Source organism: Clostridium aciditolerans (assembly GCF_016316925.1).
Classification (GTDB): domain Bacteria; phylum Bacillota; class Clostridia; order Clostridiales; family Clostridiaceae; genus Clostridium_AM; species Clostridium_AM aciditolerans.
Genome location: NZ_JAEEGB010000041.1, coordinates 1 through 57671 on the forward strand (window position 1 = coordinate 1; position 57671 = coordinate 57671).

Consider the following 57671-nt stretch of genomic DNA (forward strand, 5'->3'; position numbering starts at 1 on the left):
ACTAAAATTAAGAAGAATATTATCGATATTATACTAATTTTTAATGGAAGTCAAAATTGACTTCCATTAGTGCGTTATTTACAGAATGCTATTTAGCCGCCACCAGTTCCCGACCAATTAATATACCAATATTTAATCTTACCAAAATAAGTATACTTACTGTCAACATCATACGAGTCTGGACCAATAGCAGGATTTTTACAAATATACATAGTGCCATATTGCGAGTCAGGAATTGGTCGTTCAGAAATCTCTGTCTTAAATGCTTTTACAAAATAACCTTCAAAAAATAGGTTTGTTCTTATAACTCTTTAAATTGTTGAATGAGTAAAAATATCAAATCCAATATAAAACGCTACCATGATAATACATGATAAGGCTATTTTAATACCTTTATTTCTCAATATTATATCCACCGCCTCATAATTTATAATTAAAGTTCTTGATCAATTTTCAACATTTATCTTAAACATAGCCTTAGATTAAAAGATAGAAATTTTATTTTAATTATTTATTTTGTATATCATATAAACTAACTTTTCTGTATAAGGTTCTAAGACCAATGCCTAATTCTTTTGCTGCTAAGGTTTTACCACTAGCATCCCATCCATATTTATCTAAAGTATTTTTTATAATTTGAAACTCAACATTTTTTATTTTAGGCTTTATATTTAAGTTGTTAGTATTAGAATTCATAGTGATTTTTTCTGTAAGGCTGCTTGGGGCAATAATATTATTTGTCTCAACATTCACTGCATATTCAATAACATTTTCAAGTTCTCTGACATTGCCTGGCCAATCGTAAGCTTTAAGAAGCTCAAGAGTTTTAGAGGAGAAACTTTTAATGTTCTTATCTAGTTTTTTGTTATATTTTTCTAAAAAGTGGATTGATAATAACTCAATATCATTTTTCCTATAACGAAGAGAGCATATATTAAAAGGAATTACATTTATCCTGTAATATAAATCAGCTCTAAATTCTTTTTTGCTAATCATATCCTCAATATTTTGATTAGTAGCAGCTATTACTCTAACATCTATATTAATTGGACGTATTCCACCTACACGGTAAATTGTATAATCTTGAAGTACTCTTAATAATTTTGCCTGTGTATATAAAGGCATTTCACCTATTTCGTCTAGGAAGATTGTACCTCCCTGTGCTAATTCAAATCGACCAGGTTTCCCACCTTTTCTTGCCCCTGTAAAGGCTCCTTCATCATAGCCAAATAGCTCGCTTTCAAATAAATTTTCAGGGATGCTTGCACAATTAATCGATATAAAAGGAGAGTTTGCCCTTTTGCTTGTGTAATGAATTGCTTTTGCAAATAGCTCTTTTCCTGTACCTGTTTCTCCTGTTATTAGAACGGTAGAGGAACTATTGGCTATCTTACTGACTCTTTCTTTAAGCTTTTGTATATCACTACTTATTCCTTTTATTTTATTCAGGTGATCATTAGATTCTGTATCACTAGGTATATCTGCTGTGGAATTTAATAATGAGTTTGGATAATCAAATTCTGTGTATTGGTAATCATTTACAAAAAGGCTTTCTATCAAATCAGAGATCTCATTTATAATATCAATATAAATATTGATATTATCAGTTAATTTCATTCGACCTTCTTTGGTAAAGGAAGTTAAGCAAAGGACTCCTATAGGGTTATCTTTATATTTTATTGTATTTAAAATTTCAATTGTAGATGGGCATTTATTGTCAAACCTACAACCATTACATTCGAGCATGTGCCCGGGTTTGTTCACTAAAGTACGTCCATTTGAAAGAACTTTTTTGATAGATGGACTATGTACTTCTAGGCCTTTATATTTTAAATAATTTTTTGTAGATATTATTAGATTAAAGTTATCATCAATAATTGCTGATTCAATATTAAGGGAAGTAGAAAGAAGATTAAGCAATTTTTCTATAGTCGGTTTAGCCTTTTTGAGTAAATCCATAAAACTCCTCCTTAAAAATCATAATTTTGGCAATGTATATGACAAAAATGGCGAGAGTATCGCAAACAACATTTTAATTGAATTATAAATTAGTAAAAAAAATAGAATTTACTTGGCATGAATTTTGCTATTTACATCATATATATAAATTAACTTATATGTAATATGTTATATATTATAACAATAAATGTAATTAAGATAAAGTTCTGTATTTACTATGACCTCAAAGTTAGGTAAACCAACGTTTGCGTAATTGCGCAAGCGATTAAAATAATAATAAAGATAAGGGGGAAAAAAATGAGCAATAATGAGGGACCTAGTAATAAGCTTCATGATAGTCTGCAGATAAGGAATACAGAGAAAAGGGATGGGGAACTTCGTCGTAGTCTACAAGCAAGACATCTTAACATGATAGCAATTGGAGGTGCAATTGGAACAGGGCTCTTTCTTGCTTGTGGTAATGCTGTAAGCTCAGCTGGGCCAGGTGGCGCACTGCTTGCATTTGCTGTTATGGGTATGCTTGTATACTTTATGATGCAATCTCTTGGAGAGATGGCAACACTTATTCCAAGTTCAGGTTCTTTCGAAACTTATGCTACAAAATTTATAGACCCAGCTCTTGGGTTTGCCCTTGGTTGGAACTACTGGGTTAGTTGGTCTACAACGGTAGCAGCAGAACTGGCAGCTAGTGCACTTATCATGAAATTTTGGTTTCCAAACATCCCAGGCTTGTATTGGAGTATTCTGTTCTTAGCAATTTTATTTACACTTAATGTTCTTTCAGCAAGGTCCTTCGGTGAGGCAGAATATTGGTTTGCAGGTATAAAGGTTGCAACGGTAATTATATTCCTTGTAGTAGGTGTGCTTATGATATTCGGTATTCTAGGAGGTACAGCTCCTGGATTCTCAAATTGGGTGGTTTCAGATGGCAAAGGCAATACCGGTCCTTTTATAGGTGGTGCAGCAGCTATATGTATAGCATTTTTTACAGCGGGATTCTCTTTCCAGGGAACTGAACTTGTTGGTATTGCAACGGGAGAGTCTGAAAATCCAGAAGTAAATGTTCCAAAGGCTATAAAAAATGTATTTTGGCGAATATTATTATTCTATATAGGTGCTATTATAGTTATAGGTTTTTTAATCCCATGGACAGAGCCTAACTTATTAAAGAGTGGTGCCATTCAAGATGTTGCCATTTCTCCATTTACTTTGGTATTTCAAAAGACAGGAATAGCCTTTGCTGCATCTCTCATGAATGCAGTAATCCTTACTTCTGTTTTATCAGCAGGTAACTCAGGACTATATGCTTCAACAAGAATCCTATATTCTATGGCTAAGAATGGTAAGGCTCCTAAGATGTTTACAAAAGTAAGTGCTAAAGGAGTTCCTGTATATGCACTAATGTTCACAACACTTGTAGGTACACTTTGCTTTCTTTCATCCTTTGTAGGTGATGGAACTATATATACATTCCTAGTTTCAGTAACTGGTGTAGCTGGTTTTATAACCTGGATTGGAATTTCAGCCTGTCATTATAGATTTAGAAAGGCATATATTGCACAAGGCGGCAAGGTTGAGGATCTTAAGTTTAAGGCTAAGTGGTATCCTTTTGGACCGATAGTAGCAGGAGTACTCACAGTATTAGTAATTTGCGGTATGAATTTAAGTGCCTTTACTGGCGATAAGATCGACTGGGTAAGTGTTATATTTAACTATGTAGGTGTCCCAATATTCCTTTTAGCTTGGTTAGGATATAAGATTGTCAAGAAAACAAAGGTAGTGCCTTTAATGGAAGTAGATTTCTCAATGGACGAGACAAATAAGGAATCCAAATAAGTAGAATGTTTTAACTGACTTGTATGTAAATGAGTGTTCATTGAACACCTGTACATATAAGTCGGTTTTTTTATTTTAGATTTGCTTATAGTTGTCACTTGTATTGCCAAATGTGGCAAAAAAGTAAAATGTAAAAGGAATTAGTATTGATAATATCATTGGAAATGTTTGGCACAAATTTTGCTTTAGGGTTATATAGGAGTAGTTAATATTATTTATAAAATAATTCTTCTTTATGATGAATATAAAATAGAGATGAGAATTTTATATTCATAAGAATATTAGCATCACAATAAAAATAATGGGGGGTTTTACTATGTTTAGAGACAAAGATGTACTTTCATTGGAAGGAAAAGTTGCAGTGGTAACAGGAGGAGCATCAGGAATCGGCCGCGCAACTTGTGAACTTTTAGCTGAATACGGAGCAAAGGTTGCTATCCTTGATATTAACGAAGAACTTGGCAAAAAGGCAGAGGAAGAAATAGTTAAAAATGGAGGGCAAGCTTTTTTCATAAAAAATAATGTTGTATCAAGAGAAGATTGTGAAAGAGCTGTAAATATTATTAAGGATAAGTATGGAAGAATTGATATTTTATTTAATAATGCAGGAGTAACAAAAAGAAAAACTGTAGTTAATCTTGAAGAGTCAGAGTGGGACTTTGTAGTTGACGTTACTTTAAAGGGTGCCTATTTAATGTCCAAATATGTGATTCCAGTAATGGCTGAGGGCGGCGGTGGAAGCATAATAAATACTGGCTCAGGCTGGGGATTAAAAGGTGGAGATGATGCTGCGGCTTATTGTGCTGCAAAGGGTGGAATTGTTAATTTAACTAGAGCAATGGCAATAGACCATGGAAAGCAAAACATAAGGGTAAATAGCATTAATCCTGGCGATACTAATACACCGCTATTAAGAGATGAAGGACGTCAGCTTGGCATTGATGATGAAGAATTCTTGAAATTATCAGCCGCTGGAAGACCACTTGAAAGGCTTGGAACTCCAAGGGATATTGCTAATGCAGTATTGTTCTTTGCTAGTGATCTATCTACATGGATTACAGGAGCTGCTCTTGTAGTTGATGGCGGTGGTCTAGCATAGGTAATGAAGTGGAAGTTGAATCAGATGGAAGTGTTAGAACTGGTAGTCATCTGATAAAAACCAAATTTAGTTAGGGGGTAAAAAATATGCCTATTAAAGGATATAAAAATCATCCGTATATACCTAATTCAAATATAGAAGTACAAAAAGAAATGTTAAGAGAAATTGGTCTTGAAAATCTTGAAGATCTTCATGATGAAATACCAGAGGAATTGAAATTAAAAGGTAATATGGAACTGCCTGAATGTTATCCTTCAGAATATGAGTTAAAAAGACATGTTGAGGGTATAATCGGAAAAAATAAAACCTGCAGTGAAAATTTGAATTTTTTAGGTGCTGGTTGTTGGCAGCATTTTGTGCCAGCGGTGTGCGACGAAATCAATTCAAGAGCTGAGTTTTTAACTGCATATGGTGGTGAGCCTTACGAAGATCATGGAAGATTCCAGACACTTTTTGAATATCAAAGTCTTGTAGCTGAGCTTGTTGACATGGATGTTGTAAATGTTCCTACTTTTGATTGGGCACAAGCAGCTGCAACTTCTATTAGAATGGCATCTAGAATAACAGGAAGAAATGAAGTTTTAATTGCAGGAACAATTGATGATGATAAATTACTTATTATAAAGAATTATTGTGCACCACAAATTAAATGTATACTTGTGGATTTTGATTCCAAAACAGGACAGGTGAATTTAACTGACCTTGAAAATAAGTTATCACAAGATACTGCTGCTGTTTATTTTGAAAATCCATCTTTCCTCGGTTTTATAGAAGAGGGTGGAGCGGAAATATCAAGAAAAGCACATGAAGCTGGAGCAATTAGTATTGTTGGTGTTGATTCAAGCTCCCTTGGAATTCTTCAGCCACCTAGAAAATATGGTGCGGATATAGTATGTGGAGATTTACAGCCCCTTGGAATTCATATGAACTATGGTGGTGGACAATCAGGATTTATTGCAACTAGAGATGAGGAAAAATATGTAATGGAGTTTCCTTCCCGTTTATTTGGTATAGCTCCAACAATAGTTCCAGGGGAATATGGTTTTGGTGATGTTGCCTATGAAAGAACTTCCTTTGCATTAAGAGAAGGTGGAAAGGAATATGTAGGTACACAAACCGCTAGTTTAGGTATAACTGCAGGTGTTTATCTATCCTTAATGGGACCTAAGGGAATGGAAGAATTAGGACAGACAATAATGCAGAAATCCCAATATGCAATAAAGGAATTAAATAATATTAAAAATGTAACAGGGTCATTATTTACTTCTGTATCCTTTAAAGAATTTGTTGTTGATTTTAATAAAACTGGAAAAACAGTTAAAGAAATAAATAATAAGCTTCTTAATAAAGGAATATTTGGAGGCTTGGATCTTTCAAAGAAGTTTCCAGGACTAGGTCAAGCGGCTTTGTATTGTGTAACTGAAATTCATTCAAAGAGAGATATAGACAGACTCGTAGGTGCTATAAAGGAAATTGTTGAAGAATAGTAGTTATATTGTTAAGGAAGGGAGTATTATAATGAAAAGAATTGATAGAAGCAATACACTAAGAAAATTTCATCAGGCAAAATGGGATGAGCCAATAATATTTGAGCTCAGCAAGAGTGGTGAAAGGGGAGTACTTGTACCAAAAGCAGAGAAAGAAATAGTGTCTGCAATTGGTGATGGTGTATCAAAGATTCCTGAAAGCATGAAAAGAGAGGGTTCGGTAAATCTACCTGAAATTTCGCAGGTAAGAGTTTTAAGACATTATCTTAGATTATCACAGGAAACACTTGGAGCAGATCTTAATGTGGAAATAGGCCAGGGAACTTGTACCATGAAGTACAGCCCTAAAGTAAATGAACAATTAGCCAGAATGTCAAAGGTTACAGAACTTCATCCTCTGCAGGAGGAGAGTACAGTTCAGGGAACTCTTGAAATAATGTATAGATTAGATCATATGATGAGAGAAATTTCCGGTATGGATAGATTTTCATTCCAGCCAGGTGGTGGAAGCCAAGCAATTATGACAATGGCATCAATTATAAAGGCTAAGCATATTTTTACTGGTGAAGATAATAAAAGAGATGAAGTTATAACAACAATCTATTCACATCCATCAGATGCAGCAGCAGCAGCTTTAAAAGGCTATAAAATAATAACAATTTATCCTGATGAGGAAGGATATCCAGATATAGAAGCACTTAAACATGCAATTTCAGATAGAACAGCAGGACTTATAGTTGCAAATCCTGAAGATACAGGAGTATATAATCATAGAATAAAGGAATTTACAAGGCTTATACATGAAGCCGGTGGAGTATGCTGCTACGACCAAGCTAATGCTAATGGATTATTAGGTGTAACAAGAGCAAAGGAAGCAGGTTTTGACATGTGTTTCTTTAATTTACACAAGACCTTTTCAAGTCCACATGGCTGTGGCGGCCCAGCTTGTGGAGCAGTTGGAGTGACAAAGGAATTTGAGCAGTTCTTACCTGTTCCATTAGTGGATTTAAAAGATGACAGCTATTTCTTAAACTATGACCTACCAAACAGCATCGGTAAGGTAAGAGCATTTTATGGAGTACCACAGGTAGCTTTAAGGGCATATTCATGGATTATGAGTCTTGGTGCTGAAGGACTATATGAGGTTGCAAAGATTGCGGTGCTTAATAACAACTATTTATTTAGAAAAGTTCTTCAAATCAAAGGTGCAAGTGCTCCATTTATTGAAGGAAAACAAAGAATTGAACAGGTTAGGTACAGTTGGAAAAAGCTCACAGAGGATACTGGTATAACAACAGAAAATGTTCAAAATAGAATGTTTGATTTTGGGCTGCACTATTGGACTAGTCACCATCCATATATTGTGCCACAACCATTTACTCTTGAGCCTACAGAATCATATTCAAAAGAAGATCTTGATGAATATATTAATGTATTAACTGAGATTTCAAGGGAAGCCTATGAGGAGCCAGAAATCCTTAAAAATGCTCCACACAATAGTGTTGTCCATAAAATAGATGATTCAGAATTTGAAGACCCTGAAAAATGGGTGCCAACCTGGAGAATGTATTTGAAGAAAGCAGAGAGCCCAAATCTTAAGTAGGCATCCAAAATCCATGATTTTGAGATGATCACTTACACAGAGTGCTGATTTGGCGTGAATCGCTTTCGCAGAGCGTAAACAGAAAATTATTAGTAGTTAGGATGAGTACCATGAAAAAAGTAGGATTAATTATAAACCCAATCGCAGGAATGGGGGGAAGAGTTGGACTTAAAGGAACAGATGAGGCAGAAATAGTTGAAAAAGCTATAGAGCTTGGGGCTGTTCCCGAGGCTCCAGAAAAAGCAATAAAGGCATTAAAGGAATTATTAATACTCAAGGATGAAATTGAAATTTTAACTCTTTCCGGAGAAATGGGTGGAGTTGAAGCGGAAGGGCTTGGATTTAAAGTGAAACTGATAGGTAGTATATCTTCTGATAAAACAACCCGAGAGGATACTATTAATGCTGCTAAAAAATTGCTTGAGGGAAATGTGGATTTACTGCTATTTGCAGGTGGTGATGGAACTGCAAGAGATATTTATAAGGCAGTAGGCACCAATCTTGTAGCTATAGGAATTCCAACTGGAGTTAAAATGCATTCTGCAGTATACGGAGCAACACCATCTAAATCCGGTGAGTTAGCACTGCAATATCTACAAAATAAGATTCGAAAAGTACAGGATATAGAGGTTATGGATATTGACGAAGAAGCCTTTAGACAAGGTATAGTTACTGCAAAACTTTTCGGATATTTAAAGGTACCTTCCAGTAAAAAATTTTTACAAGGGCTGAAATGTGGAGCTATTTTAAATGAGGAAGTATCAAAGGAAGCTATTGCTGTAGATATAATAGATAATATGCAGGAGGATGTTTACTATTTAATTGGCCCAGGTAGTACAACAGTTCCAATTATGAAAAAACTCAATCTTCCGCATACATTGCTTGGGATAGATGTTGTCTATAATAAAAAAGTTATTCAACTTGATGCAGCGGAAGAACAAATCTTAAACATAATAAATGATAAGCCTTTTAAAATTATTGTTACTCCAATTGGTGGACAGGGATATATATTTGGAAGGGGTAATCAGCAAATTAGTCCTAGAGTTATAGAAAAATCAGGTAAAGAAAATATAATTGTAGTAGCAGTAAAACAAAAGATATACTCACTTGGAGGTAAGGAATTTCTAGTGGATACTGGTAACTCTGAAATAGATAAGATGCTTCAGGGGTATATAAATGTTGTAGTAGGGTATGGTGAAAGAATAGTTTATAAAATTGGATAATGAAAGTTTAAAACACAATAGAGTAAAATTTTTATTAAAGTCTGAAGTAATTTGTTTGCTTAAATATTTACTAAGTGTAGAAAATATCTCAATAAAAAGCAGGTATAAGAATTAAATGATTCTTATACCTGCTTTCTTAATATAAGAGTATTATGAAAAAGAAAGGAATTTTAAACATCATCAATAAGACTATCAAAGCCAGATCCCTTGCCCCAAACAGATATAACAGGAGCAACATTTACAAAGGCGTTTGCATCCCTGTGGGCTATAAATCTTTTGATTAACATAGATTCACGTGGAGAGCAAATTGTAACTAACTTAGTTCGGGTTAGATTCATATAGCCGCCCTTAATTTGATAAGTGCTAACACCTCTTTTTAGTTCATGAAGTATATAATTTGTTATCTCTTCATGTTTTTCACTTATTATTTCTATTTGAACCTTTTTAGAGCCGAATCCAAAAAGGACTGTATCTATTGCTTTCATAAGTATTATCTGAGAAATAACTGCGTACAAGGCTATATTCATACCATAAATAATAGCTGAAGATATAATTATTGCACCATCGATACCAAGCAAAATCTCACTAATACCAATAAAAGGGAAAAGTTTATGGTGAAAGATTTTCGCTAAGGTGTCAGTTCCACCAAAAGAAAATCCTCTTTTTAGTATAAGTCCACAACCTAATCCACTTAGTATTCCATAGTAAACTGAGGCTAGCATTAAGTCGTTGTGTATAAAAGAAATGTGCAGCTTATCAAAGATAATTAGAATTATTGGAAAAAGTAGAGATACAGTCATTATTTTAAATCCTTCTCTTTTTCCAAGGGTTATCCATGCAATAGTAAGCACTAATATTGATAGCGCATAGTAAACGTAGGTATACCTTATGTGTATTAACTTGTCCGTTATGATTGATATACCAGTAATTCCTCCAGTGATTAAACCAGCTGGTTTTAAAATTGAAGTAGTTGAAAATGCGCAGAGGACACATCCAGTTATTAAAAATACTAAGTCCAGCGCAAGTTTTTTGTAGTCAATTTTCTGCATCTTACCACCCTCTATAATGATTTCATACTGAACTAGTATATCACAGGATGTTTTAAGATAACATATGTAGAATATTAAATTTATGTTAAAACAAAAGCTCATATGTTACTAAGCAAAAGACGGGCAAAGCTACCCTATGAGTTAAGCTTGAGCTACGGTTATGAACTTTACATACCACAGTTCATTTTAGATTTAAGGATTTTGAGTATAGTAATAATAAGCGTGGCGAAGTTGCTTTTAAGATTATATACAGTTTAAAATACATATGTATAATTCAAAAAATCAATTAATAGACATATATAAATAGATGTATTTATATCCTAGGGGGAATTGGTATGAAAGTAAGAGATATCTTAGAAAGAAAAGCTAAGGATACCCTAGTTAAAGCTGGGTCAGAATTACTGAGTAAGAATCCCGAAAAAAATGTTGATAAATTATTTGATGTGTTTGAAAAGGCAGTTCACAAAGATGAGGAAAACTTAGAAAGATTGAAAGTTATAAAAGATATGTACAATAATAACCTTCCTACCCGTGAATTTATTAACGATATTTTAAAAAATACTGATAAAAAATGCATAAAAAAACTATTTACAAATTTTTTTGCTAATGCTGCATGGTATGGCATGCCTAAAAGAGCTAAGTATTTTGAGGAAACAGGTACAAAGACACCCTTTGTGCTTTTGATAAGTCCTTCAATGAGGTGTAATCTAAGATGTACTGGCTGCTATGCTTCTAGTTATAGCAAAGAAGATGATATACCATATGAAGAAATGGATAGAATTATTAAAGAAGCAAAAGAGTTTGGGACATATTATTTTATAATTTTGGGAGGAGAACCTTTCTTTAATGAATATATGCTAGATATATATAAAAAGCATAAAGACTGCATGTTTACTCCATTTACTAACGGTACATTATTTGATGAAACTTTAGCTGATAAAGTTAAAGAGTTAGGTAATGTAATACCTATGTTTTCTCTTGAAGGTTTTGAAGAGGACACCGACAAAAGAAGAGGAAAAGGAGTATTCAAAAAGGTTATGCATGCTATGGAGCTTTTAAAAGAAAGAGGAGTTCTTTTTGGAGTTTCGTCAGCTACAAGTAGAGAGAATGTGGATACTGTAACATCCGATGAGTTTATAGATATGCTTGTAGAAAAAGGAGCAAGAATGGGCTGGTACTTTATGTATATGCCTGTAGGAAAAGACCCAGATATAAATTTGATGCTTACATCTGAACAAAGATTAAAATTAGGGGAAAGAGTTAGAAAACTTAGACAGGATAAACCTTATTTCATGATAGATTTCTTTAATGATGCACCATATGTTGGAGGGTGTATAGCAGGCAAATATTATTGTCATATCAACTCCCATGAAGATGTAGAACCATGTATTTTTGCACATTTTGCAGTAGATAACTTAAAGAATAAAAAGCTTATGGATGTATTTAAATCAGATTTATTTAAAGAACTGAGAAGTAGGCAGCCTTATAACGAAAATTTACTAATGCCATGTATGATGATAGATAATACTAGTGTAGTTAGAGAAGTAGTAGACAAAACAGGTGCAAAACCTACAGATGAAGGTGCAAGAATGATGATAGAGGATAAGGATTTTCAAAGAAAACTAGATGAAATAGCGGAAGATTTTAAGCCTTTAGCAGAAAAAGCATGGAAAGAACAGTTTGATTGTAAAGGAAATTATAAAATGTCAAAAGGATAAAAGTAGCCCTAGCATATATATCAGTAGTGTTTTCTAAAGATAGAATAACATAATATGCTGGGGCTTTTTTTACTTCACATTATGCTCTAAAAATAACATTTTCTTTACTAAACATGTATCTCGAAAATAAAACTGCAGCAATTATATATACTATCATCCATCCAAAGGTTATAGCTATATGTGTCGTATTATGTATACCCATTAAAAACTCTTTTGTTAAACAGGAAACATTAGCTATAGGTATACTAAAATAATAAGTTTCTATATTTTTACCATTCTTCATCATTGTGGCATAAACTAATATCATAGCTATTATTGTAACAGGACTTAAGTAGGTTTGAGCTTCCTTTGAAGATTTTGCATAAATGCTTATAGATAGGCCTAAGGCTCCAAAAACCATTGTTAGCATTATAGGTAAAATCATTATTAAAAGGATAGTTCCCATTCCAATGTTAATGTCCTTTGCGTTCTGAAATATTCCATTAGGTTGATTCATAGTAATAAACAATCCGACTAAATACGCTAATGATACTATCATTCCCATTATGGTAATTGCTAGAAATTTGCCCCAAAGTAAAGACATTCTGCTTGCTTTAGTAGTTAATAGTGGTTCTAAAGTACCTCTTTCTTTTTCAGCTACGCCTAATTCCAATGACGGTGCCACTGTACTACCTACGCTTCCTACTATTAATAACAAAGGTATCATAATATTAAGCATTAACATTCCGGTACCGCTTTCCTTTTTAGCTATAGTATCTTCTACAACGTTTATTGGTGTCAATATTTTTGAATCTATATTTCTTTTTTCTAATCTATTTGAAACTATAGCTTTTGAATATTTAGCTATGTAAGAATTTAATATTTCAACAGCCCGCATACCATCACTGCTGGAGTTGTCATAAGTTAGTGTAATATTTTCATTCATATCCTTACTTATAGTTTCATCAAACCCTTCTGGTATAGTTATTCCTGCTAAGATTTTACCATCTTTTACATCCTGTTTTATATTATTAGAGCTAACTATTTTTATATTCTTTTGTGATTTTAGAAACTCTGTAAAATTGCTATTGCCTTTATCAACTATAGTTATTCTCAAATTATTTTCTACATTTTTATAGCTGTTACTTGTGGCTTTTCCAATAACCAATGAAATTATAGGGAGAAGAAGCATAGGGATTAATATGCTCATGATTATTGTCTTTTTATCTCTAAATAAATCTAAAAGTTCTTTTTTAAATACTACAGCTATAATATTATTTTTCATTTTTATCACCTACTAACTTCATGAATATTTCTTCCATGTCATTATTATTGTATTTAGATTTTAGACTTGTTATCGTTCCTGTTTCTATAATTCTCCCTTTATGAATTATTATAATTCTATCGCAAAGCTTTTCTACTTCGGACATACTGTGGCTTGAAAATATAACAGCTTTGTTATCTGACTTACATTTTTTTATAAAATCCTGCACTATTCTAGCTGCAGTAACATCCAATCCATATGTTGGTTCATCAAACAATACTACTGATGGATTATGTACTATGGACCTAGCTATAGAAATTTTTTGCTTCATCCCTCTTGAAAATTTACCTACTCTTCTATCTAAATATTCCTTCATCTCAAGATTTTCAGCTAAATATTCTATGCTTTTTTCTGTTTCTTCCTTTGACATTCCATTAAGCTCAGCAAAATATCTTATATTTTCTCTTCCGGTCAATCTGTCATAAAGCCCAACTTCTCCACCAAAAAGTATTCCTATTTCTCCTCTTACCATTTCAGGGTCTTTATTTACATCGTAATTGTTTATTAAAGCTGTTCCTGATGTAGGCTTGAGCATAGTTGCAAGTATTCTAAGTGTAGTTGTTTTTCCTGCTCCATTTTCTCCAAGAAGTCCTACTATTTCGCCCTTATTAACCTCAAAGCTAATACTATTTACAGCTGAAACATCTTTAAATGTTTTAGTTAATGATTGAACCTTAATCATATTTTTCCTACCTTTCTTTTGTATTTAGAACTAATAATTACTATTATAGTAATTAACTAAACTAGTGGCAAACATATTAAGAAAAGAAATTAGCCAATACCTGATAAATTTAGGTATTGGCTTTTAATCTGAGGTTTTCTATAGAAACAGTCAGCTAAGGAAGAACTACAAAGGCTGAAGGAACTTTACGTTCTCCAGATGAGTTGCTTGGAGTATTTATTACATTACCTTTATAATACATGGTAGAGGAGCTTCCACCATCTAATAATGCCGCATTTACAGCACCGTTTTTAAGTAAGACATCTGTTACATCTTTTACTGTTGCTCCAATAGAGTTTGTATTTCTGCCATCGGTAACAAGAAATATTACTGTACCGTCCGCCATTTGGCCTATGGCTGTTCTTGGTCCTACACCTAGGTCTAAGCTGTTTACTCCAGATACTGATTTGCCATTAATAATAAGAGGTAATCCATACCCAACCGCTTCTTTTACACCTTTAGCTTTTAACTCCTCTAAAGTATAACTTCCTATAATTAATTTTCCTTCATCAGTAAAACCAGTGGTGTCAAATTTAGTTGTTTTATCATTAGATTGTGTATATATAAATTTTCCATCCTTTATTATAAATCCACAAGGCAATTGATCCATATAAAATGCACCTGCATTAATGGCAGCTATGGCATTCTGAGATTTGGCAAGCTCACTTGTAGTATTATTTGTTTTCCCAAGCTGTGAACTATAGGCAACTGCCACTTTTTTAGGATTAGGAATAATCATGACTTTTCCACTATAGCTTTCAGAGTTTTTAATATCATTTACAGTAATGTTACTCTCAATTTTGTTATCAGACGCTAATAATTTGTCTGCATGAGCAGTGTTAACTTTTGCATTAGTAAGCAATATACAGCTTAGAGATAATAATATTGCTATACCAAGCAAAGAAAATTTAACATATCTTTTATTCTTTGAAATCATTATAATCCTCCTTTTAATTCCTGATTTATCTGACAATATGCCCATAGTTCCTAATAGGTGGTTTTGCTTTGAAGTTATTTCTAAAAGATGTACAAGCGTATATCCATATTCAGACTTTTCTTTTTCACTCATATAGGACATTGCCATGGTATCACAGGCTATTTCACAGTCTTCACGCATTTTATAAAAGCCATACCAGATAATAGGGTTAAACCAGTGCAGTATTTTTAAGATTACAACTACCCAGTTAATTAAGTTATCTTTTCTCTTAAAATGGCATAGCTCATGAAGAAATATATGCTTTAGTTCATCATCACTAATTTTATGGTATGTATCCTTCGGTATAAGCAGTACTGGTCTGAAGATCCCAAAAAGTGAAGGTGTAGAAACATTATTAGTGAAAAAAGCAGGTATATCTTTCTTTATATTTAAGGCAGCTTTGCACTCACTAAGCTTTTGGTCAACAATATCATTATCTGCTAATATCCACTGCTTATTTTTAACTATAATTTTTAAGTTAATAAAAATAGTGTAAAGTGTAAAAATAAAAACTCCTGACAGCCAAATAAGCATAAGAATATTTTTGAGATTAAACTTATCTTTAGAAACTTCATGATTAGTTTTATTTGTTATATTATTTGTTTCAGGTAAGGATATCCTTGGAATTTGTATATTGCCTTCTATATTAGGAGTAAAGCTTCTCTCAGTTAATGCTATTTTTTCAGCTGCTGGTTTTACAGTGTTAAATATGCTCATAGAGCTTGAAGGAAGAGAAGGCATTAAAAGTCTTATCAATAATATTAACCATATAAGATACTGCCAATTTGGACTTAGTGTATCTTTAACTATTAATTTTACAATTAAAATTACTCCTATAAGAATGCTTGCAGCAATAGAGGAGACAACTATCCAATTAAAAATTAGGGTAAGTTCTGACATAGCTTTTTATCTCATTTCTTTACTTTTATCAAGGATTTTTTTAAGTTCATCAATTTCTTCATCGGATAGATTTTGTTCCTCTACTATATTGGATATCATAAGATTTAATGAGCCGTTATAAACCTTTGAAAGAAAAGATTTATATTCTTTTTTTGTATAATCCTCTTTAGATATAATAGGATAGCAAATATATGGAGAGGATCCTTCTTCGATTTTTATTGCTTCCTTCTTAACAAGTCTATTAATTAAAGTATATATTGTGGTGGGACTCCACTTAGTAACAGGTTTAAGCTTCTCAATAATTTCACTGGAGGTTAAGGGGGATTTATCCCACAATACCTTCATAACTTCCCATTCAGAATCTGAAATTTTAGGCAATTTTTTCATTATCATTACTCCTCTCTACAGTTGTAGAATACAATTTCATTCTACAGTTGTAGAGGGGGAATGTCAATACAATTTATTCTGCTAGTAATCTTTTTGATTAATATTTGTCTTATTAGTTATTAACTTTTGAATAACAAGTGATTTGATACTGATAGAGAGGCGTAAATAAGTTTAAAAATTAAAATTTTATATTAATAGAAAAATGACAGAAAATGCAGAATGTATTATAATATATTTGATTACTTCAGCAGTAAACTTAAGTAAAAGGAGGTGTTATTATTAATATAGAGATTAAAAAAGGTGTTAAAGAGTATTTAAATCAAAAGAATCTTCAAGATATTTATATAGAAATGGACAATAGAGGAGGATGCTGCTCAGGACCTGTTTTTGTTCCTGTAATCAAGTTAGGAGAACCGGAGGAGAGCGAAAATTATGAGAGTTTTGTCCAAGATGGGATTACAGTGTATGTCCCTAAAACAATAATGACTGAAGAAAATAAAGATGTTAAAATTAAGCTTCGCAACATTTTAGGACATAAGTCTTTAATTGTAAACGGGGTACTTGCATATAAACAAAAAACCTGGCAAAAGAAAAAGTACTAAGGATATAGTTGTTAATTCAAAATACTTCTTATAAAAATAGTAGCCTCACCTATATGTGGAGCTACTATTTTGCGTTTCTTAATCCTATTGTATAAAAAATTCTTCTAATATCTCATCACTATAAATCTTTTTGCAAATAAAATAATAAAGTATTTGTATAAACAAAAATACTAAGGAAATTATTAAATTAGAATGCATAAAATACTTTCTTACATCAGATGTTCCATCTTGGCTGAAGATTATAGTATAGGTGAAGGCTAATATAATCCCGATGACAGGTCCTATAAAAAATAAGGGTTTAAGTTCACTTCCTATTTGCTGTTTTACCTCTTCATCTGAAATTCCTATTTTGTACATACTGTTAAACCTCTTTTTATCATTATCAATATCTGATAATAGCTTCAAAAACAACACTATAGCTGTAGCTATAAAAAAGAATAGTCCTAAAGAGCCTGAGGTGAATAGCAATAGTGTGGCTGATTGCTTATTATAATTGTAACTGCCAATTTTTGAGGCAACCTCTAGAGGATTTTCATGTTTATTTAAAGCTGAAGGTATTTCTTTTACATTTTTATTTACTATATCAAGCTCATTTTTTAGCTCTTCAACAATAGGTCTTGTAGTTTTCCAATCATTAAAATTATATAGCTGAAACCTACCAAGTGCACAGATGTCTTTTTGATCCTTAATAAAATTATAATCACTCTCATTCAAAACAATAATGTTAGAGTAACAGTAATTGCTACTTTTAAATAACGCTTTATAAACAACCGCTTGTTCATATAATTCATATGTGCCACTGTTGAGAGTAAAGTTTAACTTAAGGGGTTCTATGTTCTTTTTATCAGTTTCATCCTTTCTTTCAAACTGACAAAGAGATATGAATTTGTCCTTATCAACTCTTAAATTTGTTTTTCCTAATTTATTTATCTCTTTATCTGTCATAAGAATATAGAGATTTGGCATTTTATTAGTCACATAATAATATATAAATTCAAGTGTTTCATGCGCTTTTATCTTTTCATTATTTTTAACTATTATTCTCTTTACTTTTTCATCAGAAATTATATTTTTATCTTTAATTTCAGCATAAGAAATGTCATAAGTATTTGTATCTACTGCACTTTTTTCAGCTGTGATACAAAAGCTAAGCATAGCACCTACATAAAATATAACTACTGCAACTAACATTGAGAGGATAAATATTATTTTCTTAGTATCCTTAAACTTGCTATTTATATAGGTTATTAATATTAATTTATTATAGTAGACTTTTTTATTTTTTTTACAAAGTTTTATCAATATTTCTCCAAATTGGGATATTATCATGTATACGCCTATTGGAATTAATATAGTTGATAATAGTAATGCTTGTCCTTGGTATCTGCCCATAAATTCTAGATACAAAAATATTGACGCACACACAACTATGACTATTCCAACAATAGCTAATAGGGGATTGTTAACCCTGTTGTTTTGAACTTTTCTATTTTCCTTTAATAGTGTAATTATCTCAAATTTATAGGTAGTTGTTATTGTTGTAATTAAGTTAACAAAATATATACCTAAAAATATGCTAACTGAAAATATAAAGTTTTTAAAACCTATAGTGTAAGCTATTCCTCTAACTTCTAAAAGCCTTGTTATAACAATAAAAAATAGCCTTGAGAAAACGGCTCCTGTTAAAAGTCCTAATAGTATTGCACCAAAAGCAACTATTATATTTTCATAAATGATAATTTTTCTAATATCTTCAATTGTCATGCCCAGATTCATAAATACACCAAATTCTTTTTTTCTCCACTTTATAAATGAAGAATGGGCATAGCTTATAAAAAATATACAAAACACTGCTAAGGCTACATTAGGAATAATCAACATCTGCAAAATACCTTTTTCTATTTGAGATGTTGTCCATAGTTTTTCATTAAAAATTAATGTTGAATATATAAAAAACATTGTTATAATGAAGCTGTTGCATAAGTAGTATACTAAGTATTTTTTTATATTTCCCTTAAAGTTTTTAATCGCTATATCTTTAAATGTCATAGCTTTCACCTCCGAGTACAGCTAAGGAGTTAAAGATGCTATCTAAGAATTCTTTTCTTGTACCTTTTTTAATAATTTCTGAGTGTATTTTTCCATCTTTAATAAATATAATCCTGTTGCAAAAACTTGCTGCAAAAACATCATGAGTTACTACTAATATAGTTGATTGAAGTACTCTATTCATCTTTTCAAAGCATTCCATAATACCTTTTGAGGACTTTGAATCTAAATTTCCAGTTGGCTCGTCTGCAAAGATTATTGATGGGTCGTTAATAAGTGCTCTACTTACAGCAACTCTCTGTTGCTGTCCTCCTGATATGTTATAAGGATATTTATTTGCTATATTATATATTTCAAAAAGCTTCATAAGCTCTCCAGCTTTCTTTTCTATCTCATCTGAGGGTTTTTTATCTAAAATCATTGGAAGCATTATATTTTCCTTTAAGGTTAAGCTATCTAAAAGATTAAAATCTTGAAATATATAGCCTATTTCTCTTCTCCTAAATAAAGCCAGCTCTTTTTTGCTCATTTCACATATCAATTTATTATTTATTGTTACTTTTCCTGAGGTTAACCTATCAATACCACTCAATACATTAAGTAGTGTTGTTTTTCCGCTGCCAGAGGGACCCATTATACCTACAAACTCTCCAGTATCTATACTAAAAGATATTCCGTTTAACGCCTTTGTTGATCCTTCGCCTCTTTCACTACCATATATTTTTGTTAAATTATTTGCTTTTAAAATTTCCATAATAATCAGCTCCCTTTCATCTACAATCTTAAGGTTATTTACCACATATAAAAATTTATCTACGTGAAAATAACCTTACAATTTTGAAAGGTATTTAACTGTAAACACCGTACCTATATCGACTTCTGATTCCTCTATATATATTTCATGTCCTAGCTTCAGCGCTATTTCTCTGGCTATATATAAGCCTATTCCAGTGGAGTTCCTTATTTTTCTTCCATTTTCCCCCGTAAAGAAAGGGTCAAATATCTTTTTAAAATCATAACTTGGTATACCAATACCTTCATCTCTTACAGCTAAAAATACATTATTATCTTTTTTGAAAATATTAAAATATATATTTTTACTTTTCTTTTTTAATGAGCTGTATTTGACTGCGTTTGTGATTAGTTGTTCTATTATTGCCTTGTTCCATTTTCTATCTGTTATTATACAATTATCTTTTTCTTCACAGTTTAAAATAGGGAACACATCATTATTTATAAATGTACTTCTACTTGCATTGATTATCTCTTTTAGCTCATCATATAAGTTAATAGTTATAGGTTCAAAATCATTACTAAAACTATCAAGCTTTATATAATTTAAAACTTGCTCTAAGGAAGCACACAAATTGTCATTTTCATATTCTATGTCCTTTAAAACTAATTCTAATTCTCCATTTTTATATTTATTTTTTTCTATTATAAGTCCGATAACAGATATATAGTTTTTAAACTTATGTATTGCACCGCTTAAAAAGTATATTTTATTTTTATAATCACTTAAGAGTTTTTGTTCCTTCTTAGAATATTTTAGGTTAATATGTTCAATTGCTTTTGATACTTCCTTTTGCTCTCTTGTTGATGCCTTTAGTCTTTGGTTCTCATCCTGCTGTATCGATATAATGTTCTTATTAAATCCGTAATATCTAAACAAATCAATTATCAGCGCGGTGGAAATAAGAAATACGGTTATTATAAAAGGATATATAATCTCAACATTTTCACCTACAGTAAAGGAATAAAAGGTTGTTATCAATATCGAGTTTATTAACATAAAGAATATGTACAAAAGTTTATCTATAAAAAAGTTTTTAATTGTATCTTTCATATTATTCCACCTCTACTAGCACACTATCATCAAAAATATATCCAACACCTCTTTTAGTTTTTATAATATCTTTAATTCCTAACTCTTTAAATATGTTTTTAATTCTAGTTATATTAACCGTTAGCGTGTTTTCATCGACAAATGTATCCTCATTCCAAAGCTCCTGAAACAATTCACCTCTCTTAACTACTCTTCCTGGATTCAGCAAAAACTTATTAATAAGCTTAAACTCGTTTTTAGAAAGTTCAACAATTCTATCTTTAAAATGAATAGAAAAATCTTTTTCTTCTAAATACAAGGCTGACCTTTCAATGTCTTTATTAGTAGAAGCATATTCACCATAGGTTCTTCTTAAAACAGCTTTAATTTTTGAATGTAGTATTTCTAATTTAAAGGGCTTGGTTACATAATCATCTGCTCCTAGATCAATAGCTAAAATCTGATCTTTTTCTCCACTTCTAGCTGAAATTATTATTATTGGGATATTAGATTTAGTTCTAATATCCCTGCAAACATAATAACCATCAAAATAAGGTAAATTTATGTCTAATAATACTAATTTGGGTTTCTCTCTATTTATTTCATCTAATATATTAATAAAATCCTTTACTATGTGCACATCATATCCTTTAGCTTCAAAATACTCCTTAGCTAATTCACATAGCTTAAAATCATCCTCTATTATACAAAGCTTATCCATATTTCCTCCTAGTACCATTAATGTATCTTTTAAGTATATCATCTTATTTTTTGTATATAAACAGTATTCTTAGCTTCAGGTGAAGTTTGTCTACGACCGCTAGGCAATTCTGCCCGTTAAATGTTATTTAGGCATTTAACCTCCATTGAAATAGAAAAAAATTTAAATGTGGCTTTTTTAAAATAAGAATAAGTGTTTGTATAAAGAATGAGAATTACACCAATAATATATATAACAAATGTTTGTTGTAATGAAAGGAAATATATATTAATAGGGCAAAAACATGAAAAATGACTTATTAAAATACTAAAATAACTTGCTTTTTGTAATAAAAGGTGATAAAGTTAAAAGATACTTAAATAAATCGTAATTAATTTAAACATAATAATATTTGATTAGTATTTAAATATAGTATTTTGCTATTGAAATTTATTAACAAATTATTACAACGAGTTTAAGAAAAACAAAATTTTGGAGGTACACATAATATGACAGGTACAGTTAAATGGTTTAATTCAGAAAAAGGATTTGGATTTATTACAGGAGAAGATGGAAAAGATGTTTTCGCACATTTTTCTCAAATTAATAAAGATGGATACAAATCACTTGAAGAAGGTCAAAAAGTTTCTTACAACGTAGTTGAAGGACCAAAAGGACCTCAAGCAGAAAATATTACTATTGTATAATCAGTAAATATTTTACCCCTTAAACAATAATATTGTTTAAGGGGTTTTTAGCTGTTTAAGCTTAGAGTACACTTTAAATACACTTTTATAGTTTTTTAATCCAGCATAGAAATCATCATTTTATGCTTCACCAGGATCGTTGTAGTTGGTATCTTGAGGAGTATCTAGGTATTCAGCGCCCTCTGGGAGACCTACTACATAATGAAAAGCAGTTTCGCCTGGATAAGAAAAACGGTCATAACTATTAGTATATGTGCCAATAAGTATCCAACCTTGCTCTAACCGTCTATTTGCATCACTCATAATGGTTAAATCTTCAACCTTTTTAATGTTTTTTAAATCCATGGTAATCACCTCTAGCTCATCTATTTTTATAAGCTCATATCAAAATAAGCAAACTCAATTGAGTCTAAGAATTACTTAATAATCTCACTAATTATTGTTAGCATAGTCAGACATTTTATTTAATAAATATTAAGTTTTTATGAGTTAACTATAGTGGTATATATTGAAAATATTAACTAATAATTGAACTTAGCTTAAAGTTACACTAAATGATTAAGTATAATTTCATTCAACTAGCACAAGAACTCAAGCTATAGAAAAACTAACTTTCCATCAAGTAACCCTATTTGCGGTTTAAGTTTACCTTATATTTTTCAGCGGATTTGAATCAATATTTTTTAAAGAGGAATCATAATTACAATATGGTATTATTAATATAGTAATAGAAATAAAAAGGGGAGGATTATTTGGAGATATTTATAATTATTTTAATTTTACTAGCAGGCATTGGAATTTCTAATATTATAAATCGTTTTATTCCTTCATTCCCTATTCCATTGATTCAGATTTCTTTAGGAATGATACTAGCAATCCTGCCACTAGGTATACATATGGCATTAGAACCAGAGTTATTTTTAGTGTTATTTATTGCGCCTCTTTTGTTCAATGATGGAAAACGAGTGTCAAGAAGTGAATTGTGGAATTTAAGAACTCCAATTTTATTGATGGCACTTGGATTAGTTTTTGTAACGGTATTTATTGTAGGATATATTATTCACTGGATGATTCCGTCCATAACTTTATCAGCGGCATTTGCATTGGCAGCAATTTTGTCACCAACAGATGCAGTGGCAGTTCAAGCTTTATCTAAGAGAATCCATTTACCTAAAAAAATAATGAACCTTCTTGAAGGAGAAGCATTAATAAATGACGCTTCAGGATTAGTAGCATTTAAGTTTGCCGTTGCTGCAACTGTTAGCGGGAGTTTCTCACTAATTAAAGCTACGACTAGCTTCTTTATAATTGCTATTGGAGGCCTGTTATGTGGGGTTGTTTTATCTTTTATAATCATTCATATACGTAGACTTATTCGACGTTTAGGTATGGAGGACGTTACAATCCAAATGTTGATTCAGATATTAACTCCATTTATCATTTATTTAACCTCAGAACATTTAGGGTTATCGGGAATCTTAGCTGTTGTTTCTGGAGGTATTATACACTCTATTGAACATGAGCATACAGAGTCCTTTATGTCAAAATTGCAAATTGTTTCAGATAGTACCTGGTTTGTAATTTTATTTATTTTAAATGGTCTTGTTTTCTTAATTCTTGGATTGCAAATTCCTGGTGTAATAAAAATAATATTTATAGATGAGAAATTTAATAACCTACAGGTTTTCGGATATATTGTGGTTATTTCCATCATTTTAACTTTAATTCGATTTCTATGGGTTTACATATTTGGTGAAGGAAAATTCAGATTTAGGGAAGAAGGAATTTTTAATAAGTTAAGATTCAAAGCAGCTGTTTTAACATCCCTTTCAGGTGTTAGAGGAGCAGTAACTTTGGCGGGAGCATTTTCAATTCCCTATGTTTTACAAGGTGGAGCCCCATTCCCACAACGTGATTTAATTATATTTATATCAGCAGGAGTTATCCTTTTTAGTCTGCTTGAAACAAGTATAATTCTGCCTATTCTTGTGAAAAAAGAGGAACAGTCAAAAGGGGAAGATAAAAATAAAATTGAGCGAAAAGCATTTATAAAAGTAATAGAGGCTTCTATTAAAGTATTAAAGGAAGAGATAAATGATGAAAATAAAAAAGCTGCCTTATATGTTATTTCTAGCTATAATAGATATATTAGGAAGAGTTATAGAAGTGAAAATCAAGTAGAGTTAAATTTGAAGTCTAGTGAAATGAAAAAGGATATTTATGCTAAGGCACTTAAAGTAGAAGAAGATGAAATTGAGCACTTATTTAAAGCGGGAGAGATTTCTCAAAATGTCTACAATGTTCTTAAAGAGAAATTTAATCACACAGAAAGTATTCTATCTAATGGACTAAAACATAGAATTAATATAGCTATTTCAATAATTAAAGGAGTAGCTTTAAAAATATTCTCTTCATCTAAAAATGACTCTATGACTGATGTTAAGGAAATTGAATCAGCTAAAATATTGGCATATAACGCAGCCATATCAGCTATTAGAAAAGAAATTAACGACGAAAATAGAGGAATCTCATTAGAGATAATTGCACATTATACTGAATATATTAGAAGAATACAAAGAGGTAGTCAGCCTAAAGATAATGAACAATTTAATAAACATAAAAGAGAACTTCAATTTAAAGCTATTGAAGTACAGAGGAAAGAAGTTCAATCTCTCTTTGAAAATGGCGAAATCAATCGTGAGCTTGCAAATAAGTTAAGAAAATTTATTAATTATTGGGAAGCTACTATAATGGAATAAGAATCTGTATTTCTTAGAGGTGAAGAAAATGAATAAAAATCAAATGTTATCTATGGACCCATATATGCTGCTAAGTTTTATAAATACTAAGCTGAGAGATGAATTTGAAAGTATTGAAAGTTTATCTAGTTATTATGATCTAAAGGAGAAAGATATTATAGATAGGCTCAGTGTCATAGGTTATGAATATGATAGCAGTACTAATCAATTTAAATGATGAACGGCGAAGAAAGTGAGAATATTCTAGCTAAGCTAATTTATGATAAGAAACAATAAAAAAAGATAAAATAGAAATTATGAAATCGATACAACATGGTTGACTAATCAACTATGTTGTGTTATTTTATTTTAGTCAGAAGTTTTGCTTTGTAAGTTATAGAAATCCAAAGTAAGGAAACAGTAAAATATATGGCTACAAGGCCGAAAATTGACTTACACCTCGGACTATGTTTCCAAGCTTCAGTCCGTTAAAAACTTTTAGTCAGTCTAAAGCTTGTGTTTTAGACGACCTAAGAACTTAGATAAACTCGCTCTGCTCAAACAGTATCTAAGATCTAAGGTTGTCTTAAAACCCTTCACTAAGACTGACACAAAATTTTTAAATCTACCTTTAGCTTTGGAAACATAGCCCTTTGCGTAAGTCAATTTTCTAGATTGTAACTTTATATAGAATAGGAGAAAACATATGGATAATAAAATAAGACCTTTACTTAAGTTAACAAATAGCATATATAGATGTACACAGGCTTATATTGATAAAAAACTTGAAAAATTTAATCTTACTATAGGAACATATCCTTATTTATTTGTATTAAATAGAAATGAAGGGATAAGTCAAAATGAAATAAGCAGGGAACTTAATGTAGATAAAGCCATGTCTGCGAGAACTGTAAAAAAATTAATAGAGCTTGGCTACATAAGAAAAGAAGAAAATGAAGAGGATATACGAGCTTATAAGCTTTATATAACAGATAAAGCAAAGAGCATAATTCCTGAAATTACTGAAATTCTTGATGATTTCGCTAATATTTTAGTACAGGGAAATGACAGAGAAACAATAGAAACTTCTTTAGACTTTTTAGAAAGTGTTTTAGAAAATGGCAAGAGACACAGAAAGAAATGTTGTGAAAGGATGAAAAGTATTGAATAATATAGAAAATGAAGTATATAAAAAAAGATGGATAATTCTATTTACAGTTTTATCTGCAACATTCATGGCTACATTAGACGGTAGTATTGTTAACGTAGCGCTGCCAAATATGTCAGATAAATTAAATGTTAGTATGGCGGCTATTGAATGGGTAGTTACTAGTTTCCTAATAACTATTGCAGCTACAATCTTAATATTTGGAAGACTTGGTGATATAAAAGGAAAGACAAAGGTCTTCAGGTTTGGGGTAGTTCTCTTTACTTTAGGTTCATTATTATGCGGGTTTACAAATTCGCTGCCAGTACTTGTGGCAGCAAGAGTAATACAAGCTATAGGGGCCGCTGCTACTATGGCTACTAACCAGGGAATTATAACTCAGGTTTTCCCTCCAACTGAGAGGGGAAGAGCACTTGGAATTTTAGGAACCTTCGTTGCCTTAGGTGCTATGGCAGGTCCTCCACTAGGTGGTATGATTGTTTCAGCTGTAAGTTGGAAGTATATATTTTTAATAAATGTACCAATAGGAATAGTTGTTTTTATACTTACAATAAAGGTGTTTCCAAAATCAAATACAGTGCTTAATGAAAAGCTTGATGTAAAAGGCTCCTGTTTATTTACTGTTTCCACTGTATTATTATTTGGAGCATTAGTTCAAGGGCAAAGCACTGGGTACGATAGCCCAATAATGATTTCTGCTTTTGTTATTGCATTTATATCTTTTATAATCTTTATTGCTGTAGAAAGAAAAATGGAACTACCACTGCTCCAATTGAAAATTTTTAATAACAGTTTATTTTCAATAAGTATAATATGTGCCTTTATTTCCTTTATTGCAATCAGTGCATCAAATATAATACTGCCTTTTTATTTTCAAGATGTACTAAAGCTTTCTCCAGCGGCCACCGGACTTTTTATGATGGTGTCTCCAATTGTCTTAGCAGTAGTAGCTCCTTTTAGTGGTTATTTATCAGATAAGATTGGGTCAGAGATTCTTACAGTAATAGGACTTTCATTTACAAGTTTAGGATTATTGCTTATATCTACTTTAAATGTGAAATCTCCAGTTGTTATGTTAATGGTTTATATAGTAATTATGACCATAGGAAATGGAATGTTCCAGTCACCTAATAATTCTCTAATAATGTCCACAGTTCCAAAGGACAAACTTGGTATTGCAGGAAGTGTAAATGCACTTATTAGAAATCTTGGAATGGTTGTGGGAACTTCTCTTGCAACTCTTTTACTATACAATAGAATGAGTCACAAGATTGGGTACAGAGTAGTTGACTATATAAAAGGCAGAGAAGATGTATTTATTTATGGAATGAGATACGTGTATTTATCTGCAGCAGTTATGTGTTTAATCGGAGTTGCGATAACTGCATTTAGATTATATAATAGCAAAAAAGCTGGAAAAGAAAGTGCAATTTTAAATTAACTATTTAGAAGCTTAATCAATTTTTGTCCACCTATGTTAAAACTTACATTTGAAATTGTCCAAGATCTTATACATAATGGTTATATTCCTGTTTAAACTTATATGGGTATGAATAGAAGCCTGTTACGTATAAAATCTAGGAGGAAATCTTATGTCTAATAAAAAAAGATTATTGCCAGTTCTTTTAGCTGGAGTTACTATTTCTATAATTCTTATTACATCATTTATTGTTTTTCACAAATACAATAAAGAAAAGATGGCAGTAACAACATCTACTAATAAAGATAAAACTGTCCTAGCATTTACAACCTACTACTATCCAGAGGATAAATCCTCTTATAATCAAATGGTGGAAAATACTAGCTCAATAAATAATATAGCAACAGATACTTATACTATCGACAATAAAGGTAATTTATCTGGCAATGTTCCAAAAGAACAGATTGCATACGCTAATGATAATAAAATTAAGCCTTTAGCTATGATAACTAATAAATTTAATGCTGATTTAGCAAAAACTTTGCTTGAAAATCCTGCTAATAGAAAGCTTTTAATAAATAATATCTTGAATACCTTAAAAACAAATAACTATAAAGGTGTAAATATAGATTTTGAAAATGTCTATTACTACGACAGAGATTACTATACAAGCTTTTTGAAGGAACTTTATGAAGAACTCAACCCAAAAGGTTTTACTGTTACAGCTTCGGTGCCAGCAAAAATCAAAGATGATTCTAAAGCTCCTTGGGTTGGTGCTTATGATTATAAAGAAATTGCAAAATATACAGATGAAGTTATATTAATGACCTACGATGAACATTCTCTAGACGGTGCTGCTGGACCTGTTGCTTCGATTAACTGGGTAAAAAGTGTTATTAAATATGCTTCTTCTAATATACCAACCTCTAAAATAGTTTTAGGAGTTGCGAGCTACGGATATGATTGGTCTTCTAAGGGCTCAAAAGCTTATGGAATTGACGCAATATATAAATTAGCAGAAACCAATAATGCAGAAATTAAATGGAATGATGCATATAAAAGCCCATTCTTTAATTATAAAGATAAGGCAGGAGTTAGTCATACTGTATGGTTTGAAAATAGTACAAGCCTTTCTTACAAATTGGATATTGTTAATGATAACAATTTAGCTGGTATAGCTATCTGGAGACTTGGTCTTGAAAATGAGGATTATTGGTCAACTATTAAGGCAAAGTTAAATAAATAGTTATAAAAACTCAGGGAAGTTATTTTCCTGAGTTTTTTTACTGTCAAGTATAAATAATTCGTCTTTTAAAAAACAGGCATAAAAGACTAATAAAATAATATAAATATGGTAAAATTAGTTAATGAAAATCATCAAGTAGTGCATAAGAAAAGTATAGATTTGAACTAAAAACTATTACGAGGTGATATAAAATGATCGTTGAAGATATTAATTATCCTTCTGACTCTGAGGTTAAAAAGGCATTAGTGGATATCGGACGAAGAATATATGAAAAAGGGTTTGTAGCAGCTAATGATGGAAATATTAGTTGCAAAGTTGATCCTAATACCATATGGATAACTCCGACAGGTGTTTCTAAAGGTTTTATGACCTCTGATATGATGATAAAAATGAACTTGGATGGGAAAATAATAGCTGGAAAATTGAAACCATCATCTGAATTTAAAATGCATTTGCGTGTTTATAAAGAAAATCCAGAGGTTATGGCAGTTATGCATGCGCATCCGCCTATCGCTACTTCCTTTGCAATTGCTGGAATTAGTTTAGATAAGGCGATTCTTCCGGAGGCAGTTGTTCAATTGGGTTCAGTTCCAGTAGCTCCTTATGCTACCCCTGGATCACAAGGTGTTCCTGATTCGATTGCACCATATTGTAAAACATATAATGGTGTGCTTTTGGCTAATCATGGTGCGCTAAGCTGGGGCAGGGATATATATGAGGCTTATTATAGAATGGAATCAATTGAATATTATGCTAGTGTGCTTATGTATACAGGTTATATAATTGGAAAGCAAAATAAACTGTCACCTAGTCAGGTTGAAGAACTATTGGATATCAGATCAAATTTAAAACATTAGGAACTAATTAAAAACCCTAGAAATTTAAGACTGTACATAAATTTGTGTACAGTCTTATTGCTGTACGTTTTTTAATTCAATTGTTTGTATTTTTCCATCAATATTTATATTAACTTTTATCCTTTCATCTTTTTGTTCTATTGCTATGCCAGAACCACTGGATTTAAGAGTATAAGTTTTTTCAATTGGATGAGTGCTATCAAAGTTATTGGTTAGTTTTCCTCCTCCAGCACTACTTTCATAAGATATTTCTAAATGTTTTACTGAAAGTAATTCGGATGGATTTTTCTTATAGGTTACTGTTAATGTGGTATTAGATTCACTTTTATAATCCGTCTTGTCGTTGTCTTCCTTGAATATGCCTACAGCATCTACTCTGTATTCAGCCGTCCAAAATTCATTTTCTCCCCTGTAAATATAATTATGCTTAATGACCTGCTTGTTTGAACAACCTGTAATTATCAGCAACATTATAATAATCAAAACACTGATTGTTTTCCTCAATTTTCACTCCCCCAATAAGATTAATAACTACGTCATAAGCTTTACGATTGTCCATTTACTTTATTATACAGAATACCATTATGGATCACAAATATTTGACATAAACTGTCCACTATCTATTCTCAACTATTAATTTTCTTCTTCTATAAAAAACTAGATTATATTTTTAGTTAGAAACTCTATAATGTGTTAAATCATGAATAATAATACAATTAGTATATGCAAATAAAGGTATATTTGTTAACTGGAATTAATAAAATTATTATGTATAGACAAGGCATAAAATAAAAAAAGGGGGACAGGTTTTTATGAAAAAGATTCTAGCTTTGACATTAACAGCTTTAATGTGTATATCTTTGTCTGCATGCGGTGGTGGACAAACTTCAACTCAAACTTCAACGGATTCTGCACCAAAAGCAGGAGACACAGCTTCCTATGCTAAGGCTCTTAAAGGTAAAAGGGTTGCAGTTGTTCGTAATCTTGCGGCAGGTGATCATACACAACAATTTTTAGATGGTTGTGTATCGGAGGGTAAAGCACTTGGTTTTACGGTTGATACTTTCGTAACAGATGGTGATGATGCTAAAACTCAGGAGGTTACAGCTCAATGTATTCAAAAAGGATATGATGGACTAATAGTTTCCCACGCTCAGTTATCTTATGCGTATAATATGTTAAAACCTGCTATAGATAAGGGAATGAAAGTAGTTACATTTGATAGTATGCCGCTTAAAGATGGTGATGCTAAAGGACAATTACTTGACGGTGTAACTTCAACAGCACAAGATGATAGTGCTTTAGCAAGTTTATCCCTTGGATTTATGATGGAAGAATTCGAAACGAATGGTGGAAAGTATCCTATGAAAGTCTTAAAGACATTCATGGGCCCTGGTATACCTCCCCTAGATAGACGTAATGTTGTTTATACAAAATTAGAAAAAGAAGGTAAGATTAAAACAGTTGAAGTAATTGCTCCGTCAGATACAGCAAATGTTCGTGGTGATATGACTAATAAGACTGCTGCTATTCTTCCTAAGTATCCAAAAGGATCTGTAGATGCTATTTGGGGCTGCTATGATGAGCTTGCAAAAGGCGTACTGCAAGCATTAAACGATGCTAAAAGAACAGATATTCCTATGTATACAATCGATATATCTAATGATGATATTCAATTAATGCTTAAAAATAAAGAGGTATGGAAATCCACAGCTGCTGTTGACCCTAAATTAATTGGTATTGTTGATACTAGATTACTAGCTAAGAAATTCTTAAATTTAGAAACTCCACAGTATTATAACCTAAATGCAAATTTAGTTAAAACTTCACAGTTATCTTCAAATATAAGCATGACAAATCTCAAAACAGTTATTAATGGTTGGGGCGATTCTAATGCAAAAGAAGGTGCACTTAACGAGCCTTGGATGGATGAAGTAAAAAAGGTAAACGGTAAGTAACCTCAAAGATGACAAGTATTATCTAATTATATGTGAGGGTGAAGCGAATGGATAAAATTAAACTGGAAATGAAAAATGTTTCTATCGAATTTCCAGGGGTTAAAGCTTTATCTAACGTTAATTTCAACCTTGAGGGTGGAACAATCCATGCGCTTATTGGTGCGAATGGTGCAGGCAAGTCAACTTTAATGAAAGTTCTAGCAGGTGCTAATTCAAATTACACAGGAGAGATTTTTATAGATGGGGAATCGGTTGAAATCCGGTCCCCTAAAGATGCAAAAAATCTTGGCATTGAGATTGTATTCCAGGAGGTAGATACGGCTTTAATTCCTTATCTTACTGTTGCAGAGAATGTTATGTTTGGTTACATTGTAAACAAAATGGAAAGAAAACATTTGGTTAATTGGAATGAAATACGGGCAGCAGCCAGTGATATTCTAAAAAAATTAAATTTGGAACTTGATGTTAGACGGTTAACTTCAGACTTGACCTTGTCAGAAAAACAGATGGTGCTTATTGCCAGATGTGTAGTTGAAAAATGTAGAGTATTAATTTTGGACGAGCCTACTGCTCCTTTGTCTGATTCAGAAACGAAAGAATTATTTAGGATCGTTCGTCAATTAGCAAAAGAGGATGTATCTGTAGTATTTATATCACATAGAATTAGTGAATTATTCGAAATCTGTGATTCAATCACTATAATGCGTGATGGCCAAGTTGTTAACAGTATGCCTATTACGGAAAAATTAGAGCAGAGTAAAGTGATTGAATTGATGCTCGGTCAAAAGATTACTGATCAATATATAAAAAAACAAGCTGCTATTGGTCCTACATTATTAGAAGTGAAAAACCTTACAGAGATAAATAATCTGGTTAAGAACATAAACCTAACAATCAATAAAGGAGAGATAGTTGGAATAGCAGGTTTAGTTGGTGCTGGAAAAACTGAACTTTGCAAAACACTATTTGGTGCCTTAAAGCAAAAAAATGGAACTATAAAATTAAATGGTAAAGAAGTTAAATATAAAGATCCAAATGGAGCGGTAAAATGCGGATTTGCTCTTGTCCCGGAAGAAAGGCGAAAGGAAGGCGTATTAATTACTGATCCTATATATCGTAATATTAGTATTGCAGCTATAAAAAAATATGTCAAAGTTCTTTCAATAGTAGATAAAAATAAAGAAAAGAAGGATGCCCGTACAATGATTGCTAACCTTGGAATTAAGACACCATCAGCGAATCAAATAGTTGCATTATTGTCCGGTGGTAATCAACAGAAGGTAGTACTAGGAAAATGGTTGAATTCTGAATCAGAAATCTATATTTTTGATGAGCCAACGAAAGGTATTGACGTTGGTGCAAAACGTGAAATGTATGAACTAATTGAACGATTGGCAGCACAAGGGAAAGGTATATTATATGCAACTTGTGAATTTCAAGAAATACTATCAATTGCAGACAGAGTATATGTAATGTTTGATGGGGAGATTATTAAAGAATTGGACAAGGTATCAGATATTGATGAGAAAGAACTGCTATATTATTCAATGGGGGGAGAATCAAATGAAAGAAGAAATAGTTGAAGATAAGAAGAAAAGCAAGTCTTTAATGAAATTTATTACTAAATGGGGTACTTTCATAACAATAGTAATTCTATTCGTATTCTTTACCTTTGCCAACTGGAATAGCGCTAAAAATTCAAGTATTTTCTTAACTTATGATAACATGATAACCATTGTCAGAAGCATATCAATTACAGCAATTATCGCAATAGGATTGACTTATTCGTTAACTGTCAATGGAATGGACTTATCAATTGGTGCTAATGCGAACTTTGCAGACTTTTTAGTTATGTCAATGTTTGTTTGGCACAGTATGGGTATATGCACATCTATTGTTCTATCTATAGTGATTTGTTTAGTTATTGGATTGATTAACAGTTTTCTAATAGTAAAAATGAAGATACCAGATATGGTTGCAGCACTATCTACAATGTTTATGTTTCAAGGCGTTGCAATGACATATTCAAATGGTGGGGCTATTACTGAGCGTATGATGATGAAAGGTGGTAAGGCTGCTTTAGGTTTAGTACCACCTGCATTTAGAGGTTTAGGTAAGGAGCCTTGGATTATTGTAATCATGCTCATAGTAGTCATATTTGCACATTTCTTTTTAAACTACACTAAGTATGGAAGATATATGTACGCAGTTGGAGGCAATCCCGAAGCGGCAAGGTTATCAGGTATTCCTGTTAATAAATATAGAATACTGGCATACTTATTGTCTGCAAGTTTTGCAGCATTAGGAGGTATATTGATTGCTGCAAGAGTTGGTACAGCTCAGGTTAACGCTGGCGCTGCATATTTAATGCCTTCGGTGGCAGCGGCATATATCGGATTCTCCGTTGCTGGAGCAGGCAAACCTAACGCATTAGGTACCTTGGCAGGAGCGGTATTGGTAGGCATGCTGGAAAACGGGTTAATTATGATGTCTGTTCCATATTATGCAATGGATATTATAAAGGGTGCGGTACTCGCAATAGCTTTAGCACTTACTTACGCTACTAAAAAAGAGACTTAGCAAAGAATTTTTTGTAATTACTTATAGCGAATTTAAATAGATTTTAATATACCTAAGAAAGGAAAGGTGAAAGGTTATGTCTCGATTTGGATCTTATTTTTTAATGAAAACTGAAGATGTAGGAGAATATGTTCAGGAAAAGCTTCATTATTTTGATGATGATGCGAAACTAGAATCCAAGGAAATAGGCGACGGAAATATAAATTATGTGTTCAGGATAAAAGATACTAAATCTGGCAAATCCATTGTTGTAAAACAAGCAGCAGAAGCTCTAAGAATATCAAGTGAAATGAAACTTTCTACTGATAGGGGCAGAATAGAGGCGAAGATACTGCAAATGCAAGAGAGGTATGCGCCTGGACTTGTTCCCAAAGTATATATTTACGATGAAGTAATGTGCGCAATTATTATGGAAGATATGATTGGATATGCTATGATGCGTACTGGACTAATGAATCATGAAATATATCCAAAGTTTGCAGAACATATAACAACATTTATGGTAAATACTTTGTTGCCTACAACTGACGTAGTTATGAACCATAAGGAAAAGAAAGAACTGGTTAAAGAATTTATTAATCCTGACCTTTGTGAAATTACAGAAGACTTAGTTTATAGTGAACCATATATTGATTACAATCATAGAAATAATATCTTTCCGCCAGTAGCAGATTTCGTTCAGAAGGAATTATATGAAGACAAAAAGCTTCATTTGGAAGTAGCGAAATTGAAATTTGATTTTATGAATAATGCACAAGCCTTAATTCATGGTGATCTACACACAGGCTCCATATTTATAAATAAGGAACATACATTTATATTTGACCCTGAGTTTGCTTTCTTTGGGCCAATCGGATATGACGTGGGTAATGTTATTGCTAATATGTTCTTTACTTGGTGTAATGGAGATGCAACTATTGATAATAAAGAGGAAAAAGAAGAATTCTGTGGTTGGATTCTTGATACTATAGAAGAAATTGTTGATAAGTTTATAGCTAAGTTTAAAGCAAAATTTAAAGAAAGTGTAACTGAAATAATGGCTAAAAGAGAGGGTTTTCTGGATTGGTATTTAGGAAGTGTTTTAGCTGACACTGCAGGAGTTGCGGGACTTGAATCTATTAGAAGAACTGTAGGAATGGCTAATGTTAAAGATATTACTACGATCTCAGATCAAGATAAAAGAGCTAGAGCAGAGAAGATGGTAATTACATTGGCTAAGAACTATATAATTAATAGAGGTAAATTCAAGACTGGGGCAGATTATAGAAGGGCTATTAATGAAGTGATTGAAATGTATTCATAAATAGAAGACCTATTGCTATAACTTATATGAAAGAAGGAAAAAAGGATGGAAAACGAAAAATTAATTACGGAGTACGATACAGTGGCTTTAGATGATGAAAATAATTCTTTAGTAATTATTGATCAGACAAAGCTTCCAGGTAAAAAAGAAATATTAAGACTTACAGATATAAAAGATATATGGGATGCTATTTATTTGCTTAAGGTTAGAGGGGCACCAGCTATAGGTGTTGCTGCAGCCATTGGTGTATATCTTGCCGCTAAAGAAATCAAAACAGAGGATTATGAGGAGTTCTACAAACAGTTTAAAGAAGCAAAAAGTTACTTGTCTTCTTCAAGGCCAACAGCAGTTAATTTATTCTGGGCATTGGATCGTATGGATAACATTGTTAAAGAAAATAAAAATAAATCTATTTCAGAAATTAAACAACTACTTCATAATGAAGCAGTTGCTATAAGAGAGGAAGATATTTGGGTATGTAAACAAATTGGAGAATTTGGACTAACTCTTGTTAAACCTGGTGATGGCATCTTAACTCATTGCAATGCAGGACAATTAGCTACAGTTAAATACGGAACAGCAACTGCACCTATGTATTTGGGACATGAAAGAGGTTATAATTTCAAAATTTTTGCTGATGAGACAAGACCTCTTCTCCAAGGAGCAAGACTTACTGCCTATGAATTATTTGAGTCTGGACTTGATGTTACTTTGATATGTGATAATATGTCAGCCACAGTAATGAAAAATGGCTGGATAAATGCCATATTTGTGGGATGTGACCGTGTAGCCGCCAATGGCGATGCAGCAAATAAAATTGGAACCTCTGTAGTGGCTACTGTTGCAAAAAGATATAATATACCTTTTTATGTTTGCGCTCCAACCTCTACTATTGATATGAATACAAAGACTGGCGCTGATATTAAAATAGAACAAAGACCAGCTGAAGAGGTTACAGAAATGTGGTACAAAGAACGAATGGCTCCAAAAGGAGTTAAAGTATTTAATCCAGCCTTTGATGTTACAGATAATGATTTAATTTCTGGTATCGTAACAGAGTATGGGATAGCTAAAGCTCCATATACAGAAACACTAAAAGAGATATTCAAAAGAAAGAAAAATTATTGAAGAAAGGCAGCAAGAGAGGGTGACACACACCCTCTTATTTCATTTAAGTCATGCATTTATAGCTTTAAAATTCACTAAAAAGTACTAGTGAAATAGAAATCTGTGTATCTTAAAAAAATTTTATGAAAGCATTAATAAATTTGGTGTAAAAGATTGTGAAATTTGCTAAAATTATTTTATATTAATTAATATTGGCCATATAATGAAAGACATACTTGGAGGAATTCATAGTGAATAGTAAAGCTAAAAATATTGTAATAATCATAAATTATTGCGTATTTACATTAATTATGCTCGTTGACTGTATATATAATAGTACAAATTGGTTTATACTTATGTCTTTATACTTTATTCTTTTAACTGCATACTCAGTTAATACATTTTTTCTACATGACCCCTTGAATAAGTGGGGAATTTTAAGAAAGCATAACCTAATGATTTTGGCTGTATATCTTTTAGAGGCGTGTTTAATATTTGCAATTAATAGATTTGATAGTAGCCATATATCTATAGGATTATATCTTTTTATGCTAGCTGACATAGTTGTAAATCAAGGGCTTATAGGAGGAATTACTGCTTTTTTTACATTATATGCTATATCTGGTGTTTCCATTTTAAGCAAATTAGATTATGATAATGTTAGTGCTATTTCTTCAACACTATTAAATCTACCAATTTTTATTGTAGTGTATATAATATTTTTCCTGATTAATCATCTTTTAAAACAGACGGAACTTATAGAAGCGGCATTAAAGGAGGTTACTGTTAAAAAACTTGAAAAGGATTCTATGTATAATGACCTTAAAGAAGCTTATGAGAGAGTAGAATCTATAACTGCATTAAAAGAGAGAAATAGGATTGCTAGAGAAATACATGATACAGTAGGACATACTTTAACTACAGTTTTAGTTGAAATGGAAGCGGCAAAAAGACTTATAAAAAAGGACATAGACCTTGCAGAGAGCAAACTTAATCTAGCTCAGGGGCAGGTTAGAAAAGGGCTTAATGACATAAGAGGCTCTGTACGTGTACTTGAAAACGGACAAGATATACTTGATTTTTATTCTGATATAAAGTCAATCATAGCGGAAACAGAAAAACATTCAGGGGCAATAATTAAAGCACAAATAGATTATAATATAGCTCTTACCAAGGCGCAGGAAAAGGTTATTATATCAGCACTTTTAGAGGGGCTCAGTAACGGTATAAGACATGGTAAAAGTAGTGCCTTTTTAGTTAAGCTGTATTTAGATAATGAAAAAGTATATTTTTCACTTGAGGATAACGGAAGGGGAGCTGACATAGTTACTTATGGCTTTGGACTTAGAGCTATGAGGGAAAGAATATTGGAGCTTAATGGAAGCCTTGATATATCATCAAAACTTGGAGAGGGTTTTAGTATATATATTAGCTTTTAATATAGGATGATGAGGTGGGTTATGGACGAAATAAAAATACTGATAGCAGATGATCAAACTCTAATGAGAGATGGACTAAAGACTATTTTAGAGCTAGAAGACAATTTTAAAGTTGTAGGTACAGCAAAGGATGGTGAAGAGGTACTAGATTTTTGTAAAAAGGACTCTCCCAATTTGGTATTAATGGACATAAGGATGCCTAAAATGGACGGAGTTAAATGTACTAAAATATTGAAAAGCTTATATCCTGAAATTGTTGTTTTAATTTTAACTACATTTAATGATGTGGATTATATTGTTGAGGCTTTAAATTATGGAGCAGCGGGATACATACTGAAAGACATAGAAGGAGATGAGCTTGTTAAAGCTATAAATGATGCCTGCAAAGGTTCTCTTATGCTTCCTTCAAGTGTAGCTAAAAAGCTTGTTGAAAAGCTTTCTGAAAAGGCCATAATTAAACCTAAAGAAAAAAACATATTGCTTGATTTTTCAGAGAGAGAAATTGAAATTGCAAAAATGCTATCGATGGGTTTCAACAACCGTCAGATAGCTTCATCACTTTTCATATCTGAAGGCACAGTGAAGAATTATATAAGTAATATTTACAGTAAACTTGGAACTTCAGATAGAACTGCAGCAGCAATTGAAATAAGGAAAATAATTGAAGCGTAATAAAAAAGTTACCACAGTCATAAAAAAATGTGACTAAGGTAACTTTTTTATTATTGTAATTTCACTTATTATTATATTTGGAAGTAAACCGGATAAGAAATACAGGTAAGGAAAATAAATGCTTACTTAGAAGGGAATATAATAATGAAGATTCTATCAATTTTAAATTATAGTAGAAGAAATAAAGATAAAGTTATAAGTTCCATTATTCCGGTGTTAATTGCAGTTTCCTTTTTGTATTTGATTAATACTTTTGTGAAATCAATAGAGAATTCATTACATAAACTTAGTATTGATTCGTATAAATACCATGCAACGATTATGTCCTGTGACAATGAAAATATAATTAAAAAAGTTAAGGATAATGAGAATGTAGAAAGATTAATTCCTTTTATGCAGTATGGTATAAGGTACAGTATTCCAGGGAGTTTAACCTACGCAGATGTAATAGGGGTAGAAGACGAAGATATGAATTATTTTTTAGAGAAAGAATCTATACAGGTTATGGTTGGAAGATTGCCAGGAAAAGATAAAAAGGAAATTGCAGTAAATTATTTAGTTGCAAAAAATAAAAAAATCACTATTGGGGACAGCGTTGGAAATGCATTAGATAAGTTTGATGGAATAAATGGAGAATATAAGGTAGTTGGAATATTAAAAGGTGCAAGCATGTTGTCTGTTGTATCTTTTAATAATGAAATTTTTAAGGATTATAGTGATAATGAAAAGTCTTTGCAAAGGGGAGTAATAGTTTTTCCTAAGAAAAATAAAATTAGTGAAGTTAATAAGCTAGTTGAAAATCTACCCAAAGGTGAAGCTGTATATAATACTTTTAATACTTTAGATAAAGAATTTCATGAGGTTGAGGGGTCTATGAGAATTCTGGAGGTCATAAGTATATTGTCTATATTTCTAATGGTAGTTACAGTTGGAAGCTCAAAATATGTTGAGTTTTTCAATAGAAAAGAGGGCGTTGGAATACTAAATGCTATCGGATACACGAAAGGGCAGATACTAAAGATGGCTGTATCAGAAGTGCTGATAATTAATACAATTTCATATATTTTAGGACTAATTTTAGGCATTGGGATAAGTTATTTGATTAAAAGAAATATCTTTGAGAATGCAGGTGCTATAGGAGTAGTATTTAATGGAAAGGCTGTGCTTGTATCTTTATATATTCCTCTATTCACTACATTATTTACTATAGTGCCTATAAATGAAATGATAAACAAACTTAATCCTATTGGAATGATTGAAAATAACTAACTAGAAAGTTAACTGACCGCCTAGTACCTCTATGCGCGAAATAGACTAACATTTTTGAAGATGCCTAAGGAGAGAATATTATGATTTTTAGAATGGAAAGTGTAAATTTAGTTTATGATATAGGGAAAGAAGCTGAAACCTATGCACTTAAGGATATAAACCTTTCTCTAGATGGTGATAGATTTATTGGAATTATGGGACCTTCAGGAAGTGGAAAAAGCTCTCTTCTTTATGCACTAGCAGGTTTTAAAATACCGACCTCAGGAAAGGTTTATTATAAAGATATAAATTATAATAAAATTCCTCCTTCTGAAAGTGCTGATATAAGAAGAAGAGATTTTGGATTTATTTTTCAGAGACATTTTTTAATTGAATATTTGACTGTACTGGAAAATGTATTAGTACCAATAAATGATGATAGCAGAGAGGCAAAGGAAAAAGCAGTATCCATACTGGATAATCTTGGGCTTGCCCATTTTGCAAGCAAAAAACCTTATCAGCTCTCTGGAGGTCAAAGGCAAAGGGTTGCTATTGCGAGAGCATTAATAGGAGATCCAAAAGTAATTTTTGCAGATGAACCAACAGCAGCATTAGATTCTACTGGTGCCGTAGAAGTAATGAAATTTATTGAGAGCTATAAAAAAGATAAGATGATTATAGTAGTAACCCATGATCATAGTATTTTAAAGAACGCTAATTATGTTATCAATATGTTTGATGGTGCTATTGCTTCCATTGGTAAAAGCAGGGGAGGAATATAATGAAACCTCTCTCAACGATCGCTTATCTAAAAAATAACGCAAAGAAGGTGCTGCCAGGTTTTATATGTATGGCATTAGGTATATTTATTATATATTTCTTTTCAATAATATTATACAGCAGCATATTTCAAATAAACCGGGGTTCTTTAAATATATTTGAAAAAGTAACAAGTGTAAGATCTAATACTAAAGATCCTATGCCAGATAAAATTTTAAATAAAATTGAGGAAGCTAGCAATGTAGAGTATATAATACCCATTATAAACAATATTGGAAGTTTTCGATATAAAAGTCCTTTTGGTGATATTAGTACTGAAGGTTTTAATGTTTTTGAAGAGGATATTCCTAAAATTCTTAAAGCTTTCGATATAAAACTTGTAGAAGGAAAACTTCCTTCAGCAAACAGCAATGAACTACTTATACCCCTTAAAATTGCAAAACAAAATAAAATTAAAATAGGAGACTATTTAAGTAAAGATCCTGATTCAAATGTAATTTTAAATAAGAGATATAAGGTATGCGGTATAATCGATGGAACTGTAGACACCATGATAACAACTAATGCTGGATATGCCAAAAGAGAAGAGGTGCTAAAACAAAGTTTAATGTTTTCTCTAAAAAATAAAAATGACAAAATGATTAATGATGAACTTACAGCTATGAAAGAAAGTAAAGTTACCATTATTGATTATAGGTCTGCATATGACGAATTGAATGAGCTGTTTAAGATTATGAATTCTCTTAAATTTATTCTTAATTTTATAGTAATCTCAGTTTTATGTATTTCACTTGGTAACTTAAATCATATATTGTTTTCAAACAGAAAAGATGAATTTGCTATTTTAATTGCTATTGGATATAAAAAAACCACTATATATAAGAGAATTTTAAAAGAAAATATAACCCTAAACTTATTGGCATTTATTTTTGGCGTTGCATTCACCATAATAGCAGTAGAATTACTAAATATAGTAGTTTTTAAACCTAATGGTCAATATGTCTATAGTTTTCATGTAGGTAGCATTTTTACTGCTTTTCTAGTTCCACTATTTGTATCCATAAGTAACATGATTCCACCTTTAAGGAACCTTAAGGCTATGGATTATAAATATCTTAATATTTAAAAAGAAAGGAATTATCAATGAATAAGACTATAAATATAATAGTTAGTGCATTTAACATATTTATATTTGCACCATTAATTTTATCTATGTGTTTATTATTTGGCAGTATATATACTATTGCTTATATTTGTTTATTAGCACCTGTTTTTCTTATTATGCATCTTGTTTTTCCAAGTTTGCCAATATATCTTGGAAATAATACGTTATTTTCGGAAGTACTTGTAACTATACTATTGCCGATAATTGGATATATGCTGCGTAATGTATTGAAAAAACATAGTGGTAATTTTAAAAGCTTTATTACTACATATGCCATTAAAAGTGTAAGGTTTGAAATTTTAAAAAAATAAAAATTGTATGTAAACTATTTGATAGAAAATATTAAAAAGGGGGACAAACATGAGTATAACCGAAATATCAGTAAAAAGACCAACTGCAATATGGATGGCAGTAGTGCTAATACTTACATTAGGTGTCATTGGATATAAAAAAATGGGATCAAATTTATTGCCATCCATGAATATACCTGTTATATCAATAACTACTGCTTATAACGGAGCTAGTGCAGAGGATATAAAGAAGGATATTATAAAACCTATAGAAGATTCTGTATCTGGAATTAGTGGTATTGATACAATTAACTCCAGTGCAAAAGAAGGATATGGTACAGTTACAATAACTTTTAAAATGAGTGCAGATACAAACACAGCTTATTTAGATGTTCAGAAAGCAGTTGAAAATGCATCAGGTAAGCTCCCAAAGGATGCTGATAAGCCTATCCTGTATAAAATGAGCGTTAGTGATCAACCAATTTTAATTCTTTCTGTAAATGGAGCTGCTAATTATGACGAGCTTTATAATGAATCTGATAAATTAAAAGATGAACTCGAAAAGGTAACAGGAGTAGGAAAAGTTAACATAGTAGGTGGACAGAAAAAACAACTAATGATAAAACTTGATAAAACAGCCATGAGTTATTATGGAGTAAGTGTTAACTCTATAGCACAAAAGCTTCAAGCGGATAATTTAAACATACCAGGTGGAGAAATTAAGCAGGAGGATATGGACGAGTCTGTAAGAGTAGTTGGTCAATTCAGCAACATTAATGATGTTAAAAATTTGCAAATACCAACCTTATCAGGAGGGAGTATACACCTTTCCGATATAGCTAAAATAGATTTGGAAGTTCCAGAAGCTAATACCACAATAAGATTTAAGAATAATAAGACCATAGGAATAATGGTTACAAAACAAAGTGATGCCAATATAGTAGAAGTAGCTGATAATGTGAAAAAACAACTAGAAGAAATTAAAAAAACTATACCTAAAGGAATGAACATAGATGTTGCATTTGATAATACTGTTTTTATTACTTCTGCTTTAACGGAGATAAAACATAATCTTCTAGAAGGAATAGTAACCACTGCAGTAGTGCTTTATTTATTTTTTAGAAGTTTACGTTCTTCAATAGTGGTGTTAGTTGCTATACCAACATCCCTTATAGCTACCTTTTTCCTTATGTATGAATTTAATTTTACTCTAAACTTAATGTCCTTGCTGGGGTTATCTTTAGTTATAGGTACTCTGGTAGACGACTCTATAGTAGTAATAGAAAGTATACAAAGACATTTGGATATGGGGAAAAATCCTATAGATGCATCTATTACTGGTCGTAGAGAAATAGGTCTTGCGGCCATTGCTATAAGTTTGTGCGATATTGTTATATTTGTACCTATTGCTTTTATGTCAGGTATGATAGGACAAATTTTTAGAGAATTTGGATTAACGATAGCTATAGCTACAATGTTTTCTCTTATAGTTTCTTTTACCCTTACTCCAATGCTGGCATCTAGATTACTTAAAAAAACAGATATTCAAAAGAAAGAAAAAGCAGAGAAAAATGGGCTATTTAGCAAAGTTTTAAAATTATACAAAAGGTCTCTTTTGTGGTCATTAAATAATAGATGGAAAGTCTTAATTATATCTATATCAGGTATAGTATTCAGTATAGCACTTCTTTTAACTGGAATGATAAATACAGAATTTATGGCTAAATCTGATCAAAGCTTTATCTCTATAGATATATCACTAAGTCCTGGTTCTACACTAAAACAAACAAATGAAAAGGTAGTTGAAGTAGAAAATTATTTGCATAAAACTAAAGAAATAAAAAATTACTTTACAATAGTCGGAGGAAATGGTCAGTCTGGTTCGGATAAAGCTGTTGCTAGACTTTATGTTAATTTAGTTCCTAAGAAAGAACGTAAAAAGAGTCAAAGTGAGGTTGCAAGTGAGGTTCGTGAGTTTGGTAAAAAGATACCTGGAATAGATTTTCAAGTAACAGAATCAGATAGCGGTGGCGGAAGTGGTAAACCAATAGCTATTAAAATAAAAGGAAAAGATGAAGATACATTAAAAGCATTATCAAATGAAGTTGAAAAATTATTGAAATCAATCCCTGGAACAACGGATATAGGAAATTCAACAAAAGTAAGAAATAGCGAAATAAGAATAAGTGTAGATAGATTAGCTGCTTCTAAATATGGACTTAATACTTCAGATATAGGTGGTGTTATAAGAGTTGCATTATCAGGTAATCAGGTAGGAGTTTATAGAGCAAATAATGAAGAAAATGATATAACTCTTAAATTTATGAAGGGAGAAGTACAAAGTATTAATGATATCAAAAATATAAAAGTTTCCAATTCTCAAGGACAGCAAATATTACTAAGCCAAGTTGCAACTGTTGAAAAAACAGATACTCCTCCATCTATAGAACGAGAAGGTAAACAGGATGTAGCTGTTGTAGATGCTAACGTTCAAGGCAGAGTAGCTGGACCAGTTATTAATGATATTAAAGCTAAATTAAAATCCCTTAAAGTACCGAGCGGATATACTATAGGCTTTGGAGGAGAAGACAAAAGTATGAATGAGGCCGGTAGATCTCTTATGCTGGCACTTGGAGCATCTATAGCTCTCATATACATGATATTAGTTGTACTTTATGAGTCTTACTTAACACCAGCTATAAGAATGGTTGCATTGCCTTTTGCTTTAATGGGGGCGTTGATTGCCTTAGCAGTAACCGGACAAAGCTTAAATGTAATGTCAGGAATCGGAATAATAATGCTTGAAGGACTATCCTCTAAAAATGGTACATTGCTAATAGATTATACTAATACACTGATGAAAAGAGGTATGACTTTAAGAGATGCCCTTATAGAATCAGGTATGACAAGATTAAGACCTATAATAATGACATCTGCCACAATGATAGTTGCTATGCTTCCAGTTACACTAGCGTTAGGAGAGGGAAGTGAGATGAAAAGGAGCATGGGGGTAGTAATAATAGGTGGTATGATTGTATCGACTGTAGTTACACCTATTGTATTACCGGTAGTATATACATTTATAGATGATTTTAAAAACTTTATTTTTAGAAAGAAGAGAAGTAAAAAGGTAAAGGAGGCAGGAGAATATGAACTTTAAAGGAATTAGTATAAAAAAGATTAAAAAAAAGAAAGTAATATCAATTTTAGTTTTGATTTTAGTAGTTGTCTTTGCATTCCAGGGTATCCGTTCTTTAAAGAAAAATAAAGGAATAGAAGCAAAAGAAGAAATAAGAAATGTTAAGACACAAAAAATAAAGCTCGGCAGTATATCAGCAGAAGTAGAATTCCCAGGTAATTTAAAAGCTAAAACTCAAGTAGCTGTTTTCCCTAAAACTGGAGGAAGAGTTGCTAGTGTTAATGTTAACGTAGGAGACAAAGTTACTGCAGGGCAATTATTATATACACTAGATACAGCAGAGTTAGAGGCAAATCTTCAGGCACAACAGGCAGGGCTTCAAGCAGCAAGTGCTAACTTAGAAAAAACGAGTGATTCAGGATTGGCGCAGCAGGTGTCTCAAGCAGAACAATCCCTTCAAAAAGCACAAGTGAGATTTAATGATGTTAAGGACAATTATGATAAAATGCAAAAATTATACGCAGCAGGAGCTATAGCAAAAAAGGAATTAGATGATGCAAAAACTCAATATGACAATGCATCTATAGATTTGAATGCAGATCAAACTAACTTAAATTTATTACTAGATAAAATTGGACCTCAAAATACAAAAGCTGCAGCTGCCCAAGTAGCACAGTCACAGGCAGGTGTAAATTCTGTGCAAATTCAAATAAATAATGCTAAAATTACATCACCTATTTCAGGAATAGTAGCAGCAAAAGATGTTGAAGTAGGCCAAATGGCAGGGGGTCAATCCGGTTCTGTTACAGTTATAGATTCAACTAGTGTAACTGCAGAGATTACTGTTCCAGATAAAATGCTAGGCAGACTTCAAGTAGGACAATCGATACCAGTAGTTGTAAGTGCACTAGAAAATAAAGAAATGCCAGGTGTTATAGAGACAATAAGTCCAGAGGCTAACTCTAAAGACAACTCCTATATTGTTAAGATTAAAGTTGATAACGCTAATGGAGAGATAAAGTCTGGTATGTTTGCCAAAGTATCTTTACAAGCTGAAAGCAAGGATAATGTTTTAATTGTTCCTAATCAAGCTATTAAAATAGAGAATGGCGTAAATTATATTTATACAGTGGAAAATGGCAAGATTAAAAAGGTGTCTGTAAACACTGGAATTTCAAATAATAAATTCACAGAAGTATCAGGTAATATAAAAGAAAATAATGATATAATTACTGAAGGACAAAGCATTTTAGCTGATGGTGAAAAGGTGAATATAGTAAAATAAACATAAAAGAAAACTTCAATTGCTTTCAATTGAAGTTTTCTTTTTAATTTAATTAGGGCTGATATTTTTGTTAGTAGCGACATCGAATAGTTTTTTGCTTCAGAGGGCTTTTTAACGGATAAAGATGCTGACAAAACCTGCATAAACCCTTAAAAAGATTAATTTTACAACTAAATATAAGTTATGAAAAGTGACATTTGGTACTTAAATATGTATAATTTGTATCATATTGGTTTAAAATTTTTGCTTATATGTTATTATAAATTAAATGGGTATAAACTAAAATATTGTAAATGGAGGGATACGTGTGAAAACTTTAAAAAGTTACTTAAGAATTTTATTTTCTATATTATTTTTAAGTCTTATTTTATTTAATTGGGGATGCATAAGTGGAAAAGCAGAAGAAGCACAAAGTGTTGATTTGCAAAATAAGATAATACCATTAAAAACTACAAAAGCTGGGAATGGATTTGAGGACTTAGATAAACTTCAAGAAATACTAAAAGATAAAAAAATTGTGGCAATGGGAGAAGCCACTCATGGTACTAAAGAATTTTTTGAAATGAAGCACCGCATGTTTGAGTTTTTAGTTGAAAAAATGGGATATAGACTTTTTGCCATAGAAGCTGAATTTGGTGGAGCTCAAGATGTTAATGATTATATACTTTATGGAAAGGGAAATGCAGAGGATGCCATTAAGTCTATGAAATTTTGGACATGGTCAACAGAAGAAGTAGTTGACATGGTAGAGTGGATGAGAAATTATAATGAAAATCCTGAACATAAAACAAAAATTAAATTTTATGGGTTTGATATGCAGTCTGGCGATAAAAATAGTGCTAGAGTTTTAGAGTATATAAAAAAAGTTGATAATAATAAATTGTCAGAGTTTAAAGGGAAATTATCAGATGTGAACGATAAACTGTATTCATTAGATAAAGAAAAATTAGAGAATATTAAAAAAGGTACTGAACAATTAAAAAATATCTTTGAAGAGAAAAAACAAGATTATGTTAACAAGAGTTCTATTAGTGAATATGAAAAAGTACTTCAGGATTTAAATGTTATTAATCAATGCGTAGAATATGTAATAATAACAAAAACTGAAGGCTGGGGAAAAGCAAGTAATACAAGAGACCATTGCATGGCACAAAATGCTAAATGGATTTTAGATTATGAAAAACAATTTGGTAATGATAAAATTATGCTTTGGGCACATAATGGACATATAACTAAAAAAATTAGTAACTATAAATCAATGGGACAGAATCTTAAAGAGATGTTTAATGATGAGTATTACGCAATAGGATTTGATTTTTATCAAGGCAGTTTTAGGGCTATTCCATGTGATAGTAGAGGTCAAACAATAGGCTCAGGTTTAGCAAAATTTAATATATCCAGCTCAGATTCGAATTCTTTTGCATATAGTTTTGAAAAGACAGGTGTCCCTTTAAGTTTTATAGATTTTAAATCAGCTTCGAAGGATACCAATATTTCAGCATGGTTATCACAAAAACAATTGATTCATAGCATTGGAGCTATTTATAATGGAAGACCTAACCAATGGATGCTGCCAGAGGTACCTATGGAATCCTATGATGGTTTAATATTTGTTAAGAAAACCACAGCAGCTATAGGAATTAAAGGCTATGAGACAAAAATAGAGGATGGAGATGCTGAAACATCTATATACAAAGGAATATTTAGAACAATAAAAAGTTTAACACAATAATTAATTCACCCCCAGGGATAATGGATTTTTAATTTTACTTCTGGGGGTTGTTATAGATTTCTTAACTATAAAGTTGACTTATTCCTTCATTAGAAGCCTTGTATATCAATGTATTTAATTAAGAATAAGCCAGCTTTTAAGCACATTTATCTATATAGGTACCCAACCGTATGCCTATAATACTGTTACTCTTTTTAATGAATAGTTTTCAAATTCTTTATCTTTAACAATCCTTTCGAGAATTTCTACTAAATTATAAACCTCTTCGTAAGAAGTATATAATGCAATAGGAGCTAGACGAATAACATTTGGTTCACGATAGTCGGGAATTACATTGTTATCACGTAGTGCTAGGCTTATTCTATATGCTTCATCATGCTCTAAACAAACATGACCTCCGCGGCGATGATCTTCACGAGGATTGCCAATTGAATATCCATATTTAGATAATTTATTATCGATTAAATACATTAAGTATGCAGTAATATGCAGCGATTTAGTACGTATGCTTTCCATCCCAACTTCATTAAAGATATTTAGAACTCCATCTAAAGGTGCCATTGAAAACATATTGTGAGTTCCGAGTAGCCATCCATTTGCATCTTTATCTTGATCAAAATCATGACTCATTAGGAATTGACTTTCATCTTTACTTCCAAACCAACCTCTAAGTCCAGTGCTTTTATTAAAGTGCTTTCTATTTATATACATACCAGCAGTTGCGCCAGGTCCAGCATTTAGATATTTATATGAGCACCAAACTGCAAAATCAGGATCAATTTTCTTAAAGTCATGAGGAACGGATCCTATTGAGTGGCATAAATCCCATCCAACAACAATTCCATGCTTATGAGCTTCGCTAGTAATTAGTTCCATATCTAAAAGCTGAGCACTACGATATAGAACTGATGGCAATAGTATTAATACAACATCATCAGCCATTTTTGACATAATATCTTCTTCACAAATAGTGCGTCCATCTCTGCTTTTGATTTCAATTAACGCATCTTCAATCTTGTAACCCTTAAGATTAAGCATGCTCTTAACAGCATAAATATCTGTAGGGAAATTTAATTCATCAACAATAATTTTGTATCTTTCTTTTGTTGGTTTATAGAAAGTGGCCAATCCTTGATGAATATTTGAAGTAGTACTTCCCATTACAATGATTTCATTTGCATCTGCATTTATTAAATTTTTTAATTTCTCTGCAAGATTTTTTGAAAAATTAAAGTAGCGTCCATCTTCAACACCCCATATTTTGATTCCTTCTGTACGCCAAACATTGAAGATATTCAATAAAGACTCCTCAGCGTCCTTGGAGCTTAATCCTAGAGAATTTCCATCCATGTAGATTTCACCTTCATTTAGATAAAAACGATCTCTAGTATTATGGAGCTTATCTAGCTTGTCTAATTCCTTGGCAAATTCTAATCCATCCTTAAATTCATACTTCATAACATATTCCCCCTTAAAATTTTAACTTCATAGAGAAATAATAATATAAATATGCTAATTTAAACATAAATATTCGAAGAATATTACAGTGTATCTCCTTCAAAAAGAAGATGATATTTATAGATAATTTACAACATGAAGGAATAGATAAGAATACTAGACCGAAAGCTAGCTTATACCCCGGGATATGTTTCCAAACTTCAGTACGTTAAAAACTTTTAGTCAGTCTAGAGCTTATGTTTTAAGCAGAGAACCAAAATCTAAGATTTTGCGTGAATCGCTTACTCCTCTGACATAAGGAAGAGGAGTTTCATATAACATAAGTCGCTACGCTCAGTCGGACCAACTTATCAATTAACATTGATAAGTCGCTCGTGAAAAGCCATTTAGGCTTTTCACCAACTCGAAGGTGCTAAGGTTAAGGTTGTCTTAAAACCTTTCACTAAGACTGACGCAAAATTTTTAAATCTACTTTCAGCTTTGGAAACATATCCCTTTGTATAAGTCGACTTTCTAGTTAGTTTCATTATAGAATTTGAGTAGAAGTAAGCTTATGATTTTAGAGCAAATCAAATATAAAGTAAAAAATTTTAGCAATGGACATATTTTTAAATTAAGCTTAAAGTGGCTTTATTGGTCTATGAGCTAGAGGTGAATGTAGAACTATTGATGTAACTACATGACTATATTTCATTAATTCAGATAATAATTGATTCATCATTTCTATATTTGGCATGGATGCACGCACAATATAATTAGTATTGCCAGTTACACAATGAATTTCAGTTATGTATTCATTTGACAGAAGAATATTAACTAGTTTATCAAAAGAAATCTTTATATTACTAATCTCCATAAAAAAGCTGACCTCATGACCAACTTTATGAGCAGGAACATAGGTAGTGAATTTTTCCAACACACCTTTTTCAATTAATTTTTCAATTCTTTCACTAACGCTTGGTCTAGAAAGATTAATTATTTTTGCAATGTCAGTAATTGAAATACGGGAGTTCTCTTGTAATAATTCAATAATTTTTTTATCTATTTCATCCATAATAAAACTACCCCTTATAGTTTATTATTATTTTAATTTAAGGCTATGTTTTAGAATAGTGATAATAATGTAACAACTTTTAATGAAAGTCATTTTTAGGTTTCCATTAATTTATACATTGCTTTGTCATAGCCTACAAGTGTGTACTAAATTATAGATTATTCATATGCCAATTATAACATTATATTCTATATATGTATATTATTGAGAAAATGTAGAATATTTTTCTCTAAAATTAGATATTTCCGAATATGGTAGACTCCTTCTTTATTGGTTATAATCAAACCCTCCACACAGGAAGCAATTGCAGCCAGCCCTTACAAAGGGACCTCATAAAATTTTACAGGAACGTATAAGAAGAAAATGGAGAAAAGCCTAGTATTTAAGGCTTTTCTCCATAATTTTATAAAATCTTATATGGCTTTGTAAGAGCAAAAGGCTGTGATAACTAATTATAAAATAAAAAGGACTTACTATAACTATATTTTCCTATAGAGCACACCTTGGCTTAAATCAAATCTTAAGTGTGCTTTTTCGGCCCAATGAGTATTATGAGTTACTAGTACGACGCTTTTACCATTATCTACAGCTTCAGATAGAAGACTTAGCACTTCCTTTGCCCAATGTTCGTCTAAATCGTTAGTAGGTTCATCCGCTAGTATTAATAGAGGATCTTTTATAAGGGCGCAGGCCACCATCGCACGTCTGCGCTGCCCGCCACTTATTTCACTAGGTAGATAATTTCTTCGCTCCCAAAGACCTAGACGAGTTAAGTAATATTTTATTTGCGTATAATCTTTTTTCTTGCAACTCATAGATTGTACAAAAAGTAAGTTTTCTTCAATAGTTAGAGCTTGTATCAGGTTGCTATCTTGAAATATAAAACCTATTTTATCTCCTCGTATATCTGTAAGTTCCTTGTCAGTCATAGTATTTATGTTCTTACCATCTATGTAAATATCACCAGAAGTGGCATCTAAAAGTCCACCAATTATATACAGTAGGGTGCTTTTACCTATTCCTGAAGGTCCTTCGATGCATATAAAATCTCCAGAATTTATAATTAGGGAAACTTGCTCTATAGGTGTAACCTCTTCACCAGATTCATATGATTTTTTAACATTCACTAAACGACAAATTTCCATTATCCTATATCTCCTTTCGAAATAGCTTCCTGAGGTACTAAACTGGAGCTCTTCCATGCAGGATAAATAGCTGCTGCAAGTCCCAATAAAAGAGAAGCTGCTAGACCTATGATGATATTTACTACTGCTGTGGATAATGACCACTGACCTTGAGGAAGTAAAACTGCTCCTTCTAGTATGGATAGAGTTGGTTTTACCAATATAACTCCTAAGATACTTCCTATAAGTCCCCCTAATCCAGCAATAATCCAAGCTTCAGAAATTACTAATTTAAATATTCCACTCTTTTGGATGCCCATAGCTCTTAGGAAACCTATTTCCTTTTTTCTCTCTTTTGCAAGTGAGTTGAATCTGCCAATGAGAGCTAAGGAGGAAATTAATAGTAAAGCTAGCCATAGAAATAATATTATTTTAGAGACAGAGGATAATTGCTTTTTTATGCTAGTTATAGAACCGGTTGTAGATGTAGCTTTAACCCCTAAATCAGCATTGTTTATTTTATCTACAATCTTATCTATATTCGCTCCTTTAGAAGTTTTTATTAATATAGATGAAACCAAATTTTCTGGTGTACTTCCATTCCATAATTCTGCAGAGAATTTTTCCTTAGCTAATGATCTAGCTTTATCTATGTTCATAAATATAGTATAATCCATGCCGCTTCCGGTATTATATAGAGTTCCTACTATTTTAAAAGGATGACCTAAAATTGAAACTTTATCACCTATTATTGCTTCTACATTTCTACCTATAATAACTTCATCATTTGCTAGTGACTTGACACTATATTCTTCAAACCAAGGTTTTAATATGAAATCAGAATTTTGATCCATTCCTACGAGACGTAATGTATCACCATAACTGCAACATCCAATCCCAGGCATTGTAGCTGTAAAAAACTGTGGTGTAGTTTTTTCTATACCATTTATACTTTTAAGCTTAGACTCTATATCTTTTGACATATATATATTCTGTGGTGTACCTGTGAAAAGTGTTTTTAATGAGTCTGAATTCGCTTTGTTTGGAAGAACTATTATATCAGCACCTAATCTTTCAGTACTAAGAGTTAATCCATTTTGTACTATTGAAAAAATAGAAAAAACTAATACGAATATAAGAATAGTTAGTGCTGTAATAATTCCTGTAAGTAAAGACTGACTTTTTCTTCTTACTACATTAAGATAAGCTAATTTTACAATATTCATTTAAATTAAATTGCTCCCTTCTAAAATCATAGACAACAATAAGATTATAGCATAGAAAATAATCAGTAATAGAAAATATAGAGTTCTCTATTATAGAAAAAAATTATACAGGTGTTGATAACTATAATAAAATATTATTTGAATTTTACAGGTCTTTGATATATCATAACTGGAGATTTTTAAATAGGTAATTAAGCAGGAGGGGATTAAATGCAAATTAAATCACAGAAAATTATCAGTGGAATCTTAGTAATAATAGGACTTATTATAATAGGTTCAATAGTTGTATGGGCACCAGTTTGTAAAGGAATATTAGAACTAAAAAGTGGAAATATGACTCATATGAAGTGCTATTATACAGGACAAGCTTCTATACTATTATCAATAGTATTAATAGTGGCTGCAATAGAATCAGTTCTTACAAAAACTAAAAAGCCTTGGACATTCATAGCTATAGGAATTATGCTTCTAGTAGTTACATATGGTTCAACAATTGGAATTGGAATATGTATGAAGGATACTATGGACTGCCATAAAACCGCTGCATGGATTCGTGGAGGCGGTGTAGTTACTACAATTTGTGGACTTATATCTCTATTTATGGGAGAAAGAAGAAAGCTATAAATCATTTTATTAGATTAAATTAAGAGAGGGCATCTTAGTTATATATTCTTTAAGAATATAATATATAAAAGCCTATATTGAAAGGAATATTTCATATAGAGCTTTATGTAATTTAAAACGTAAGTGCGAGAATTAAAAGATTCTCTCGCTTGCTTTTTTTATTTCAAAAATACATTGTGGCAAAGAATAGGTAGGAATGGTAAGACTTAGATCAATACTTCAACAGTGTGTTTCTTTTGATAAACTTGCCACGTTAATATCTATTTTAGCATAATATGGTATAATTAAATCAAAAATATTACAGTATTTTATTATTACTGGAGGAATATGAACATGAAAAAGATTTTAGGAGTTCTAGTGTTAGTATTGGCATTAGTAACAGTTGGGTGTGGAAAAAGCACTGTAAAAAATACGGATAACGACACATCAAAGACTAAAATAGAGGATAAGGTAAAAGTTAAAGAAGAAGTTGACAATAGTATTAATAAAGTGAGCAGCTTAATTGATGAAAAAAAGTATGGTGAAGCTAAGGCTTTAATAGAACATTTAAATAGTAAGGAATTAGATGAAACCCAAAAAGCTAATATTAATAAATTAAAGGGGAGAATTGACTCTGAGTTAGCTAAAACAGAAAAAGAAAAAAATAAAGATAAAAAAGCAAGCAAGAAAAAGGAGTATAGAGTTAAACTAGATAAAATTCAACTGGAATTAAAGGCTTTAGATGAAAAAGATGCTTCAGGAACAACATTATATATGAGACAGGCTGCAAATGAAAGATATAAAAGATGGGATGATGCTTTGAATGAAATTTATGGTGTATTAAAAGGACAACTATCAGCTAGTGATATGAAAAAACTTCAAAGCGAAGAAATAAGGTGGATATCAAATAGAGATGCTAAAGCTAAAGAAGAATCATCTTCAATGAAAGGCGGAACAATGGAACCAGTTATATATATGAACTCCATGGCAAATACAACAAAAAATAGATGCTATGAATTGGTGGAAAAGTATATGCAGTAATAAACTTTAGGCCAAGAAAGAGTCAAGATTTGTGTTAAATATTATACACTTGTATTTCATTATGTCTTACCATTATAAAAAACATAGGAGGGGAGAGAAAATTGAAAAAGCAAATCTTTTCTTTGTTCTTAATTTGTATAGTACTTTTAATTGGTTGTTCAAAGGAAGAAACATTTGAGAATTTCTTTCATACAACTATGGGTAAAATGCACAAAGGATCAAAGTACTATTCTTATTCGCTCATTCATAAGGAAATGAATGTTGTACACGAAAATGATGCCATCGCAATATTTGTAGAGAATGACCAACAAGAAGAAAAAATTTTTATTGCATATTTTGAAAAAGAAAAGGATAAGTGGAATTGGAGACATACAAGAGGAGCACAATGGGATTCACCTATTAAATGGTCTTCAATGAATCAAGTCCCATATATTTATTCAGGAGCAATTAATGATAAATCTATTTCTGAAGTATATGCAGGTGAAAAACCAGCGAAAATAATTGAGGTTAAAGGCGATAAAAGGTTTTGGTATGCTGTCAGTGATGTCAAAGATGTACAGGTGAAGGCAATAAAAAGCGATGGTACTCAAGAAATAATTGAGGAAACCGATGAGAATTGGTATAAAGTGGACTATTGATATTAGGTTCAATATAAATTATATAATATAACTATAATTTATAGAGTTTAAAAGCATGTATAAGAATTAAAGAGTTCTTGTACCTGCTTTTTATATATTTATTTCTTGAATCGAGTTAACAATTACAATATTATGTCAACTAAACTCTAAAGTAAACTACAACATTTCAAACAAGAAAAATGACTTACACAGAGGGATATATTTACGTAACAAAGAGTTATAAATATATTTCGGAGTGTAAGCCATGATCGCCTTGGAACCCTATATTAAATTATAATTTATTTAAATATCTTAACACGATCTTCTAATGGTTGGAATTGCTTTTCATCTGGTTGCGCTATTGGTTTTCCAAAAGGCATTTGCGCAATAAGTTTCCAGTTATTTGGTATTGACCATTCTTTCTTCACATCGGCTTCAATAAGTTCATTATAGTGTTGTAAGGATACTCCAAATCCTTCAATTTCTAATCCAGTCCAGATAACATACTGATGCATGCCACTTGATTGCTCTGACCAAATTGGAAAGTTATCCTTATAAAGAGCGAACTGTTGTTGAAGAGATTCAATTACACTATTATCTTCAAAGAATAAAATTGTACCATATCCATTACGGAATGAATTTATTTTATTTTCAGTAGAACTAAACTTGTCTGCTGGTACAATTTTTCTCAAGGCTTCTTTTGTAGTGTCCCATAATTTATCATGATGTTCTCCTAATAATAGGACTACTCTTGCACTTTGAGAATTGAATGATGATGGAGTATGTTTTACAGCATGCTCAATAATTTCTTTAATTCTATCATCTGAAACTACTGGCTCCTTGCTAATTCCATAAAATGTACGTCTGTCTGCTACTGCAGTATAAAAATCCTTTGCCATTAATCGTCCCTCCATTTTTATATAAAATATTTTTTTATTATTTGTAAGTAGTATTTAATGTATTCCAATTTTCTATGATTTAGAGAAGGTTAATCTTGTTTATTCATTTCTAAAATTAAAATATGAGAAGTTTCTTTAGACTGTATCAAAATGTCTTCTTCGACTATTTCCATTCCATCTCTATCGGCTAACTCAATATTGTTTAATTCAGATTTTCCTTCTATTTGTACCAAATACGCCTGTCTTCCTTCCTTTACTGGGAACCTAATTTCTTTTCCTTCCTCAAGTTCTAAGGAATAAATATTAATATCCTGATTTATTTTTATTGGTGCGCTTCCAGCTTTGCTTGAAACCATATGAAGCCACTTGTTTTTTCTATCATCCCAGTTAAATTTGTGGTCTCCATAGTTAGGTTCATAATCTTTTTTATCAGGGAATATCCATATTTGTAAAAGCCTTAATATATTTTCTCCAAAATTATGTTCACTATGATACACTCCTGTTCCTGCACTCATATATTGCACATCACCACGAGTTAAAGCGTTCTTATTGCCCATACTGTCTTCATGAGTAAGCTCACCATCAACTACATAGGATATTATCTCCATATCTTTATGAGGATGAGTATCAAATCCAGTATTAGGGTCAATTAAATCATCATTTATAACTCTTAAAACTCCAAAATTTATATTGTTTGGATTGTAGTACTCTGCAAAAGAAAAGTGGAATTTACTTCTTAGCCATCCAAGATTGCTGCTGCCCATATTGTTACTTTCTATCTTTCTTAACATTTTATATTTCTCCTTTTAACTGTTCTTTAAAAATTTAGCTTAATACCTAAATAAAATTTTTCTAGTACTTATTATTAGCATATCAAATTATAAATACTTATTTATAAAGTTTATATTAATTAGTGATAATTTTCAAATATTTAAGTATATTATCTCATAAATATAATTATTAGTCAATAATAATTATTAAAAAGATGATAATCTCGAACTCTATGTAAAAATAAATATATATTTGAAGTAAGGAAAAAGATACAGCATATTTATACCCGAAAAAGGGAAGCCATCCTGTAAGAAATCGCTTAAAGATTGTCTGAATAGATTCTTGAAAATATCCATCACATTCAAAAATAACCCATGTAGCTTCCGGTATGATATATATCTTCTCTTTTGGTGTCCACTTTTGTAAACATAAGTTATGAAAAAAGAATGGCATTTAGACCATTGTTTTCTTCATAGCCCTACGAACATAGAAACAGTGCTAATGTTTATAGTAATATCATTTAACTTAAAGCAATTATATTTTTTTAGGGGTATAAGAGGTTTTAGGAAGAAGAATATGCTTAAGATAGATGTTATTGAAGATATAA

General features: G+C 31.5%; 49 protein-coding genes. 31 read left to right on the plus strand and 18 right to left on the minus strand.

Annotation, left to right across the window (positions count from 1 at the left end; genetic code table 11):
- Window positions 1-507 precede the first annotated feature (507 nt).
- Complete coding sequence (locus tag I6U51_RS21700) at window positions 508-1959, minus strand: sigma-54 interaction domain-containing protein (RefSeq protein WP_211144652.1); 1452 nt, start codon at window positions 1957-1959, stop codon at window positions 508-510.
- A 297-nt stretch (window positions 1960-2256) separates the two neighbouring features.
- On the opposite strand from I6U51_RS21700, the gene I6U51_RS21705 reads away from it, so the two are divergent.
- The 5 genes from I6U51_RS21705 to I6U51_RS21725 all read left to right on the plus strand — a co-directional run bounded on the left by I6U51_RS21705 (window position 2257) and on the right by I6U51_RS21725 (window position 9207).
- Window positions 2257-3795, plus strand: coding sequence for an amino acid permease (locus I6U51_RS21705; RefSeq protein ID WP_211144653.1), 1539 nt, complete (start codon window positions 2257-2259; stop codon window positions 3793-3795).
- Between the two features lie 316 nt (window positions 3796-4111).
- Window positions 4112-4894 carry an SDR family NAD(P)-dependent oxidoreductase gene (locus I6U51_RS21710; RefSeq protein WP_211144654.1) on the plus strand — a complete coding sequence of 261 codons (783 nt, stop codon included), beginning with the start codon at window positions 4112-4114 and terminating at the stop codon, window positions 4892-4894.
- An 86-nt stretch (window positions 4895-4980) separates the two neighbouring features.
- Window positions 4981-6381 (plus strand): aminomethyl-transferring glycine dehydrogenase subunit GcvPA, encoded by a 1401-nt coding sequence (gene gcvPA, locus I6U51_RS21715; protein ID WP_211144655.1) that lies wholly within the window; start codon window positions 4981-4983, stop codon window positions 6379-6381.
- Between the two features lie 31 nt (window positions 6382-6412).
- Window positions 6413-7984, plus strand: a complete 1572-nt coding sequence (gcvPB, locus tag I6U51_RS21720) for an aminomethyl-transferring glycine dehydrogenase subunit GcvPB (RefSeq protein ID WP_211144656.1) — start codon at window positions 6413-6415, stop codon at window positions 7982-7984.
- 110 nt (window positions 7985-8094) lie between these two features.
- A complete protein-coding gene (locus tag I6U51_RS21725) occupies window positions 8095-9207 on the plus strand; it encodes an ATP-NAD kinase family protein (RefSeq protein ID WP_211144657.1) in 1113 nt (370 codons plus the stop codon).
- A 170-nt stretch (window positions 9208-9377) separates the two neighbouring features.
- Here I6U51_RS21725 and I6U51_RS21730 read toward each other — a convergent pair whose 3' ends face one another.
- Complete coding sequence (locus tag I6U51_RS21730) at window positions 9378-10256, minus strand: YitT family protein (protein ID WP_211144658.1); 879 nt, start codon at window positions 10254-10256, stop codon at window positions 9378-9380.
- A gap of 335 nt (window positions 10257-10591) precedes the next feature.
- Between I6U51_RS21730 and I6U51_RS21735 the strand changes: the two genes are divergently transcribed.
- Window positions 10592-11974 (plus strand): radical SAM/SPASM domain-containing protein, encoded by a 1383-nt coding sequence (locus I6U51_RS21735; RefSeq protein WP_211144659.1) that lies wholly within the window; start codon window positions 10592-10594, stop codon window positions 11972-11974.
- A gap of 79 nt (window positions 11975-12053) precedes the next feature.
- On the opposite strand, the gene I6U51_RS21740 is transcribed toward I6U51_RS21735, so the two are convergent.
- The 4 genes from I6U51_RS21740 to I6U51_RS21755 all read right to left on the minus strand — a co-directional run bounded on the left by I6U51_RS21740 (window position 12054) and on the right by I6U51_RS21755 (window position 16267).
- Entirely contained in the window at window positions 12054-13238 is a 1185-nt protein-coding gene (locus I6U51_RS21740) for an ABC transporter permease (RefSeq protein WP_211144660.1), read from the minus strand.
- Entirely contained in the window at window positions 13228-13959 is a 732-nt protein-coding gene (locus I6U51_RS21745) for an ABC transporter ATP-binding protein (RefSeq protein ID WP_211144661.1), read from the minus strand. Before I6U51_RS21745 ends, I6U51_RS21740 begins: the two co-directional genes overlap by 11 nt.
- Window positions 13960-14113: 154 nt before the next feature.
- The gene (locus I6U51_RS21750; RefSeq protein WP_211144662.1) at window positions 14114-15874 is read right to left on the minus strand and encodes a M56 and phosphodiester glycosidase domain-containing protein; all 1761 of its coding nucleotides are present in this window, start codon (window positions 15872-15874) and stop codon (window positions 14114-14116) included.
- Between the two features lie 6 nt (window positions 15875-15880).
- A complete protein-coding gene (locus tag I6U51_RS21755) occupies window positions 15881-16267 on the minus strand; it encodes a BlaI/MecI/CopY family transcriptional regulator (protein WP_343069819.1) in 387 nt (128 codons plus the stop codon).
- A 284-nt stretch (window positions 16268-16551) separates the two neighbouring features.
- On the opposite strand from I6U51_RS21755, the gene I6U51_RS21760 reads away from it, so the two are divergent.
- Window positions 16552-16863 (plus strand): CC/Se motif family (seleno)protein, encoded by a 312-nt coding sequence (locus I6U51_RS21760; protein ID WP_343069830.1) that lies wholly within the window; start codon window positions 16552-16554, stop codon window positions 16861-16863.
- Between the two features lie 84 nt (window positions 16864-16947).
- Here the strand turns inward: I6U51_RS21760 and I6U51_RS21765 are convergent, their stop codons facing one another.
- The 4 genes from I6U51_RS21765 to I6U51_RS21780 form a co-directional block, all read right to left on the minus strand.
- Window positions 16948-18912, minus strand: a complete 1965-nt coding sequence (locus I6U51_RS21765; RefSeq protein ID WP_211144664.1) for an FtsX-like permease family protein — start codon at window positions 18910-18912, stop codon at window positions 16948-16950.
- On the minus strand, window positions 18902-19666 hold the full coding sequence (locus I6U51_RS21770) for an ABC transporter ATP-binding protein (RefSeq protein ID WP_211144665.1): 765 nt from the start codon (window positions 19664-19666) through the stop codon (window positions 18902-18904). The genes I6U51_RS21765 and I6U51_RS21770 overlap by 11 nt, the downstream gene beginning before the upstream one ends.
- A gap of 75 nt (window positions 19667-19741) precedes the next feature.
- A complete protein-coding gene (locus I6U51_RS21775) occupies window positions 19742-20758 on the minus strand; it encodes a sensor histidine kinase (RefSeq protein WP_211144666.1) in 1017 nt (338 codons plus the stop codon).
- A gap of 1 nt (window position 20759) precedes the next feature.
- Window positions 20760-21458 carry a response regulator transcription factor gene (locus tag I6U51_RS21780; RefSeq protein ID WP_211144667.1) on the minus strand — a complete coding sequence of 233 codons (699 nt, stop codon included), beginning with the start codon at window positions 21456-21458 and terminating at the stop codon, window positions 20760-20762.
- Between the two features lie 488 nt (window positions 21459-21946).
- On the opposite strand from I6U51_RS21780, the gene I6U51_RS21785 reads away from it, so the two are divergent.
- Window positions 21947-22144, plus strand: coding sequence for a cold-shock protein (locus I6U51_RS21785; RefSeq protein WP_211144668.1), 198 nt, complete (start codon window positions 21947-21949; stop codon window positions 22142-22144).
- 120 nt (window positions 22145-22264) lie between these two features.
- On the opposite strand, the gene I6U51_RS21790 is transcribed toward I6U51_RS21785, so the two are convergent.
- Window positions 22265-22447, minus strand: coding sequence for a hypothetical protein (locus I6U51_RS21790; protein WP_211144669.1), 183 nt, complete (start codon window positions 22445-22447; stop codon window positions 22265-22267).
- 449 nt (window positions 22448-22896) lie between these two features.
- On the opposite strand from I6U51_RS21790, the gene I6U51_RS21795 reads away from it, so the two are divergent.
- The 6 genes from I6U51_RS21795 (at window position 22897) to I6U51_RS21820 (ending at window position 29573) form a co-directional block, all read left to right on the plus strand.
- The gene (locus I6U51_RS21795; protein WP_211144670.1) at window positions 22897-24903 is read left to right on the plus strand and encodes a Na+/H+ antiporter; all 2007 of its coding nucleotides are present in this window, start codon (window positions 22897-22899) and stop codon (window positions 24901-24903) included.
- Window positions 24904-24931: 28 nt separating this feature from the next.
- The gene (locus tag I6U51_RS21800) at window positions 24932-25120 is read left to right on the plus strand and encodes a DUF4250 domain-containing protein (protein WP_246517602.1); all 189 of its coding nucleotides are present in this window, start codon (window positions 24932-24934) and stop codon (window positions 25118-25120) included.
- Between the two features lie 468 nt (window positions 25121-25588).
- The gene (locus I6U51_RS21805) at window positions 25589-26053 is read left to right on the plus strand and encodes a MarR family winged helix-turn-helix transcriptional regulator (RefSeq protein WP_211144671.1); all 465 of its coding nucleotides are present in this window, start codon (window positions 25589-25591) and stop codon (window positions 26051-26053) included.
- On the plus strand, window positions 26046-27491 hold the full coding sequence (locus I6U51_RS21810) for an MFS transporter (RefSeq protein ID WP_211144672.1): 1446 nt from the start codon (window positions 26046-26048) through the stop codon (window positions 27489-27491). The genes I6U51_RS21805 and I6U51_RS21810 overlap by 8 nt, the downstream gene beginning before the upstream one ends.
- 151 nt (window positions 27492-27642) lie before the next feature.
- Window positions 27643-28716 carry a glycosyl hydrolase family 18 protein gene (locus I6U51_RS21815; RefSeq protein ID WP_211144673.1) on the plus strand — a complete coding sequence of 358 codons (1074 nt, stop codon included), beginning with the start codon at window positions 27643-27645 and terminating at the stop codon, window positions 28714-28716.
- Window positions 28717-28907: 191 nt separating this feature from the next.
- Window positions 28908-29573 carry a class II aldolase/adducin family protein gene (locus I6U51_RS21820; RefSeq protein WP_211144674.1) on the plus strand — a complete coding sequence of 222 codons (666 nt, stop codon included), beginning with the start codon at window positions 28908-28910 and terminating at the stop codon, window positions 29571-29573.
- Window positions 29574-29627: 54 nt separating this feature from the next.
- Here I6U51_RS21820 and I6U51_RS21825 read toward each other — a convergent pair whose 3' ends face one another.
- On the minus strand, window positions 29628-30077 hold the full coding sequence (locus I6U51_RS21825) for a hypothetical protein (protein ID WP_211144675.1): 450 nt from the start codon (window positions 30075-30077) through the stop codon (window positions 29628-29630).
- Between the two features lie 308 nt (window positions 30078-30385).
- Between I6U51_RS21825 and I6U51_RS21830 the strand changes: the two genes are divergently transcribed.
- From I6U51_RS21830 to I6U51_RS21895, 14 genes are all read left to right on the plus strand, one after another.
- Window positions 30386-31531: a sugar ABC transporter substrate-binding protein gene (locus I6U51_RS21830; RefSeq protein WP_211144676.1), complete on the plus strand. Its 1146-nt coding sequence runs from the start codon at window positions 30386-30388 to the stop codon at window positions 31529-31531.
- Between the two features lie 47 nt (window positions 31532-31578).
- On the plus strand, window positions 31579-33114 hold the full coding sequence (locus I6U51_RS21835) for a sugar ABC transporter ATP-binding protein (protein WP_211144718.1): 1536 nt from the start codon (window positions 31579-31581) through the stop codon (window positions 33112-33114).
- Window positions 33095-34111 carry an ABC transporter permease gene (locus I6U51_RS21840; RefSeq protein ID WP_211144677.1) on the plus strand — a complete coding sequence of 339 codons (1017 nt, stop codon included), beginning with the start codon at window positions 33095-33097 and terminating at the stop codon, window positions 34109-34111. Before I6U51_RS21835 ends, I6U51_RS21840 begins: the two co-directional genes overlap by 20 nt.
- A gap of 76 nt (window positions 34112-34187) precedes the next feature.
- On the plus strand, window positions 34188-35414 hold the full coding sequence (gene mtnK, locus I6U51_RS21845; RefSeq protein ID WP_211144678.1) for an S-methyl-5-thioribose kinase: 1227 nt from the start codon (window positions 34188-34190) through the stop codon (window positions 35412-35414).
- 45 nt (window positions 35415-35459) lie between these two features.
- Window positions 35460-36542 carry an S-methyl-5-thioribose-1-phosphate isomerase gene (gene mtnA / locus I6U51_RS21850; RefSeq protein ID WP_211144679.1) on the plus strand — a complete coding sequence of 361 codons (1083 nt, stop codon included), beginning with the start codon at window positions 35460-35462 and terminating at the stop codon, window positions 36540-36542.
- Window positions 36543-36772: 230 nt separating this feature from the next.
- Complete coding sequence (locus tag I6U51_RS21855; RefSeq protein WP_343069824.1) at window positions 36773-37960, plus strand: sensor histidine kinase; 1188 nt, start codon at window positions 36773-36775, stop codon at window positions 37958-37960.
- A gap of 21 nt (window positions 37961-37981) precedes the next feature.
- Window positions 37982-38632: a response regulator transcription factor gene (locus I6U51_RS21860; protein WP_211144680.1), complete on the plus strand. Its 651-nt coding sequence runs from the start codon at window positions 37982-37984 to the stop codon at window positions 38630-38632.
- Window positions 38633-38776: 144 nt separating this feature from the next.
- On the plus strand, window positions 38777-39901 hold the full coding sequence (locus I6U51_RS21865) for an ABC transporter permease (protein WP_211144681.1): 1125 nt from the start codon (window positions 38777-38779) through the stop codon (window positions 39899-39901).
- 80 nt (window positions 39902-39981) lie between these two features.
- Entirely contained in the window at window positions 39982-40662 is a 681-nt protein-coding gene (locus I6U51_RS21870; RefSeq protein ID WP_211144682.1) for an ABC transporter ATP-binding protein, read from the plus strand.
- Complete coding sequence (locus I6U51_RS21875) at window positions 40662-41786, plus strand: ABC transporter permease (protein ID WP_211144683.1); 1125 nt, start codon at window positions 40662-40664, stop codon at window positions 41784-41786. The genes I6U51_RS21870 and I6U51_RS21875 overlap by 1 nt, the downstream gene beginning before the upstream one ends.
- 17 nt (window positions 41787-41803) lie before the next feature.
- Window positions 41804-42136: a hypothetical protein gene (locus I6U51_RS21880; RefSeq protein ID WP_211144684.1), complete on the plus strand. Its 333-nt coding sequence runs from the start codon at window positions 41804-41806 to the stop codon at window positions 42134-42136.
- A gap of 49 nt (window positions 42137-42185) precedes the next feature.
- Entirely contained in the window at window positions 42186-45275 is a 3090-nt protein-coding gene (locus I6U51_RS21885) for an efflux RND transporter permease subunit (protein ID WP_211144685.1), read from the plus strand.
- Window positions 45265-46539, plus strand: a complete 1275-nt coding sequence (locus tag I6U51_RS21890; RefSeq protein ID WP_211144686.1) for an efflux RND transporter periplasmic adaptor subunit — start codon at window positions 45265-45267, stop codon at window positions 46537-46539. Before I6U51_RS21885 ends, I6U51_RS21890 begins: the two co-directional genes overlap by 11 nt.
- 307 nt (window positions 46540-46846) lie before the next feature.
- Window positions 46847-48271: an erythromycin esterase family protein gene (locus I6U51_RS21895; protein ID WP_211144687.1), complete on the plus strand. Its 1425-nt coding sequence runs from the start codon at window positions 46847-46849 to the stop codon at window positions 48269-48271.
- 174 nt (window positions 48272-48445) lie between these two features.
- On the opposite strand, the gene kynU is transcribed toward I6U51_RS21895, so the two are convergent.
- The 4 genes from kynU to I6U51_RS21915 all read right to left on the minus strand — a co-directional run bounded on the left by kynU (window position 48446) and on the right by I6U51_RS21915 (window position 53133).
- Window positions 48446-49729, minus strand: a complete 1284-nt coding sequence (kynU, locus tag I6U51_RS21900) for a kynureninase (protein WP_211144688.1) — start codon at window positions 49727-49729, stop codon at window positions 48446-48448.
- Between the two features lie 619 nt (window positions 49730-50348).
- Complete coding sequence (locus I6U51_RS21905) at window positions 50349-50783, minus strand: Lrp/AsnC family transcriptional regulator (protein WP_211144689.1); 435 nt, start codon at window positions 50781-50783, stop codon at window positions 50349-50351.
- Between the two features lie 479 nt (window positions 50784-51262).
- Complete coding sequence (locus I6U51_RS21910; RefSeq protein ID WP_211144690.1) at window positions 51263-51928, minus strand: ABC transporter ATP-binding protein; 666 nt, start codon at window positions 51926-51928, stop codon at window positions 51263-51265.
- On the minus strand, window positions 51928-53133 hold the full coding sequence (locus I6U51_RS21915) for an ABC transporter permease (protein ID WP_246517603.1): 1206 nt from the start codon (window positions 53131-53133) through the stop codon (window positions 51928-51930). The genes I6U51_RS21910 and I6U51_RS21915 overlap by 1 nt, the downstream gene beginning before the upstream one ends.
- A gap of 210 nt (window positions 53134-53343) precedes the next feature.
- On the opposite strand from I6U51_RS21915, the gene I6U51_RS21920 reads away from it, so the two are divergent.
- From I6U51_RS21920 to I6U51_RS21930, 3 genes are all read left to right on the plus strand, one after another.
- Entirely contained in the window at window positions 53344-53757 is a 414-nt protein-coding gene (locus tag I6U51_RS21920) for a DUF4418 family protein (RefSeq protein WP_211144691.1), read from the plus strand.
- 333 nt (window positions 53758-54090) lie between these two features.
- The gene (locus tag I6U51_RS21925; protein WP_211144692.1) at window positions 54091-54777 is read left to right on the plus strand and encodes a lysozyme inhibitor LprI family protein; all 687 of its coding nucleotides are present in this window, start codon (window positions 54091-54093) and stop codon (window positions 54775-54777) included.
- Between the two features lie 101 nt (window positions 54778-54878).
- On the plus strand, window positions 54879-55415 hold the full coding sequence (locus I6U51_RS21930; protein ID WP_211144693.1) for a hypothetical protein: 537 nt from the start codon (window positions 54879-54881) through the stop codon (window positions 55413-55415).
- Window positions 55416-55693: 278 nt separating this feature from the next.
- Here I6U51_RS21930 and I6U51_RS21935 read toward each other — a convergent pair whose 3' ends face one another.
- Window positions 55694-56293: a nitroreductase family protein gene (locus I6U51_RS21935; protein WP_211144694.1), complete on the minus strand. Its 600-nt coding sequence runs from the start codon at window positions 56291-56293 to the stop codon at window positions 55694-55696.
- A gap of 89 nt (window positions 56294-56382) precedes the next feature.
- The gene (locus I6U51_RS21940; protein ID WP_211144695.1) at window positions 56383-57084 is read right to left on the minus strand and encodes a pirin family protein; all 702 of its coding nucleotides are present in this window, start codon (window positions 57082-57084) and stop codon (window positions 56383-56385) included.
- Between the last annotated feature and the right edge of the window lie 587 nt (window positions 57085-57671).

Excerpts from the sequence above, each read along its gene's own strand:
- I6U51_RS21700 (WP_211144652.1), bottom strand. The coding sequence starts at position 1,959 with ATGGATTTACTCAAAAAGGCTAAACCGACTATAGAAAAATTGCTTAAT.
- I6U51_RS21705 (WP_211144653.1), top strand. The coding sequence starts at position 2,257 with ATGAGCAATAATGAGGGACCTAGTAATAAGCTTCATGATAGTCTGCAG.
- I6U51_RS21710 (WP_211144654.1), top strand. The coding sequence starts at position 4,112 with ATGTTTAGAGACAAAGATGTACTTTCATTGGAAGGAAAAGTTGCAGTG.
- gcvPA (WP_211144655.1), top strand. The coding sequence starts at position 4,981 with ATGCCTATTAAAGGATATAAAAATCATCCGTATATACCTAATTCAAAT.
- gcvPB (WP_211144656.1), top strand. The coding sequence starts at position 6,413 with ATGAAAAGAATTGATAGAAGCAATACACTAAGAAAATTTCATCAGGCA.
- I6U51_RS21725 (WP_211144657.1), top strand. The coding sequence starts at position 8,095 with ATGAAAAAAGTAGGATTAATTATAAACCCAATCGCAGGAATGGGGGGA.
- I6U51_RS21730 (WP_211144658.1), bottom strand. The coding sequence starts at position 10,256 with ATGCAGAAAATTGACTACAAAAAACTTGCGCTGGACTTAGTATTTTTA.
- I6U51_RS21735 (WP_211144659.1), top strand. The coding sequence starts at position 10,592 with ATGAAAGTAAGAGATATCTTAGAAAGAAAAGCTAAGGATACCCTAGTT.
- I6U51_RS21740 (WP_211144660.1), bottom strand. The coding sequence starts at position 13,238 with ATGAAAAATAATATTATAGCTGTAGTATTTAAAAAAGAACTTTTAGAT.
- I6U51_RS21745 (WP_211144661.1), bottom strand. The coding sequence starts at position 13,959 with ATGATTAAGGTTCAATCATTAACTAAAACATTTAAAGATGTTTCAGCT.
- I6U51_RS21750 (WP_211144662.1), bottom strand. The coding sequence starts at position 15,874 with ATGTCAGAACTTACCCTAATTTTTAATTGGATAGTTGTCTCCTCTATT.
- I6U51_RS21755 (WP_343069819.1), bottom strand. The coding sequence starts at position 16,267 with ATGATAATGAAAAAATTGCCTAAAATTTCAGATTCTGAATGGGAAGTT.
- I6U51_RS21765 (WP_211144664.1), bottom strand. The coding sequence starts at position 18,912 with ATGACATTTAAAGATATAGCGATTAAAAACTTTAAGGGAAATATAAAA.
- I6U51_RS21770 (WP_211144665.1), bottom strand. The coding sequence starts at position 19,666 with ATGGAAATTTTAAAAGCAAATAATTTAACAAAAATATATGGTAGTGAA.
- I6U51_RS21775 (WP_211144666.1), bottom strand. The coding sequence starts at position 20,758 with ATGAAAGATACAATTAAAAACTTTTTTATAGATAAACTTTTGTACATA.
- I6U51_RS21780 (WP_211144667.1), bottom strand. The coding sequence starts at position 21,458 with ATGGATAAGCTTTGTATAATAGAGGATGATTTTAAGCTATGTGAATTA.
- I6U51_RS21785 (WP_211144668.1), top strand. The coding sequence starts at position 21,947 with ATGACAGGTACAGTTAAATGGTTTAATTCAGAAAAAGGATTTGGATTT.
- I6U51_RS21790 (WP_211144669.1), bottom strand. The coding sequence starts at position 22,447 with ATGAGTGATGCAAATAGACGGTTAGAGCAAGGTTGGATACTTATTGGC.
- I6U51_RS21800 (WP_246517602.1), top strand. The coding sequence starts at position 24,932 with ATGAATAAAAATCAAATGTTATCTATGGACCCATATATGCTGCTAAGT.
- I6U51_RS21805 (WP_211144671.1), top strand. The coding sequence starts at position 25,589 with ATGGATAATAAAATAAGACCTTTACTTAAGTTAACAAATAGCATATAT.
- I6U51_RS21815 (WP_211144673.1), top strand. The coding sequence starts at position 27,643 with ATGTCTAATAAAAAAAGATTATTGCCAGTTCTTTTAGCTGGAGTTACT.
- I6U51_RS21820 (WP_211144674.1), top strand. The coding sequence starts at position 28,908 with ATGATCGTTGAAGATATTAATTATCCTTCTGACTCTGAGGTTAAAAAG.
- I6U51_RS21830 (WP_211144676.1), top strand. The coding sequence starts at position 30,386 with ATGAAAAAGATTCTAGCTTTGACATTAACAGCTTTAATGTGTATATCT.
- I6U51_RS21835 (WP_211144718.1), top strand. The coding sequence starts at position 31,579 with ATGGATAAAATTAAACTGGAAATGAAAAATGTTTCTATCGAATTTCCA.
- I6U51_RS21840 (WP_211144677.1), top strand. The coding sequence starts at position 33,095 with ATGAAAGAAGAAATAGTTGAAGATAAGAAGAAAAGCAAGTCTTTAATG.
- mtnK (WP_211144678.1), top strand. The coding sequence starts at position 34,188 with ATGTCTCGATTTGGATCTTATTTTTTAATGAAAACTGAAGATGTAGGA.
- mtnA (WP_211144679.1), top strand. The coding sequence starts at position 35,460 with ATGGAAAACGAAAAATTAATTACGGAGTACGATACAGTGGCTTTAGAT.
- I6U51_RS21860 (WP_211144680.1), top strand. The coding sequence starts at position 37,982 with ATGGACGAAATAAAAATACTGATAGCAGATGATCAAACTCTAATGAGA.
- I6U51_RS21865 (WP_211144681.1), top strand. The coding sequence starts at position 38,777 with ATGAAGATTCTATCAATTTTAAATTATAGTAGAAGAAATAAAGATAAA.
- I6U51_RS21870 (WP_211144682.1), top strand. The coding sequence starts at position 39,982 with ATGATTTTTAGAATGGAAAGTGTAAATTTAGTTTATGATATAGGGAAA.
- I6U51_RS21875 (WP_211144683.1), top strand. The coding sequence starts at position 40,662 with ATGAAACCTCTCTCAACGATCGCTTATCTAAAAAATAACGCAAAGAAG.
- I6U51_RS21880 (WP_211144684.1), top strand. The coding sequence starts at position 41,804 with ATGAATAAGACTATAAATATAATAGTTAGTGCATTTAACATATTTATA.
- I6U51_RS21885 (WP_211144685.1), top strand. The coding sequence starts at position 42,186 with ATGAGTATAACCGAAATATCAGTAAAAAGACCAACTGCAATATGGATG.
- I6U51_RS21890 (WP_211144686.1), top strand. The coding sequence starts at position 45,265 with ATGAACTTTAAAGGAATTAGTATAAAAAAGATTAAAAAAAAGAAAGTA.
- kynU (WP_211144688.1), bottom strand. The coding sequence starts at position 49,729 with ATGAAGTATGAATTTAAGGATGGATTAGAATTTGCCAAGGAATTAGAC.
- I6U51_RS21905 (WP_211144689.1), bottom strand. The coding sequence starts at position 50,783 with ATGGATGAAATAGATAAAAAAATTATTGAATTATTACAAGAGAACTCC.
- I6U51_RS21910 (WP_211144690.1), bottom strand. The coding sequence starts at position 51,928 with ATGGAAATTTGTCGTTTAGTGAATGTTAAAAAATCATATGAATCTGGT.
- I6U51_RS21915 (WP_246517603.1), bottom strand. The coding sequence starts at position 53,133 with ATGAATATTGTAAAATTAGCTTATCTTAATGTAGTAAGAAGAAAAAGT.
- I6U51_RS21920 (WP_211144691.1), top strand. The coding sequence starts at position 53,344 with ATGCAAATTAAATCACAGAAAATTATCAGTGGAATCTTAGTAATAATA.
- I6U51_RS21925 (WP_211144692.1), top strand. The coding sequence starts at position 54,091 with ATGAAAAAGATTTTAGGAGTTCTAGTGTTAGTATTGGCATTAGTAACA.
- I6U51_RS21935 (WP_211144694.1), bottom strand. The coding sequence starts at position 56,293 with ATGGCAAAGGATTTTTATACTGCAGTAGCAGACAGACGTACATTTTAT.
- I6U51_RS21940 (WP_211144695.1), bottom strand. The coding sequence starts at position 57,084 with ATGTTAAGAAAGATAGAAAGTAACAATATGGGCAGCAGCAATCTTGGA.